51 protein-coding genes (2 of these 51 running past the window's edge) are annotated in these 57,236 nt (G+C 68.1%); 36 read left to right on the plus strand and 15 right to left on the minus strand.

Annotated features, from left to right (window positions below; all coding sequences use genetic code 11):
- On the plus strand, positions 1-969 hold the 3' portion of the coding sequence (locus tag FHW83_RS17200; RefSeq protein WP_176647564.1) for a tetratricopeptide repeat protein. It extends 270 nt beyond the left edge of the window; only the last 969 of its 1,239 coding nucleotides appear in the window; its start codon lies beyond the left edge, outside the window; the stop codon is at positions 967-969.
- Here the strand turns inward: FHW83_RS17200 and FHW83_RS17205 are convergent, their stop codons facing one another.
- Positions 970-2,724 (minus strand): GGDEF domain-containing protein, encoded by a 1,755-nt coding sequence (locus FHW83_RS17205; RefSeq protein ID WP_229224244.1) that lies wholly within the window; start codon positions 2,722-2,724, stop codon positions 970-972. It lies immediately after the preceding gene.
- Between the two features lie 180 nt (positions 2,725-2,904).
- On the opposite strand from FHW83_RS17205, the gene FHW83_RS17210 reads away from it, so the two are divergent.
- The 7 genes from FHW83_RS17210 (at position 2,905) to FHW83_RS30800 (ending at position 14,465) form a co-directional block, all read left to right on the plus strand.
- On the plus strand, positions 2,905-3,543 hold the full coding sequence (locus FHW83_RS17210; protein WP_176647566.1) for a methylamine utilization protein: 639 nt from the start codon (positions 2,905-2,907) through the stop codon (positions 3,541-3,543).
- Positions 3,544-3,565: 22 nt separating this feature from the next.
- Positions 3,566-5,983, plus strand: a complete 2,418-nt coding sequence (locus tag FHW83_RS17215; protein WP_176647567.1) for a bifunctional diguanylate cyclase/phosphodiesterase — start codon at positions 3,566-3,568, stop codon at positions 5,981-5,983.
- A gap of 95 nt (positions 5,984-6,078) precedes the next feature.
- Entirely contained in the window at positions 6,079-8,244 is a 2,166-nt protein-coding gene (locus tag FHW83_RS17220) for a prolyl oligopeptidase family protein (protein ID WP_176647568.1), read from the plus strand.
- Positions 8,241-10,712 (plus strand): zinc-dependent metalloprotease, encoded by a 2,472-nt coding sequence (locus FHW83_RS17225; RefSeq protein WP_218106325.1) that lies wholly within the window; start codon positions 8,241-8,243, stop codon positions 10,710-10,712. Before FHW83_RS17220 ends, FHW83_RS17225 begins: the two co-directional genes overlap by 4 nt.
- Before the next feature lie 157 nt (positions 10,713-10,869).
- Positions 10,870-12,072, plus strand: a complete 1,203-nt coding sequence (locus FHW83_RS17230) for an ammonium transporter (protein ID WP_176647569.1) — start codon at positions 10,870-10,872, stop codon at positions 12,070-12,072.
- Positions 12,073-12,215: 143 nt separating this feature from the next.
- Positions 12,216-13,646, plus strand: coding sequence for a PEP-CTERM sorting domain-containing protein (locus FHW83_RS17235; RefSeq protein WP_229224232.1), 1,431 nt, complete (start codon positions 12,216-12,218; stop codon positions 13,644-13,646).
- 90 nt (positions 13,647-13,736) lie between these two features.
- On the plus strand, positions 13,737-14,465 hold the full coding sequence (locus FHW83_RS30800) for an FxDxF family PEP-CTERM protein (protein ID WP_229224233.1): 729 nt from the start codon (positions 13,737-13,739) through the stop codon (positions 14,463-14,465).
- A gap of 39 nt (positions 14,466-14,504) precedes the next feature.
- On the opposite strand, the gene FHW83_RS17245 is transcribed toward FHW83_RS30800, so the two are convergent.
- A complete protein-coding gene (locus FHW83_RS17245; protein WP_176647570.1) occupies positions 14,505-15,080 on the minus strand; it encodes a helix-turn-helix domain-containing protein in 576 nt (191 codons plus the stop codon).
- Positions 15,081-15,193: 113 nt separating this feature from the next.
- Here FHW83_RS17245 and kbl point away from each other — a divergent pair, with 113 nt between their 5' ends.
- The 8 genes from kbl to FHW83_RS17285 all read left to right on the plus strand — a co-directional run bounded on the left by kbl (position 15,194) and on the right by FHW83_RS17285 (position 21,208).
- Positions 15,194-16,393: a glycine C-acetyltransferase gene (gene kbl / locus FHW83_RS17250; RefSeq protein ID WP_176647571.1), complete on the plus strand. Its 1,200-nt coding sequence runs from the start codon at positions 15,194-15,196 to the stop codon at positions 16,391-16,393.
- Between the two features lie 22 nt (positions 16,394-16,415).
- A complete protein-coding gene (locus FHW83_RS17255) occupies positions 16,416-17,384 on the plus strand; it encodes an NAD-dependent epimerase/dehydratase family protein (RefSeq protein WP_176647572.1) in 969 nt (322 codons plus the stop codon).
- Positions 17,384-18,757: an L-serine ammonia-lyase gene (locus tag FHW83_RS17260; RefSeq protein WP_176647573.1), complete on the plus strand. Its 1,374-nt coding sequence runs from the start codon at positions 17,384-17,386 to the stop codon at positions 18,755-18,757. Before FHW83_RS17255 ends, FHW83_RS17260 begins: the two co-directional genes overlap by 1 nt.
- Positions 18,758-18,878: 121 nt before the next feature.
- On the plus strand, positions 18,879-19,835 hold the full coding sequence (locus FHW83_RS17265) for a hypothetical protein (protein WP_176647574.1): 957 nt from the start codon (positions 18,879-18,881) through the stop codon (positions 19,833-19,835).
- Positions 19,836-19,848: 13 nt separating this feature from the next.
- Positions 19,849-20,091, plus strand: a complete 243-nt coding sequence (locus tag FHW83_RS17270) for a hypothetical protein (protein ID WP_176647575.1) — start codon at positions 19,849-19,851, stop codon at positions 20,089-20,091.
- Between the two features lie 77 nt (positions 20,092-20,168).
- Entirely contained in the window at positions 20,169-20,381 is a 213-nt protein-coding gene (locus FHW83_RS17275) for a hypothetical protein (RefSeq protein WP_176647576.1), read from the plus strand.
- Between the two features lie 81 nt (positions 20,382-20,462).
- Complete coding sequence (locus FHW83_RS17280) at positions 20,463-20,675, plus strand: hypothetical protein (RefSeq protein ID WP_176647577.1); 213 nt, start codon at positions 20,463-20,465, stop codon at positions 20,673-20,675.
- A 77-nt stretch (positions 20,676-20,752) separates the two neighbouring features.
- Positions 20,753-21,208 (plus strand): CesT family type III secretion system chaperone, encoded by a 456-nt coding sequence (locus tag FHW83_RS17285; protein ID WP_176647578.1) that lies wholly within the window; start codon positions 20,753-20,755, stop codon positions 21,206-21,208.
- Here FHW83_RS17285 and FHW83_RS17290 read toward each other — a convergent pair.
- From FHW83_RS17290 to sctU, 7 genes are read right to left on the minus strand one after another with little or no spacing between them, the layout of a single operon-like run.
- Positions 21,187-22,083: a hypothetical protein gene (locus tag FHW83_RS17290; RefSeq protein WP_176647579.1), complete on the minus strand. Its 897-nt coding sequence runs from the start codon at positions 22,081-22,083 to the stop codon at positions 21,187-21,189. The two genes, FHW83_RS17285 and FHW83_RS17290, sit on opposite strands and share 22 nt — an antisense overlap.
- Complete coding sequence (gene sctS, locus FHW83_RS17295) at positions 22,080-22,340, minus strand: type III secretion system export apparatus subunit SctS (RefSeq protein ID WP_176647580.1); 261 nt, start codon at positions 22,338-22,340, stop codon at positions 22,080-22,082. Before sctS ends, FHW83_RS17290 begins: the two co-directional genes overlap by 4 nt.
- Before the next feature lie 4 nt (positions 22,341-22,344).
- Positions 22,345-22,989 (minus strand): type III secretion system export apparatus subunit SctR, encoded by a 645-nt coding sequence (gene sctR / locus FHW83_RS17300; RefSeq protein WP_176647581.1) that lies wholly within the window; start codon positions 22,987-22,989, stop codon positions 22,345-22,347.
- Positions 22,973-24,055, minus strand: a complete 1,083-nt coding sequence (sctQ, locus tag FHW83_RS17305) for a type III secretion system cytoplasmic ring protein SctQ (protein WP_176647582.1) — start codon at positions 24,053-24,055, stop codon at positions 22,973-22,975. Before sctQ ends, sctR begins: the two co-directional genes overlap by 17 nt.
- 25 nt (positions 24,056-24,080) lie before the next feature.
- Complete coding sequence (gene sctP / locus FHW83_RS17310) at positions 24,081-24,716, minus strand: type III secretion system protein SctP (RefSeq protein WP_176647583.1); 636 nt, start codon at positions 24,714-24,716, stop codon at positions 24,081-24,083.
- A gap of 18 nt (positions 24,717-24,734) precedes the next feature.
- The gene (locus tag FHW83_RS17315) at positions 24,735-26,672 is read right to left on the minus strand and encodes an FHIPEP family type III secretion protein (RefSeq protein WP_176647584.1); all 1,938 of its coding nucleotides are present in this window, start codon (positions 26,670-26,672) and stop codon (positions 24,735-24,737) included.
- Positions 26,669-27,769, minus strand: coding sequence for a type III secretion system export apparatus subunit SctU (gene sctU / locus FHW83_RS17320; RefSeq protein WP_176647585.1), 1,101 nt, complete (start codon positions 27,767-27,769; stop codon positions 26,669-26,671). Before sctU ends, FHW83_RS17315 begins: the two co-directional genes overlap by 4 nt.
- A 203-nt stretch (positions 27,770-27,972) precedes the next feature.
- Between sctU and FHW83_RS17325 the strand changes: the two genes are divergently transcribed.
- From FHW83_RS17325 to FHW83_RS17370, 10 genes are read left to right on the plus strand one after another with little or no spacing between them, the layout of a single operon-like run.
- Positions 27,973-28,446, plus strand: coding sequence for an HrpB1 family type III secretion system apparatus protein (locus tag FHW83_RS17325; protein WP_176647586.1), 474 nt, complete (start codon positions 27,973-27,975; stop codon positions 28,444-28,446).
- Between the two features lie 10 nt (positions 28,447-28,456).
- Entirely contained in the window at positions 28,457-28,888 is a 432-nt protein-coding gene (locus tag FHW83_RS17330; RefSeq protein ID WP_176647587.1) for a hypothetical protein, read from the plus strand.
- Between the two features lie 27 nt (positions 28,889-28,915).
- The gene (gene sctJ / locus FHW83_RS17335) at positions 28,916-29,692 is read left to right on the plus strand and encodes a type III secretion system inner membrane ring lipoprotein SctJ (protein ID WP_373997228.1); all 777 of its coding nucleotides are present in this window, start codon (positions 28,916-28,918) and stop codon (positions 29,690-29,692) included.
- The gene (locus tag FHW83_RS17340; RefSeq protein ID WP_176647589.1) at positions 29,692-30,324 is read left to right on the plus strand and encodes a type III secretion protein HrpB4; all 633 of its coding nucleotides are present in this window, start codon (positions 29,692-29,694) and stop codon (positions 30,322-30,324) included. The genes sctJ and FHW83_RS17340 overlap by 1 nt, the downstream gene beginning before the upstream one ends.
- Positions 30,309-31,022: a type III secretion system stator protein SctL gene (sctL, locus tag FHW83_RS17345; protein WP_176647590.1), complete on the plus strand. Its 714-nt coding sequence runs from the start codon at positions 30,309-30,311 to the stop codon at positions 31,020-31,022. Before FHW83_RS17340 ends, sctL begins: the two co-directional genes overlap by 16 nt.
- Positions 31,019-32,371 carry a type III secretion system ATPase SctN gene (gene sctN, locus FHW83_RS17350; protein WP_176647591.1) on the plus strand — a complete coding sequence of 451 codons (1,353 nt, stop codon included), beginning with the start codon at positions 31,019-31,021 and terminating at the stop codon, positions 32,369-32,371. Before sctL ends, sctN begins: the two co-directional genes overlap by 4 nt.
- Entirely contained in the window at positions 32,368-32,883 is a 516-nt protein-coding gene (locus FHW83_RS17355; protein WP_176647592.1) for a hypothetical protein, read from the plus strand. Before sctN ends, FHW83_RS17355 begins: the two co-directional genes overlap by 4 nt.
- Entirely contained in the window at positions 32,880-33,701 is an 822-nt protein-coding gene (gene sctT, locus FHW83_RS17360) for a type III secretion system export apparatus subunit SctT (RefSeq protein WP_176647593.1), read from the plus strand. Before FHW83_RS17355 ends, sctT begins: the two co-directional genes overlap by 4 nt.
- 8 nt (positions 33,702-33,709) lie before the next feature.
- On the plus strand, positions 33,710-36,208 hold the full coding sequence (locus FHW83_RS17365; protein ID WP_176647594.1) for an ATP-binding protein: 2,499 nt from the start codon (positions 33,710-33,712) through the stop codon (positions 36,206-36,208).
- Entirely contained in the window at positions 36,199-38,751 is a 2,553-nt protein-coding gene (locus tag FHW83_RS17370; RefSeq protein ID WP_176647595.1) for a hybrid sensor histidine kinase/response regulator, read from the plus strand. Before FHW83_RS17365 ends, FHW83_RS17370 begins: the two co-directional genes overlap by 10 nt.
- Here FHW83_RS17370 and FHW83_RS17375 read toward each other — a convergent pair.
- Positions 38,748-39,467, minus strand: coding sequence for a response regulator transcription factor (locus FHW83_RS17375; protein ID WP_176647596.1), 720 nt, complete (start codon positions 39,465-39,467; stop codon positions 38,748-38,750). The genes FHW83_RS17370 and FHW83_RS17375 overlap by 4 nt on opposite strands.
- Before the next feature lie 246 nt (positions 39,468-39,713).
- Between FHW83_RS17375 and FHW83_RS17380 the strand changes: the two genes are divergently transcribed.
- The 9 genes from FHW83_RS17380 to moaD all read left to right on the plus strand — a co-directional run bounded on the left by FHW83_RS17380 (position 39,714) and on the right by moaD (position 52,236).
- Positions 39,714-41,144, plus strand: a complete 1,431-nt coding sequence (locus FHW83_RS17380; RefSeq protein ID WP_176647597.1) for a helix-turn-helix domain-containing protein — start codon at positions 39,714-39,716, stop codon at positions 41,142-41,144.
- A 21-nt stretch (positions 41,145-41,165) separates the two neighbouring features.
- Complete coding sequence (gene sctC / locus FHW83_RS17385) at positions 41,166-42,926, plus strand: type III secretion system outer membrane ring subunit SctC (RefSeq protein WP_229224234.1); 1,761 nt, start codon at positions 41,166-41,168, stop codon at positions 42,924-42,926.
- A gap of 141 nt (positions 42,927-43,067) precedes the next feature.
- A complete protein-coding gene (locus tag FHW83_RS17390) occupies positions 43,068-46,745 on the plus strand; it encodes a hypothetical protein (RefSeq protein ID WP_176647598.1) in 3,678 nt (1,225 codons plus the stop codon).
- Complete coding sequence (locus tag FHW83_RS17395; protein WP_176647599.1) at positions 46,745-47,197, plus strand: lytic transglycosylase domain-containing protein; 453 nt, start codon at positions 46,745-46,747, stop codon at positions 47,195-47,197. Before FHW83_RS17390 ends, FHW83_RS17395 begins: the two co-directional genes overlap by 1 nt.
- Before the next feature lie 173 nt (positions 47,198-47,370).
- Entirely contained in the window at positions 47,371-48,531 is a 1,161-nt protein-coding gene (locus tag FHW83_RS17400) for a hypothetical protein (protein WP_176647600.1), read from the plus strand.
- Between the two features lie 80 nt (positions 48,532-48,611).
- A complete protein-coding gene (locus FHW83_RS17405; RefSeq protein WP_176647601.1) occupies positions 48,612-49,160 on the plus strand; it encodes a hypothetical protein in 549 nt (182 codons plus the stop codon).
- A 126-nt stretch (positions 49,161-49,286) separates the two neighbouring features.
- Positions 49,287-50,765 (plus strand): threonine synthase, encoded by a 1,479-nt coding sequence (gene thrC / locus FHW83_RS17410; RefSeq protein ID WP_176647602.1) that lies wholly within the window; start codon positions 49,287-49,289, stop codon positions 50,763-50,765.
- Complete coding sequence (glp, locus tag FHW83_RS17415; protein WP_176647603.1) at positions 50,765-51,982, plus strand: gephyrin-like molybdotransferase Glp; 1,218 nt, start codon at positions 50,765-50,767, stop codon at positions 51,980-51,982. Before thrC ends, glp begins: the two co-directional genes overlap by 1 nt.
- Positions 51,982-52,236 (plus strand): molybdopterin converting factor subunit 1, encoded by a 255-nt coding sequence (moaD, locus tag FHW83_RS17420; RefSeq protein WP_176647604.1) that lies wholly within the window; start codon positions 51,982-51,984, stop codon positions 52,234-52,236. Before glp ends, moaD begins: the two co-directional genes overlap by 1 nt.
- On the opposite strand, the gene FHW83_RS17425 is transcribed toward moaD, so the two are convergent.
- A complete protein-coding gene (locus FHW83_RS17425; protein WP_176647605.1) occupies positions 52,237-52,482 on the minus strand; it encodes a hypothetical protein in 246 nt (81 codons plus the stop codon).
- Between the two features lie 32 nt (positions 52,483-52,514).
- Between FHW83_RS17425 and FHW83_RS17430 the strand changes: the two genes are divergently transcribed.
- Complete coding sequence (locus FHW83_RS17430; RefSeq protein ID WP_176647606.1) at positions 52,515-53,765, plus strand: TIGR03862 family flavoprotein; 1,251 nt, start codon at positions 52,515-52,517, stop codon at positions 53,763-53,765.
- Here FHW83_RS17430 and FHW83_RS17435 read toward each other — a convergent pair.
- The 4 genes from FHW83_RS17435 to hpnD all read right to left on the minus strand — a co-directional run.
- The gene (locus FHW83_RS17435) at positions 53,752-54,561 is read right to left on the minus strand and encodes a head GIN domain-containing protein (protein ID WP_308936761.1); all 810 of its coding nucleotides are present in this window, start codon (positions 54,559-54,561) and stop codon (positions 53,752-53,754) included. The two genes, FHW83_RS17430 and FHW83_RS17435, sit on opposite strands and share 14 nt — an antisense overlap.
- A gap of 7 nt (positions 54,562-54,568) precedes the next feature.
- Positions 54,569-55,363, minus strand: a complete 795-nt coding sequence (locus FHW83_RS17440) for a DUF1700 domain-containing protein (RefSeq protein WP_176647607.1) — start codon at positions 55,361-55,363, stop codon at positions 54,569-54,571.
- A gap of 124 nt (positions 55,364-55,487) precedes the next feature.
- Positions 55,488-56,918 carry a hydroxysqualene dehydroxylase HpnE gene (hpnE, locus tag FHW83_RS17445; RefSeq protein ID WP_373997229.1) on the minus strand — a complete coding sequence of 477 codons (1,431 nt, stop codon included), beginning with the start codon at positions 56,916-56,918 and terminating at the stop codon, positions 55,488-55,490.
- Positions 56,905-57,236, minus strand: the 3' portion of a protein-coding gene (gene hpnD / locus FHW83_RS17450) for a presqualene diphosphate synthase HpnD (protein ID WP_176647608.1). Its footprint extends 502 nt past the window's final position; 332 of the gene's 834 nt are visible here — the last part of the coding sequence; its start codon lies beyond the right edge, outside the window; it ends in the stop codon at positions 56,905-56,907. Before hpnD ends, hpnE begins: the two co-directional genes overlap by 14 nt.

Consider the following 57,236-nt stretch of genomic DNA (forward strand, 5'->3'; position numbering starts at 1 on the left):
AGCGCGGCCCGCCAGGGCGAGGCCTCGGCCCAGCAAAACCTCGGCCAGATGTACCGGAAGGGGCGCGGCCTGGTGCGCAGCGACGAAATGGCCTGCAGCTGGTTCAGCCGCGCCGCCGACCAGGGGCTGGCCAGCGCGCAAACCCTGCTCGGCGAATGCTACGCCGATGGCCGCGGCGTGCCGCGCAACTATCCGATGGCGCTGGCGTGGTACCGCAAGGCCGCGCTGCAAAACGATCCGCACGCCCAGCTGCGCCTCGGCCTGATGTACAAGCACGGCTTTGGCGTGGCGCGCAACGAGGTGCAGGCGGTGGCGTGGTTCCGCCAGGCCGCCATGCAGGACATCGCGGCGGCCCAGCGGCTGGTTGGCGTGGCCTACGCCGAGGGCGTGGGCGTGCCGTGCGATCCGCCGCGCGCGGTGTCGTGGCTGCTGCGCGCGGCCGAGCAGGATGACGTCGACGCCCAGTTCAACCTTGCCGTGCTGCTGTCGCACGGCAAGGGCGTGGAGCACGATCTGGATCTGGCGCTGACCTGGTATCAGCGCGCGGCCGAGGCCGGCCATGCGCTGGCCCAGTACAACCTCGGCGGCATGTACGCGCGCGGCTGCGGCGTCGCGCGCGACGACCGCCGCGCGCTGCAATGGTATCGGCTGGCGGCCGAGCAGGGCGCCGCCAGCGCGCAGTTCAACGTGGCCGTCATGTACGCCAACGGTTGCGGCGTGAGCCGCGACGACACGCTGGCCGCCGTCTGGTATCGCAGCGCCGCCGAGCAGGGCGACGCCAGCGCCCAGAACAACCTGGGCGTGATGTACGCCAACGGCATCGGTGTCGAACGGGACGACCGGCAGGCGGTCGACTGGTACGCCCGGGCCGCCGAGCAGGGGCATGCGCTGGCCCAGTTCAACCTGGGCGGCATGTACAGCAGCGGCCGCGGGGTGCCGCGCGACCCGCTGCGGCGGCCGCTGGCGTGATCAGCCGCTGGCCGGCTGGCGGCGGTCGAGGAACAGGCTGTTGCCGTGGACCTTCTTGGCCTGTTTCTTCGATTCCGCCGCCGCCGTGGCGATCTGGTGATGGGTGTGGTACTGGTGGGGCTCCACCCGGATCGCGCCGATCGACAGGCTCATCAACGAGTAAAACACTTTCCGGCCCTGGCGGTCCTCGCTGATGTAGCCGCCGCGCTCGCGGTCCTCGGTGCTGTAGAAGTCCAGCACGCCGCGGCCGAACTCGTCCAGCACGGTCTGGCAGCGCCGCTCCCAATCCTCGCTCTGGAACAGGACCATGAAGTCGTCGCCGCCGATGTGGCCGACGAAGTCACGGTCGGGGTCGGTGTAGCTGCTGAGCAGGTTGCCGGTCAGCTGGATCACGTCGTCGCCCCGGCGGTAGCCGTACGCGTCGTTGAACGGCTTGAAGTGGTCGAGGTCGAAATAACAGACCCAGAAGCGGGTGCCGCTTTCCAGCAGGCGGTCGATGTGCTCGGTGATCGGCACATTGCCCGGCAGCTGGGTCAGCGGGTTGGCGTAGCGGGCGGCGTGGATCTGCATCTGCGTGATCTCGCGCATCAGGTCGTGGCCGGTGCCCATGCCGAGGTAGCGGCCCTGGTCGGTGATGATGAAACCGTTGAACAAATGGTGGGCGTCCGCCTGCGCCATGCGGAAACTCAGTTCCTGCAGGCTGGTGGCCTTGTCGGCGATCAGCGGGTTGTGGTCCATGAACTGGCGGCAGGACTTTTTGCCGTACAGCTCGCGCTCGTAGGGACGGGCGAAGTGCTCGATCATGACAAAGCGGCTGATCAGGCCCTGCGGCACGCCGTCATCCACCACGGGGATGATCAGCAAGTCCGGCGCGCGCTGGAAAATCTCGTACACCTCGTTGTTGCTCATGCCGGTCGACACCGCCTCCACCTCGTGCAGCAGCTTGCGGATGGTGGCTTGCTTGTCGATGGCGCGCTGCGGATACACCGCCACGCCGTTGCGCGACAGCGCCTTGACCACCTCCGCCGGCGCCGCCCGGGCCGGCGTCGGATGCGGGCGGCCCAGATGGTAGCCCTGGCCCAGCGCCACGCCGACGTCGCGCAGCACCAGCAGCTCGGCCTGCGTCTCGATGCCCTCCGCGATCACGCGCGTGTTGGATTTCTCGGCGATCTCCTGGATCGAGCGCACGAATTGCAGCTTCACCGGGTCGTGGTTGATGCCCTGGATGAAGTGCATGTCGATCTTGACGTATTCCGGCCGCAGCTCCGACCACAGGCGCAGGCTGGAAAAGCCCTCGCCCAGGTCGTCGATGGCGATCTGGAACCCCATCTTGCGGTAATGCAGCACCGCCTCGCGCATCAGGTCGTAGTCGTAAGTGGGCTGGTTCTCGGTCAGCTCGATGATCACGCGCTCGGGGTTGATGCCGATCTGGTGGATCACCTCCAGCGTTTCGCCATGGCGGGCGTCGCGCTGCAACAGGCATTCCGGGCTGACGTTGAGGAACAGCTTGCCCGGCAGGCCGAGCTCGGCAAAGCGCTCCAGCACCACCTTGCGGCACAGGTGCTCGACCTCCACCGTCAGGCCGTTGGCGCGCGCGGCCTTGAACAAATTCATCGGCGCATGCAGCGGGCTGTCGGACGGTCCGCGTATCAAACCTTCGTAGGCGATGATTTCGCCGGTCTGCATGTGTACAATCGGTTGAAACAGCGCGCTGAGCTGGCGGCGCGCCAGGATGTCGTAGAGATGGGCGCGCAACACGGCCTCCTCGTCATCGTCCCGGGGTTTCAGATAGGTGATTGTGGCGCCGGCGCCCGGCTTGAGTGCGGAATTCACGATTGGTCGTAGGCCAAATATCGGTTTAACTGTACGATCGTAGTGGACATTTATGACGACATGATGAATTATGGAAATTGTTTTGTTCTGGACAGGAAAGTTATGCATTGTGTAAGCCGCTACGTCGTCCTCTGCTGCAACCTGCTGGCCGCCGCCAGCGCCAGCGCCTCCGGCATTGCCGTGCAAGTGCAGGACGCCGCCGGCAAGGTGCTGCCCGATACCGTGATCTACGTCGAACCCGAGGGCGCCGCCGCGGCTGCCGGCGGCAAGCCGGCCGGCGCGCAGATCGAGCAAAAGGGGCTGAAATTCATGCCCCTGGTGAGCGTGGTGCAGGTCGGCGCCACCATCAACTTCCCGAACAACGACAAAGTGCGCCACCACATCTACTCGTTCTCGCCGGCCCACAAGTTCGACCAGAAGCTGTATTCCGGCCAGGCCGCCTCGCCGCAGGTGTTCGACAAGGCCGGCACGGTGGTGCTCGGCTGTAACATTCATGACAAAATGATCGCTTACGTCAAAGTGGTCGATACCCCGTATTTCGCCAAGACCGACGGCGCCGGCGCGGCCCGCATCGAGCTGCCGGCGGGTAAATACGTGGTCAAGGCCTGGCACTACAACACGGTGGGCGGCGCCACCCCGGAACAGGCGCTGACGGTCAAAGCGGGGGCGGAACTGTCGACCGCCATTTTCAAGCTGCCGATGAAGCCAGTGGTGGTGGACGATGCCGGATCCGGTCTTTAACAGGAGCGGCTTGCGCACCCGCATGCGCTTTCGCAGCCTCGAAAGCCGCATCGTCACGCTGTTCCTGGTGCTGATCGTGGCGGTGCAGGTGATCGGCCTGTTCGTCATCCAGCAGGGCATCGACAGCAACGCGCGCGCGGCCATCGGCTCGGAGCTGAATAACGGCGCCAAGATATTCCGCCGCCTGCTGGAGCAAAACGCCCAAAGCCTGCGTTTCGGCGCGCGGCTGCTGGCGCGCGACACCGCCTTCGTGGCGGCCATCGGCAACAACGAGGAAAGCGACCGCGCCACCATCGAATCGGCGCTGGCCAACAGCGGGCGCCGCATCAAGGCCTCGTTGTCGATGCTGATCGGCGACGACCGCAAGATCAGCGCCACCACCAATCCCAAGCAGTCGGCCGGCCTTGAGCACATGGCGCTGTCCATGCTGGACGCCGCCGAAGCGGCCGACGGCGCGATCGGCATCGCCATCGTCGATCACCGGCCGTTCCAGATCGTCGCCATGCCGGTCAAGGCGCCGATCACCATCGGCTGGATCGTGATGACCTTCCCGATCGACCGCCAGCTGGCCAATGAAATGCGCGAGGTCAGCTCCCTGCACGCCACGGTGCTGACGCGTGACGCCCACGGCAAGTGGCTGCCGGCCGGCTCCACCTTTGTCGGCCCGTCCGCGCAGGCGGTGGTCGACCAGCTGCAAGCCTTGCCGGCCACGCCCGCCGGCCCGTTCGACCTGACGGTGGAAACCGCCAAGTACAGCGCGCGCCTGATCTCGATTGGCGAAGACAACGGCCAGAACGCCAGCGTGCTGCTGGCGCGATCGATCGACGAGGCCACCGCAGATTATCGCAGCCTGGAGCGCTGGCTGGTCGGTCTGACGCTGGGCGGCATCTTCGCCTCGGCGCTGGCCATCGTGTTCACCGCCAAGCGCATCGCCCAGCCGATCAGCCAACTGGCGGTGACCGCCAAGCGGCTGGAGGAGGGCGACTACAAGGTCGCCATCGACAGCACGCGCGAGGACGAAATCGGCCAGCTGGCGCACGCCTTCGACGCCATGCGCGAGGGGATCGCCAAGCGCGAACAGGAAATCCGCCGGCTGGCGTACTGGGACACCCTGACCAATCTGCCGAACCGCGCGCAGTTCGTGCTGCTGCTGAACGACGCGTTGCTGGAGGCGCGCCGGCGCGAGGAGGCCCTGTTCGTGCTGATGATGGACCTGGACCGCTTCAAGCACGTCAACGACGTCATGGGCCACAGCTTTGGCGACGCCTTGCTGCGCCAGGTGGCGGGGCGCCTGCAACTGCTGCTGGCCAATCGGCGCCAGTCCTCGGCGCAGGTGGCGCGGCTGGGCGGCGATGAATTCGCCGTGCTGCTGCCGGCCGCGAACATCGACGCGGCGCAGTTGATGGCGGCCGAGATCCTGCAGGCGCTGGAAACGCCGCTGTCGCTGGAAGAGCAGACCGTCGACATCGGCGCGGGCCTCGGCATCGCCGGCTTCCCCGCGCACGCGGACGACGGCGAGACTCTATTGAGCATGGCCGAAGTGGCGATGTACACCGCCAAGCAGCGCAACGACGGCGCCGTGGTGTACGACGCCGCCATGGACAAGGGCAGCGCCAAGAGCCTGTCGCTGCTGACGGAATTGCGCAGCGCGGTCGAGCGCGACGAGTTCCGCCTGCACGTGCAGCCCAAGATTTCGCTGCAGACCGGGCAGGTGGTCGGCATGGAGGCGCTGGTGCGCTGGGCGCATCCGGAGCGCGGCAACGTCTTCCCGGACGAATTCATCCCGTTCGCCGAGCAGACCGGCTTTATCCGCGTGCTGACGCGCTGGGTGATGGAAAAATCGGCCGAGTTGTGCCGCGAGCTGGCGGGCAGGGGCCATCACCTCAAGGTGTCGGTCAACCTCTCCACGCGCGACCTGCTGGACCAGGACCTGCCGGCCAAATTCGCCGACCTGCTGGCGCGCCACAAGCTGACGCCGGGCTCCTTCTGCCTGGAGATCACCGAGAGCGCCATCATGGACGATCCGGTGCGCGCGCAGAACACGCTGGAGCGCCTCAGCGCCATGGGCCTGGACCTCTCGATCGACGATTTCGGCACCGGCTATTCCTCGCTGGCCTATCTCAAGCGCCTGCCGGTGAATGAACTGAAGATCGACAAATCCTTCGTGCTGAATATGGAGCGCGACGAGGGCGACACCAAGATCGTGCGCTCCACCATCGACCTTGGCCACAACATGGGCCTGCGCGTGGTGGCCGAGGGGATCGAGAGCGAAGCCGTGTGGCGCCTGCTGGCGGAACTGGGCTGCGACCAGGGGCAGGGCTACTTCATGAGCCGTCCGATCCCGGGCGACCAATTGATACCGTGGCTGGAGAAATGGCGCGCGCCGATCGCGCTGGAGGCGCCGGCGGCGGGGATGGCGGACGTCAGTTACGCCAAATAAAAATCGTCTTTGTTTTTCAGCTAACGTGTCATATTTGTTATGCTTCACGTTATGATCTGTATTCTTGATGAACCTTACATGGATACGGATCACACATGCAACGACGCGCACTCCTGGCTTCCCTCCTGATCGCCCAATCCGCGCTGGCGCAAAACTGCCCGGCGCCTGGCGTTTCGCTGAACTACCCGGTCACCCGCACCGTCGACCAGCAGGACAACTACCACGGCACCGTCATCGCCGATCCGTATCGCTGGCTGGAAGACGCCAACAGCGCCGAGACCAAGGACTGGGTGACGGCGCAGAACCAGCTGACCCAAAGCTACCTGTCGCAGATCCCCACCCGCGAGGCGATCAAGGCGCGCCTGACCAAACTGTGGAACTACGAGCGTTTCAGCGTGCCGTTCAAGGAAGGCGGCCGCTATTTCTACAGCCGTAACGACGGCCTGCAAAACCAGTCGGTGCTGTACACCATGAAGACGCTGGCCGACGTGCCGCGCCAGCTGCTCGATCCGAACACGTTGGCCGCTGACGGCACCGTGGCGCTGGCCGGCCTGGCGGTCAGCCCGAACGGCAAATACCTCGCCTACAGCACCGCCGCCTCGGGCTCGGACTGGAACGAGATCAAGGTGCGCGACATCGACACCGGCAAGGACATCGAGGACCACATCAAGTGGGTCAAGTTCTCGCGCACGGCATGGCTGCAGGACGGTTCCGGCTTCTTCTACAGCCGCTACGACGAGCCGAAGGAAGCCACCAAGCTGGCCGACGTCAACTACTTCCAGAAGCTGTACTTCCACAAGCTGGGCACCCCGCAAAGCGCGGACGTGCTGGTGTACGACCGCCCCGACCACAAGGACTGGGGCTTCAGCGCCGAAGTCACGCAGGATGGCCGCTTCCTCGTCATCAACGCCTCGCAGGGGACGGAAAACAAGAACCGGGTGTTCTACAAGGATTTGAGCAAGAAGGACGCCAAGGTGGTGGGCCTGCTGGAGGACTTCGACGCCGCGTATGACTTCATCGGCAACGACGGCCCGGTATTCCTGTTCCGCACCGAGCGCAACGCGCCGCGCGGCCGCATCGTCAGCATCGACACGCGCAAGCCGGGTGTGCTGAACTGGAAGCAGATCGTCCCGGAGAGCAGCAATACCATGGTGTCGGCCTCGCTGGTCAACAATCAGCTGATCGTCGACTACCTGAGCGACGCGCATAGCCTGGTCAAGATCTACGACCTGAAAGGCAAGGCGCTGCACGACATCGAGCTGCCCGGCCTGGGCACCGCCGCCGGCTTCAGCGGCAAGCGCGCGGACACCGAGACCTTCTACGCCTTCACCGGTTTCACCAACCCGACCACCATCTACCGCCACGACCTGAAGACCAACAAGAGCAGCGTGTATCGCCAGCCCAAGGTGGACTTCGACCCGAGCGCGTTTGAGACGCGTCAGGAATTCTTCACCTCGCGCGACGGCACCAAGGTGCCGATGTTCATCGTCTCGAAAAAAGGCTTGAAGCTGGACGGCAGCAATCCGACCTACTTGTACGGCTACGGCGGCTTCAATGTCTCGCTGACGCCGACCTTCTCGGTGGCCAACCTGGCCTGGCTGGAAATGGGCGGCGTGTACGTGATGGCCAACCTGCGCGGCGGCGGCGAATACGGCGAGTCGTGGCACGCGGCCGGCACCAAGCTGCAGAAGCAGAACGTGTTCGACGATTTCATCGGCGCGGCCGAATGGCTGGTGGCGCACAAGGTGACGTCGCCGTCCAAGCTGTCCATCGGCGGCGGCAGCAACGGCGGCCTGCTGGTCGGCGCGGCCATGACGCAGCGCCCGGACCTGTTCGCGGCGGCGATCCCGCAAGTGGGCGTGATGGACATGCTGCGCTTCCATAAATTCACCATTGGCTGGGCGTGGACCTCGGACTACGGCTCGTCCGACAACGCCGACGAGTTCAAGGCGCTGGTCAAATACTCGCCGTTGCACAATCTGAAGAAGGGCACCTGCTACCCGGCCACCATGATCACCACCGCCGACCATGACGACCGCGTGGTGCCGGCGCACAGCTTCAAGTTCGCGGCCACCGCTCAGGCCGACCAGGCGCCGGGCGGCGCGCCGATCCTGATCCGCATCGACAGCAAGGCGGGCCACGGCGCCGGCAAGCCGACCAACAAGCAGATCGAGGAGGTGGCCGACCGCTGGGGCTTCCTGACCCGCGCGCTGCAAATGGACGGCGGCAGCGCCGACACCAAGGCGGCGGGCCAGCAATGATGCGCGCGCCGACCGCCGCATCGCTGCTGCTTGCACTGTTGATGTCCGGCGCTGTGCCGGCGATGGCGGCCGACGCCGGCACAGCGCCGGCGGTCAGGCAGATCGCCGACGTCACGCGCGGCCTGCAATCGCAGCCGGGCTTCATCGACGTCTGGCGCGATATCGACAAGGGCAGGGTGCTGCTGTCGGTGGCCGCGCTGGAACAGCCGTTTTTGCTGGTGAGCTCCCTGCCGTACGCGTTGGGTTCCAACGACGTCGGCCTGGATCGCGCGCAGTCGGGTGAAATGCGCATGGTGCGCTTTGAAAAGCACGGCGCCCGCTTGTTCCTGGTGCAGGACAACACCAACTACGTCGCCAACTCGGCCGACCGGGACGAACGCGCCGCCGTGCGCGAGTCCTTCTCCAACTCGGTGCTGTGGTCGGGCGAGATCATCGCCAGCGACAAGCAGCGCCACCTGGTCGACTTCTCCAGCTTCCTGCTGGCGGACCGCCACGGCATCGCGGCGCGGCTGGCCGGCGCCAAGCAGGGCGCGTATGCGATCGACCCGGCGCGCAGCGCGGTGCTGGCGGCGGAGGCGAAAGCCTTCCCGGACAACGTCGAACTGGAGGCCTTGCTGACCTTCGCCGGCCCGGGGCAGGCGGAATTCGTCAAACAGGTCGGCGCCGATCCGGCCAGCCTGTCGATGCGCCAGCGTATCAGCATGGTGCGTTTGCCGGAGGCCGACGGATGGCGCCCACGCGCCTACCACCCGTATTCCGGCGGTTTCGACGCCAGCTACTTCGACTTCGCCACGCCGCTGGCCAGCAGCATCGACGTGCACTGGCAAGTGCGCCACAAGCTGGAAAAGACCGATCCATCGGCGGCCGTCAGCACGGTCAGGAAACCGATCGTCTACTACGTCGATCGCGGCGCGCCCGAGCCGGTGCGCTCGGCGCTGATTCAGGGCGCCTCGTGGTGGGCCAGCGCTTTTGAAAAAGCGGGCTTCAAGGACGCCTACCGCGTCGAGCTGCTGCCGGAAGGCGTGGACGCGCAGGACATCCGCTACAACGTCATCAGTTGGGTGCACCGCGCCACGCGCGGCTGGTCCTACGGGAACGCGCTGACCGATCCGCGTACCGGCCAGATCCTGCGCGGCGCCGTCACGCTGGGATCGCAGCGCGTGCGGCAAGACATCCTGATCGCGGAAGCGCTGCTGGCGCCGTACGGCAAGAGCAGCAACGCCGACAAGCGGAAACTGGCCGAGCAAATGGCGCTGGCGCGCCTGCGTCAACTGGCCGCGCACGAAGTCGGCCACACGCTGGGCTTCGCCCACAACTTTGCCGCCAGCCGCATGGGCAATGGTTCGGTGATGGATTATCCGCATCCCATCCTCAAGCTGAACGCGCAGGGCGAGGTGGATTTGTCGAATGCGTACGGTGTCGGCGTCGGTCCATGGGACGACTACATCGTCAAATACATCTACGGCGATTTCGGCAGCGGCGCGCAGGAAGAGGCGGCGCTCGCCAAGCTGCGCGCCGACGCGCGCGCGGCCGGCATGCTGTATTCCAGCGACCAGGACGACCGCGTGCCGGGCGCCAGCCATCCGGATGGCCTGCTGTGGGACTTCGGCCCGGACACCCTGAAGACCTGGGACCAGTTGGGCGCCGTGCGCCAGCGCGCCCTGCAAACCTTCTCGGTGGAGGTGCTGCCGGACGCGCGCCAGATCGGCGAGCTGGAAGCGCGGCTGGTGCCGGTCTACCTGCTGCAGCGCTACCAGGGCGAAGCGGTGGCGCGCCTGATCGGCGGCGGTGACTTCGATTACACCAGCGCCGGCGACGTCAAGGCGGGCATCGCCAAGGCCGGCATCAAGGCCACGCCGCCGGACGTGCAGCGCCAGGCGCTGGGCCGCCTGACCGACAGCCTGCGCGCCGAATATCTGGCGCTGCCGGCCAACGTGCTCGATATCCTCACGCCGCCGGCGGCCGGCTATGGCCGCAATCGCGAGTACTTCGACACGCGCATGGAATCGGTGTTCGACGCCTTCTCGATCGCCGAGGCGGCCGCCGCGCACACCACCGGCTTCCTGCTGAACGCCGAGCGCGTCAACCGTCTGGCCTGGCAGCACGCGCGCGACGCCAGGCAGCCCGGCGTGCAGGAGGTATTGACGCAGGTGCTGCAAAAGACCTGGAAGCGCGACGCCGTGCCGTCCACCGTTATCGGCGGCGAAGCGGTGCAGTTGGCGGCCAATTGGGTGGTGGCGGACAGCTTGCTGCGGCTGCTGGATGGCGGCCAGCTGCACCCGCAGGTGACGGCGGAAGTCCGGCAATCCGTGCGCGAACTGGCACAGTGGCTGCAAAGGAATCCGGGCAAGGGCGTGACAGCGGACAGCCGCAAACAGGCGGCCGACTACTTCACCGCCTACCTGTCCGATCCGCGCAGCGTCAAACTGCGCGCCGCACCAACTGTGCCTCCCGGCGCACCAATTTAGCGCATCAGTTTGGTGCATCGATGGCTCGAGCCTATCGATGCACCAACTTGAAACCACATTAAAATCAGCCACTTAAGATTTTGCACCAAAGTGGTACAGAAATTGCTTTCCATGTTGGCACTTTATTTTGCGTGCTTTATTTGGGGGAGTAATTTTGATGTCTGGATTCAAAGACGGTGCGGACGCACTGTTTATCTTGCTTGGCGCCATCATGATTTTGGCAATGCATGCGGGCTTTGCCTTCCTCGAGTTGGGCACCGTCCGCAAAAAGAATCAGGTCAACGCGCTGGTCAAGATCCTGGTGGACTTCTGCGTTTCGGCCATTGTGTATTTCTTTGTCGGCTACAGCATCGCCTACGGCGTCAACTTCTTCTCCCCGGCCGACGTGCTGTCCGCGCGCAATGGCTTTGAACTAGTCAAGTTCTTCTTCCTGCTGACCTTTGCCGCCGCCATCCCGGCGATTATTTCTGGCGGCATTGCCGAACGCGCGCGCTTCCACCCGCAGACGGCGGCCACGGCGCTGCTGGTCGGCCTGGTCTATCCATTCTTCGAGGGCATCGCCTGGAACCACCGTTTTGGCGTGCAGGACTGGCTGCTCCAGACGTTTGGCGCGGAGTTCCATGACTTTGCCGGCTCGGTGGTGGTGCACGCGGTGGGCGGCTGGATCGCGCTGCCGGCGGTGCTGCTGCTCGGCGCGCGCCGTGGCCGCTACATGAAAAATGGCGGCATCGCCGCCCATCCGCCGTCGTCGATTCCCTTCCTGGCGCTCGGCGCCTGGATACTGATGGTGGGCTGGTTCGGCTTCAATGTGATGAGCGCCCAGGCGCTGGACAAGATGAATGGCCTGGTGGCGGTCAACTCGCTGATGGCCATGGTGGGCGGCACGCTGGTCGCCACCTCGCTGGGCAAGAACGACCCCGGCTTCGTGCATAACGGCCCGCTGGCCGGCCTGGTGGCGGTTTGCGCCGGCTCCGACCTGATGCATCCGCTGGGCGCGCTGGTGACGGGCGGCATCGCCGGCGCCATCTTTGTCTGGATGTTCACGCTGGCGCAAAACAAATGGAAGATCGACGACGTGCTGGGCGTGTGGCCGCTGCATGGCCTGTGCGGCCTGTGGGGCGGGATCGCGGCCGGCATTTTCGGCCTCAAGGCGCTGGGCGGGGCCGGCGGCGTGGCGCTCGGGTCGCAGCTGGTCGGCAGCTTGCTGGGCGTGGCGATCGCCGGCGTCGGCGGAACCATGGTGTATGGGCTGCTGAAGAAAACCGTCGGCTTGCGGCTGGATCCGGAGGAAGAGTTCCAAGGCGCCGATCTGTCGATCCACCGCATCACGTCGACGCCGGAACGCGAATCAAATTGGTAAAAACGCAACACGGTGTGCTGGAAAGTATTTATTTTAGATCATTCATTTATTCTAATTGACTCGCCAATAATCTTAATCCAGAATCGACACTCATAAGAATAGTAACTATATAAACATGTCAAATTTGAATGAGTGGGTCAATTATGAAATCCTTTCCTAAGCTGATGATCGCCACCGTGGTTGCCGCCGCCTGCGCGCACTCGGCGCAAGCGGTAAACATGGTGCAAATCGACGGCGCCCACGCTAGTTTCTTCTATGATGCCGACTTCTGGGGCCTGGGAACGGCCAGCGTCGTCGGCGACAAGATCAGTTTCAGCACGCCGTCGTACTTCAACCAGCACGCGGAGGGCTACGGCAAGAGCGGCGAGGATACCGACCGCTACACTAACCAGACCGGTTCGGCCGTGGTCGCGGTGGCCAAGAACGGCTATCACTTGACCGGCGGCATCGACTACGACGTCACCACGACCTACGCGCAGCCGGTGGCCGGCGCGTTCGCGTCGCAAGTCAACAACACTAATATCAGCACCGGCACCTGGAATGGCAAAACTTTTGTCTCGGGTACCCAACTGGGGCAATTCTCGCTGTTCCTCAGCCGTAGCAGCGGCGCCGACGGCATCGGCTCCGGCAGCACCGCCAACACCGGCACCATCAGCGGCGCCGGCACCTACTCGGTGGTGGGGCTGGACAGCTACCTGTTCCTGAGCACCTCGCAGCGCGGCGTCGGCTACTCGGAAGCCGGCCTCAGTACCGCCAGCTACCAGTTCGGGGTTTCCGCCGTGCCGGAGCCGGCCACCTACGGCATGCTGCTGGGCGGCGTGGCCGTGCTCGCGCTGGCGGGCCGCCGCCGTCGCAAGCTGCTGGGCGGTTCGCTGCTGGCCGCGGCCAGCCTGGCGGGCACCGCGCAAGCGGCCAATTATGTCGAAGTGGTGGGCACCCATGTCAGCTTCTTCTACGACGCCGACTACTGGGGCGACAACGCCGCCACCGTGGTGGGCGACAAGATCACCCTGAGCACGCCAACCTACGTGGACCGCACGGCGGTCGGGCATTCGCCGTCTGAGAAAAATCAGCGCACCTTTGTCGACAACGCCTCGGCCGCGCTGGTGGCGGTGGCGCGCAGCGGTTATGCGCTGACCGGCGTGGTCGGCTACAAGCCGACGATCACCTACTCGGTGTCCGCCAGCGGCAGCCAGATCGAACTGGCCGGCGGCGAATCGCTGTACTACGGCGCGTTTAATGGCGCCAATTTCGCCTCCAGCAGCGCCGTGGGCTACTTCTCGTACAGCACCAAGGTCGATTCGAACGGGGTGGCGCACTCCGGCGTGACCAATGATCCGGTGCAGAACGGCTTCCTGTACAACGGCCCGTCGCTGTTCGACACCCTGGCCGTCGACAATTCGCTTTACCTGACCTCGATCCAGACCGGCGTCGGCACCACCAAGTCGGCGGTGGCGTACTCGTACGATTTCGGCATCGCGACCGCGGTTCCAGAGCCGGCCACCTATGGCATGCTGCTGGGCGGCCTGGGCGCTTTGGCGTTGGCGGCCCGGCGCAAGCGCGGCGAAGTTTAAGCTCGACGGTAAAAAGAGTTGACCTGTAAAAAAGAAATGGCATAATTGCATTCAAATGTAATTTTTTGCCAATTTCTTGAAAGGGCCGTCATGACCAAAATGCTGCCACGTCGTTTGCTGGTTGCCGCGCTGCTCGCAGCCGGCGTTGCTTCCTCGGCGCAAGCTGTCAACTTCGTCGAGATTGACGGCGCCAACCTGACCTTCTTCTACGACGCCGATTTCTGGGGTCTGGGGACGGCCAGCGTTACCGGCAACAAGATCTCGTTCGCGATCAGCGACGATTTCGACGTTACCGCCAAGTCCAGCACCGTCTCGGGCCATGGCGCCGCCGCCCACGTCGATGACAACAGCCTGAGCGTGTTCGCCGTGGCGAAGAGTGGTTATTCGGTGTCGTCGTTGGTGCAGGCCAGTTCCAGCACGTCCGTCAACTTCACCACCGGCAACGGCACCGCCGCCGGCGTGCTGTCGGGCAGCGTTTCGGGCGGCGCCTTCAATGGCGACGACTTCGTGGCCATTCACAACGACGGCAGCTATTACGACGACTTCCAGCTGTACACCGGCTCCTCGCCGTACAGCACCACCGCCGCGCTGGCGGCCAACGGCGGCGTGGCCGGCAATTTCTACGCCGCGACCGGCGTGGAAACCTTCATCGGCGTGGGCGCCGAGCAATATGGCAAGGGTCTGTCGCACGCCGCGCTGACCGACGTCAGCTACAACTTCAGCGTGACGGCCGTTCCTGAGCCGGAGACTTATGCCATGCTGCTGGCCGGCCTCGGCCTGGTGGGTTTTGCTGCGCGCCGCCGCAAGCAAGCCGCCTGATCCAAAGGGCCCTGCGGGGCCCTTTGTCGTTTTTCTGGCCTACCGGTGGATCACCACCAGCAGCGCCTTGGCTTCGGTTTTGCCAACGTTGCGGATGATGTGCTGCTGGTCGCCCGGGTAGCGCGCCGTGCTGCCCAGTTTCACCTTCTTCTTGTCCGGTCCCACTTCCACCTCCACCGAACCGTGCAGCAGCGTCAGATGTTCCTGCGCGCCCGGATCGTGGCCCTGCGACGCCAGCTCGCCGCCCGGCGACAGCGTCAGCTCGTACCATTCATAGCGGCTGGCCAGCTCCAGCGGCCCCAGGATGCGCAGCACGTAGCCGGCATGCAGGCCGGGCAGGGTGGGCGTCTCGTGCGCCTCGGTCACGCGGATGGTTTCCGTCTGACGCTCGGCGGTGGCCAGCAATTCGCCGATCTGCACCCCCAGGGCGTTGGCCAGGCGCCAGGTGATCGCGATGGTCGGATTGGCTTTCTCGCGCTCGATTTGCGATAACATGGACTTGGAAACGCCGGCAATGCGCGACAGGTCTTCCAGGGTCAGGCCACGGGCCAGGCGCAGGCGCTGCAGGGCGGCGCCAACTTCTGGTGGCGCGTTATTTGGTACTGGTGTTTTCATTGTTTGGGTTGCGGAGTTCACTGGCTCGCTATAAAATTCAATATATCGAATTTGAATTCGACATAACGAATTTCGCATAAGATAGTGAAATCGTATCACATACAAGGACCATCATGAGCAATCAGAAAGACACCTTCTACAGCGGCCTCCAGCAAAACCTGGATCAACTGCGCGAGCAGGGCCTGTACAAGCCGGAGCGCGTGCTGGCTTCGCGCCAGGGCTCGGAAGTGATCGGCGAAGATGGTCGCACGCTGATTAATATGTGCGCCAACAACTACCTCGGCCTGTCCGGCCAGGAGTGGGTGGCGCAGGCCTCCATCGACGCCACGGAAAAATACGGCTACGGCCTGTCGTCGGTGCGCTTCATCTGCGGCACCCAGACCGTGCACAAGCAGCTGGAGCAGGCCATCTCCAGATTCCTCGGCACCGAGGACACCATCCTGTACGCGGCCGCCTTCGACGCCAACGGCGGCGTGTTCGAGCCGCTGTTCGACGAGAACGACGCCATCATCTCTGATGCGCTGAACCACGCCTCCATCATCGACGGCATCCGCCTGTGCAAGGCCGCGCGCTTCCGCTACGCCCACAACGACATGGCCGACCTGGAAAAGCAGCTGCAAGACGCCGCCGGCAAGCGCCACAAGATCATCGTCACCGACGGCGTGTTCTCGATGGACGGCACCATCGCCCAGCTGGACAAGATCGTGGAGCTGGCCGACAAATACGGTGCGCTGGTGATGATCGACGAATGCCACGCCTCCGGCTTCATGGGCAAGACCGGGCGCGGCACGCACGAGCACCACAACGTGGTCGGCAAGATCGACATCATCACCGGCACGCTGGGCAAGGCGCTGGGCGGCGCCATGGGCGGCTTCACCTCCGGCCGCAAGGAAGTGATCGAGATGCTGCGCCAGAAATCGCGTCCCTACCTGTTCTCGAACACGCTGGCGCCATCGATCGCCGGCGCCTCGCTGGCGGTGCTGGAGCGCCTGTCGTCGTCGACCGAGCTGCGCGACCGCCTGCACGAGAACACCGCCTACTTCCGCAAGGAGATCGAGCGCATCGGCTTCACCATCAAGCCGGGCACCCACCCGGTGGTGCCGGTGATGCTGTTCGACGCGCCGGTGGCGCAGAAGTTCGCGGCGCGCATGTATGAACTGGGCGTGCTGCTGAGCGGCTTCTTCTACCCGGTGGTGCCGATGGGCCAGGCGCGCGTGCGCGTACAACTGTCCGCCGCCCACACCCGCGAGCAGCTGGACACCGTATTGAAAGCATTCGAGCAGGCCGGTCACGAGCTGGGCCTGCTCAAGTAAAAAAACGTCAGGACACAATCAAATGACACAGCAAAAAATCCTCGTCATCGGCGCCAACGGCCAGATCGGCAGCGAACTGGTGGAAGCACTGGCCAGGCAGCACGGCGCGCAGAACGTCATCGCCAGCGACGTCAGCCCGACCAATTTGTACCACGCCGCCCGCTACACCACGCTCAACGTGTTGGACAGGCAGGCCTTGTCCGCGCTGATCACGGAAGAGGGCATCACCCAGGTGTACCAACTGGCGGCCATGCTGTCGGCCACCGGTGAAGCGGCGCCGCTGAAGGCGTGGACGCTGAACATGGACGGCCTGCTGAACATCCTGGAAGTGGCGCGCGAACGCGGCGCCATCGGCAAGCCGCTGAAAGTGTTCTGGCCTTCGTCGATCGCCGCCTTCGGCCCGAACACCCCGGCCACCGACACGCCGCAGCTGACGGTGATGGACCCGACCACCATCTACGGCATCAGCAAGCTGGCCGGCGAGCGCCTGTGCGAATACTACTTCCTGAAATATGGCGTGGACGTGCGCTCGATCCGCTATCCAGGCATCATCAGCTACAAGTCGCCACCGGGCGGCGGCACCACCGACTACGCCATCGCCATCTTCCATGCGGCGCTGCGCGGCGAGCGTTATGAATGCTTCCTCGGCCCGCACACCACGCTGCCGATGATCTACATGCCGGACGCCATCCGCGCCACCATCGAGTTGATGGACGCGCCGGCGCAGCAGGTCAAAGTACGTTCCTCGTACAACGTGGCCGGCGTCTCGTTCAATCCGGAGCAACTGGCGGCCGCCATCACGCGCAAGCTGCCGGACTTTAAGATCGCCTACAAGCCGGACAGCCGCCAGGCCATCGCCGACACCTGGCCGCAAAGCCTGGACGATGCCGCCGCCAGCGCCGACTGGGGCTGGAAAGCCCGCATCGGCGTGGACGAAATGGTGGAAGACATGCTGGCCAATATCGACGTCAACCTGGGTAAGGCCGCCTGATGGACATGAGCGTATTCGATCTGTTCAAGATCGGCATTGGACCTTCCAGCTCCCATACCGTGGGACCGATGGTGGCGGCGCGCCGCTTCCTGCTGGATAACGCGCCACTCGACGACGTGACCGAGGTCAAGGCCGAGCTGTATGGCTCGCTGGCCCTGACCGGTGTCGGCCACGCCACCGACAAGGCGGTGCTGCTTGGCCTGATGGGCGAGACGCCGCAGGACGTGGTGCCCACCAGCGTCGACGCGCAGTTGGCCGACGCCGAAGCCGCGGGCCAACTCAAGCTGCTAGGCGCCCAGGCCGTGCAGTTCAAGCGCGGCACGCATCTGGTGTTCCACATGGCCGAATCGCTGCCTGAGCATCCGAACGGCATGCGCTTCACGCTGACCCGCAAGGATGGCGCGACGGTCAGCAAGGTGTACTACTCGGTCGGCGGCGGCTTTATCCGCGAGGAGGGCGAGGCGCCCGCGGCGGCCGCGGCCAGCGTGGCCGTGCCGTATCCGTTCGGCACCATGGCCGAGCTGCTGGCGCACGGCGTGCGCAGCGGCCTGACCATTCCGCAAATGCTGCGCGCGAACGAATGCGCGCGCATGAGCGAGGACGTGCTGGACGCCGGCCTCGATAAAATCTGGCACGTCATGCGCGACTGCATCGCCCACGGTCTCGATACGGCCGGCCAGCTGCCGGGCGGCTTGAACGTCAAGCGCCGCGCCGCCGCCCTGTGGAAGCAGGCCAGCACCGCCGCCGCCAACAGCCTGCCGCATGACGCCATGCACCAGGTGAGTCTGTACGCGATGGCGGTCAACGAGGAGAACGCCGCCGGCGGCCGTGTGGTCACCGCCCCGACCAATGGCGCGGCCGGCATCATTCCAGCCGTGCTGCGCTACTACGCGGAAGACTGCAAGCCGGCCGACCCGGTGGCCGGCGTGCGCGACTTCCTGCTGACGGCCGCCGCCATCGGCATGCTGTGCAAGCGCAACGCCTCCATCTCCGGCGCGGAGATCGGCTGCCAGGGCGAGGTGGGCGTGGCGTGCGCCATGGCCGCCGCCGGCCTGGTGGCGGCGCTGGGCGGCAGCAATGGCCAGATCGAGAACGCGGCCGAGATCGGCATCGAACACCATCTGGGCATGACCTGCGACCCGATCGGCGGCCTGGTGCAGATTCCCTGCATCGAGCGCAACGGCATGGGCGCGGTCAAGGCCATCACGGCCGGCTCGCTGGCGTTGAAGGGCGACGGCACCCACTTCGTCAGCCTCGACGACGTCATCGAAACCATGCGCCAGACCGGCGCCGACATGCAGGCCAAGTACAAGGAAACCTCGCTCGGCGGCCTGGCGATCCACGTCATCACCGTCAATCACGCGGCCTGCTGAACGCGGGTTCGGAATACGCGATACAAGTTCGCTTCGCGCCCGTGCCGTAGCGCGGCCGGGCGATAAAGTACTCCCCATGGACAGAGGCAATTCATGCTTCTAACCGATGAGGGAGTGCTACATGATCAAGGAAATCCGTATTCTGAGCGGGCGCCATCGCGGCGCCGTGCTACCGCTGACGGCGGGTACCTGGCGCATCGGCTGTGACGATGCGGCCAGCGTCCACATCAGCGACTGGCGGCACGCTCCGGTCAGCCTGACCATCGCCGAAGACGGCCATGTCTTCTGGCAGGCCGACGGCGCCGCCGAAGCGGTCACGGTCACCGAACACCAAACCATCCACTTTGAAGACATCGCGCTGAGCATCGGCGCGGTCGACAGCGCCGCCGCCGAAGCGGCCACGCCGGCCGCCGTCCCGGCCGGCGCACCCGTGGCCACCGAGCCGGGCCGCAACAAGCGGCGCTGGCTGGCGCTGGGCGCGCTGGCCATGCCGGCCGCCTTGCTCAGCAGCGCTTTGCTGGCGATGCAGCCGCCGCACGCCGATCCCGGCACGCCGCTGGACAGCGTGCGCCGCCGCCTGCCGGCGCTGCTGGCCGGCATCGGCCAGGGCGCGCTGCAAGTCAATCAGCAGGACGGCCTGATCGTCGTGCAGGGCGTGGTCCGCAACGGCGCCGAGGCCGGCGCGGTGCGCTCCCTGCTGCGCGAGGTGGCACCTGAACACGCGGTGGCGCATCTGGCCATCGTCAACGAGGTGCTGGCCAGCATTACAGAATCCCTGCACGAATCCACATTGAAACCGCGTTACGAAGGCAAGGGCGTTTTCGTCGTCACCGGCACCACCCGCGACAGCGCGCTGGTCCAGCGCCGCCTGGCGCAACTGGCGGCCGATCTCGGTCCCGCCGTCGCCCGGCTCGACGCCCAGGTCACCGAGGTGCGCCCAGGCTGGAGCGTGGCCGACAGCGACTCGGCGTTGGACATCGGCGAGCTGCGCTACGTGCAGTCGCTGGACGGCAGCAAGCATTTCCCCGGCGCGGCCATGGCCGCCGCCGATCCGGTGGCCGTGGCGGCCCCGCACTGAACGAGGAGCCCACATGTTTCCCGCATTGACCAATGAAATTCTTGCCGACATGGACCGCTTCCAGGCCCTGGTCGAAACCCAGCCTGACGATCCGCGCTGCCTGGCGGTGGTGCAGGCCCTGCGGCAAAGCGCCGCCGCGTTCGAGGGCTGGGCCGGCATCGCCGATCCCGCGCTGCGCAAGGAGAACCAGACCCTGCACGCCGGCCTGGAGGCCGCCGTGCAAATCTGCCAGAGCATACGGCAGCCATCCGTTTGAACCGTAGTACCTGTTTCACCGCTGTGCTTGTTGTATCACCCATGTTTGATTCTTTCATTTTTTAAAGGAGCTTTACCATGACTACCCCTACCACCGTATCGAACGTCACCAGCACCCTGAGCAACTTCGGCGACGCCGCCAGCACCATCGCCGCCGCCCGCGCCTCGTCCATCACCACCATGGCCGCGCAGGACGAGATCGCGCGCATCCAGAACGAGATCGCCCTGAACCAGGCCAAGAACTCGGTGATCGAGGAACTGGGCAAAGGCGTGAAAGCGCTGGCGCAGTAATTCCGCCTGATGGCGGCTGGCGCGAGGTCACGTCGCGCCAGCCCGATTTTTGTACGTTTTATCTTTTGATGGAGCTTTACCATGACTACCCCTACCACCGTATCGAACGTCACCAGCACCGTTGCCGACTTCGGCGACGCCGCCAGCACCATCGCCGCGGCCCGCGCCTCGTCCCTGGCGACCATGGCCGCGCAAGACGAGATCGCACGCATCCAGAATGAAATCGCCCTGAACCAGGCCAAGAACTCGGTGATCGAGGAACTGGGCAAGGGCGTGAAAGCGCTGGCGCAGTAATATCGGCCGGCGTTTTTGCCCCCTCCCGATAACCGGCGCAAGCCGGTTTTTTGCCATCTACCGTTGATTGGTCCGCCGTGAGTACAGAACGCTATACCGCCGTCGTCGAGGAATTGTGCGCCAGCATGGGCATTCCCGACGTTGCCGCCGTGCTCGAGCAGCGCGTGCTGGAAGTCGAGGGTTTCGAGGTCCTGATCGATCACGTCGAGACCGATCCCAACGCGCTCTATCTCAATTTCAACTATGGCATCGTCAGCAGCGGCCGCACGCTCAAGGTGTTCCGCCTGCTGCTGGAAGCCAATCTGCTGGTCTACGCCCAGGATCAGGCCCAGCTGGGCATGGACGCCGACACCGGTGGCATCGTGATGATCGTGCGGGTGGAGTTCTGCGAGGAGGTTGGCGCCGAATGGCTGACCTCGCTGCTGGCGCACTACGCCGAACATGGCCGCTACTGGCGCGACAATATTTTCCAGGTCGAGGACGACATGTTCGAACAGGTGGCCAACGGCTCCTACTTGTGGATGAAGGTCTGAGCCGCGCCCTTGAGCAGGACGTCGATTTTGGCGATCGCCAGCGAACGCTGGCGCGAGGTGCGCGGACGTGCCGCATTGAGCAGCAACACCGGCAGGAACAGGTGTAATTGACGCAGCGCCGGCGAGGCCTGCGCCGTTGGCCGTGGCAGCAGCGCCAGCAGACGCTGCTTCACGGCCGCCAGCTTGTCCGGCGCGGCGCTGGCCGGCTGCGACAGGTATTCGCGCATCACGCGCAACACCGCCGTGGCCAGCGGCACGCTCTGCGCGGGATCGCTTTTCAGCGCGCGCAGATCGACCAGCGCGCCCTCCAGCGCGGCTACCGCGCCGGCGCCCGTGCTGGCGCCGCGATGAACAAAGTCGCGCACCAGGCCATCGATCGTGCGCTGACGCTGGGCGGCGGCCAGCGCGGCCGCATTCGGCCCGCCGTGCGTGGCCGGCTGGCCCGCATGCTGGCGTTGCCATGGATCGTGCGCCTGTTCCTCGGGTTGCTGGCCCGGATCGTCGTTGCGTTTGCGGACGCTGGCGCGGATCGCCGGCTGCCAGGGCGACTTCGCCTGCGACTCCAGCATCAGCAGCAGCTCTTCAAACTCGCTGGCGTTGTCGTTGGCCTCGGCGTTGCTGGCGCCGCGCTTCTGCCGCATGCGCAGGCGCGCCTGCAGGGCGGCCAGGGGGCCGTTGTGCAGCGGCGTCAGCACCACGTCGGGCTGCTGCGCCGCGTCGGCGGCGGCCGACAAACGCGCATGGCCGGCGCGACGGCCGGCCAGACTGCGTTGCGCGGCCGCCGCCGCGCTGAGTATGGGTTGATTGCTGGCTTCGATCTCGGCTTGCGCCTGCAGCAACTGGAGTGCGCTCGGCCCGCCGGCATCGACCCTCATGCGAAGATCGACTGCATCACGCTGCGCGCGAACTGCAGCACCGCCGAGGCGCCCCAGGGCGCCGCCAGCATGATGGTCACCGCCACCGCCACCAGCTTGATGCTGTGCGAGATGCTGGAATCCTGCAGCGATGTCACCGCCTGCAGGAACGAGACCAGCAGCCCGACCAGGGCCGCCACCACCACCGCCGGCAGCGACACCAGCAGGCACAGCATCATCGCGGTGGACGTCATGCGTCCGATATTGTCAAAATCCATAGTGTCACCGGTAAGTCAGCACAAGGCCGTGAATGAGGGTGGACCAGCCGTCCATGACCACGAACAGCAGCAGTTTGAACGGGATGGCGACGTTGCTGGGCGTGACCTGCGACAGCCCCAGCGCCATCAGGATGTTGGCGATCACCAGATCGATCACCACGAACACCAGGTACAGCAGGAAGCCGATTTTGAACGCCGCCGTCAGCTCGGTCAGCGCGAAGGCCGGCGCCAGCACCACCAGGTCGTTGGGCTTGAGCTGGGCCACCTTGTCGGCCGGCCATACCTGGGCCGCCGAACGCAGGAAGAACGCCTTCTCGCGCTCGTTGGTGTGCTTGAGCAGGAACTGGCGGAACGGATCGCGCGCGTTGTCGAGCAACTGCACCACGGCGTTGCCGCCCTCGACGCCGTGCGCCTGAGACTGCTTCATCGCCTCCATGCCGACCGGCGCCATCACGTAGCAGGAGACGATGATGGCGATGCCGTTCAACACGGTGTTGGGCGGCACCTGCTGCACGCCGATGGCGTTGCGCAGCAAGCCCAGCACCACCACGATCTTGGTGTACGAGGTCACCACCATGGCGGCGAACGGCAGCAGCGCCAGGGCGAAGATCGCCAGGATCAGCGAGGCGAAGTCAGGCGTCTGCGTCATTGCCGTGCACCATTGCGCCAAGCTGGAAACCCAGTTGCTCGCCGACCACCACCAGCGTGCCGTGGCCGATCACCTGGCCGCAGGCGACCATGCGCACACGGGCGTCGGCCAGCGCCAGTGGCAGCGCCAGCACCTGGCCGGGCTGCATCGCGCCCAGTTGTTGCAGCGGCATGGCCATGGTGGCGATTTCCAGCGTAATCGGTAATTCGAGGGCGGCCACGTCGGTCGCGCCCTCGTCTTGGGCGGTGTAGGGTTCCATGCTGTCGGATTCCAGGCTAAGGGTGGGGTAAGAGTCGAGTGTGATGGCGCCGTCCGCGATGGACGCCGCCGCGCGGTAGTGCAAGCCTTGCGGCGCGCCCCAGCGCAGCGTGACGCCGGGCAGGGTGGCGAGGCTGCCGACGCCGCCGCGCCAGCCCAGCAGCACGTCGCCACGGCGCAATGTCGCCAGCAGGGCGGGCGTGCAGCGGCGCGCGCCGATCACGGCGGCGCCGGCCAGCGGCAGCGTGCCCAGCCAGGCGGGCAGATCGGTCTGCGGGCGCGGCGCGGCTTCCAGCGCGGCCAGCAATCCGGTGTCGATGTTGGTGATGATCAGTGTGATGGTTTCAGGCGCCGGCGCCTTGGAAGCCCGCAGTTGCAACGCTAGGCCGGTCGCCAGCGCACACCCCGTCGCGGCATGGCCGGCGTCCGCGCCGGGTGGCGATAGCGCCGACACCGACAGCGCCGGCAAACCCAGTTGTTGCCAGCGTTGCAGCCATGGCTGCAGCAGGGCGTCGGCCAACGCCGCGCGCCATTGGCCGGACGGCGCCAGCGCGGCGCTCTCCAGCGCCGGATGCGGCGGCAGCGCGAACTCGCAATCCAGGCCGCCGTGTTCGCTGTGCAGGCGCAGCCGTGCCGTGCCGGTGGGCCGGGCTTGGCCGGCGGGCGCTGGCGCCAGGCTCCAGCCCAGGTGCTCGGCCAGCACCGCGCCGTGCTGATCGAACAGCAGGCAGGTGAGCCGCGCCAGCGATGGTGTCAACGCCGGCAGACGCGTATGGAGCGGTTGGATGGTCTTGTTATCTCGGGGCATGTCGGTTCCTGTTGGGGCGCCGGCGTCACCAGCAGACGATGTCCACTTCGATCCGGGCCGGCAGCAAGGCGCTCAGGCGTTGCTGCAGTTCCTTGCTGTTGTCCAAGATTACGCCGCGGGCGTCGCGGTCGGCGCTCTCAAAGCGAAGCAATAGCCGACAGGACGAAAGATGCAGGTGCAGCCGGGTGGCGGCAAGCAGGGCCGGGTCGATCTCGATCTGGAGTTCCCAATTGCCGCTGTCGAGGATGGCCGGGGCGTTGCAGAATTGCGCGATGATGGTGGCCAGTCGGGCGGTGCGCAGGGCGTCGTGCTCGTCGCGCAGGCAGGCGCGGGCGATGCGGCGCGACAGCGGCGTTTCGGCCGCCACATGCGCTGGCGCGGCTGTCACGGTTGCGGTTGCCGGCGCCTGACTGGGCGCGTGGCCGGTCTCCGGCGCCACGCCGTCGGCGCCGCCTGGTGCGCCGGTCGCGCCGCAGGCATCCTGCTCTTCGCCGGGGAGGCATGCCTCGGCCTTGTCGTCCTGCGCGCCGCCGTGATCGACCGCGGCCAGGCGGGCGCTGAATTGCAGCCGCAGCGCGCGCTGGCGGGCCGCGCTCAGCGCCGGCGTATCGCTGCGCGGCAGCAGCCGCACGGTATGCGTGTCGGTGGGCTTGATCGCCATGTCCGCTCCGCCCGGCGCTTACAGCACCAGTTTGCCGAGCGGCTGCAACTCGACATTGCCGCCCAGCTCCTGATAGGAATACACGTTCAGCCAGCCAAGCTGCTGCTCGATCATGCGCCGCACGTAGCGGCGGATATCCATCGAGGTCACCACCGCCAGCAGCGGCGCCGGCGCCGGCCCGGCGATGTGCTCGAGCCGGCCGATGATCGCCTGCACCTGTTCCGGCGGCAGCGTCAGGTAATTGCCGGCCGGCGTGGTCTTGATGGCCTGGCGTATCAGCTGCTCGACCGTGTTGTCGAGCAGGATGGTCGGCAGCTTGCGCGAACCCGCCGTCGCGCGATGGGCGATGAAGCGGCCGAGGTCGCCACGCACGTACTCGCTCAGCGTCAGCATGTCCTTTTCCTTGGGGCCCCAGGCCACCAGGCTCTCCAGGATGGCGCGCATGTTACGGATCGGAATCCGCTCCTCCAGCAGGCGGCGCAGCACGTCGGCGATGCGCTGCACCGGCAGCGCCTTCTTGACCTCGTCCACCAGCCCCGGATAATCCACCGCCACCCGATCGAGCAGCCATTGGGTTTCCTGCAGGCCGACAAACAGCTGGGCATGCGAGCGCAGCGTGGCCGCCGTGGCCGCGACGATGGCCGCCTCCAGCTCGCCGGCGGCGGTGGGCGCGGGCAGCTCCAGCGCGCCCATCGGCACGTCCTGCAGGGCCAGCTCGTAGCGCAGGCCCTCCAGCTCGGCGCTGGTCCAGACCGCCGCGCCGGGGAAGGGCAGGCCCAGTTCCTCGACCAGGCCCTGGCGCGCCGTCTCGAAGGCGGCGTCCAGCACGGCCGCGTCCAGCAGCGCGGCCAGCGGCAGCGACAGCCGGATCGCGATCTGCGGCGAGAACGGCGGCGCGCTGTCGCTGATGGTCGGCACGCTCTGCTTGTCCTCCACTCCGGCCAGGCGCTTGAGCGAGGGCAGCTCCACGCCGTCCGGCGCCACCGCCTTTTCCTTCTTGCGCAGCACCACGCCGGCCGCGCAGATCAGCGCCGCCAGCAGCAGGAACATGGTCGATGGGAAACCCGGCACGAAGGCGAAGGCGCTCAGCAAGGCGCTGGCGGTGAACAGCGCGCGGGCGTTGCCGCTCAGCTGGCGGGCGATCTCGGCGCCCAGCGACTGCTCGCCCTCGCGGTGCTCGTCGGCCACGCGGGTGATCATGATGCCGGCCGCCACCGAGATCAGCAGCGACGGGATCTGCGACACCATGGCGTCGCCGATCGACAGCACGGCGAAGCGGTTGGCGGCGTCGCCGGCGGTCATGCCGTGATAAGTGACGCCGACCACGACCCCGGCCAGGATGTTGACCATGGTGATGATCAGGCCGGCGATGGCGTCGCCCTTGACGAACTTCATGGCGCCGTCCATGCCGCCGTGCAGCTGGCTCTCGGTGGCCAGCAGGGCGCGCTTGCGGCGCGCGGCGTCGGCGCTCAGGTTGCCGGCGCGCAGGTCGGCGTCGATGCTCATCTGCTTGCCCGGCATGGCGTCCAGCGTGAAGCGCGCGCCCACCTCGGCCACCCGCTCCGAGCCCTTGGCGATCACGATGAACTGCACCGTGGCGATGATCAGGAACACCACCAGCCCGACCACCAGGTTGCCGCCCACCACCAGCTCGCCGAAACTCTCGATGATGTGGCCGGCGTCGGCGTGCAGCAGGATGGACTTGGTCGAGGCGATGTTCAGCGACAGCCGGAACATGGTGGTGAACAGCAGCAGCGAGGGGAACGAGGAAAACGACACCGCGTTGGGGATGTACATCGTCATCATCAGCAGGATCACGCTGAGCGAGATGTTGACCGCCAGCAGGGTGTCGATGGCGAAGGTCGGCAGCGGCAATATCATCAGCGCGATGACGGCCACCACCACGGTGGCGATGGCGATCTCGCCGCCAAGGTCCATTTTTTTCAGCACATTCATAGTGGGTCCACCAGGTGAGAAGAAGAGGGCGGCACGGCGCCGGCCTCGGGCGTGCCGATGTCGCGCACCCATTTCAGGATGACGGCGACGGTCTCGAACAGCGGTTCAGGGATGGCGCCGCCCAGCGGCACCGTGTACAGCGCGCGCGCCAGCGGCGGATTGCCGATCACCGGGATCGACATTTCCTGCGCCATGCGGCGGATTTCCAGCGCCTGCTCGTCCAGCCCCTTGACCACCACCTGCGGCAGGCCGTAGCCGTGCGGGTCGTAGCACAGCGCCACCGCGTAGTGGGTGGGGTTGACGATGACCGCCTGGGCGCGCCGCAGCTGCTCGCGGTCGGGCGGCGGCGGGCCGTGGGCGATTTCCTTGGCAATGGCCTTGCGCTTGCCTTTCAGGTGCGGGTCGCCATCGGATTCCTTGTGCTCGCGCTTGACCTCGTCCTTGCTCATGCGCTGGTCGCGGATGAACAGCCAGCGCTGCAAGCCGTAGTCGGGGGCGCCGATCAGTAGGAACAGCAGGCCGCCGACCAGCAGGAAGCGCGTCAGCACCTGCCAGGCCAGTTGCACGATGTCCAGCGCCGGCTGGTAGACCACGCCGACGATCATCGGCGTCAGCAGGGTCAGGGTTTTCCACATCACCACGAAGATCAGCAGCGCCTTGACCGCCATCTTGGCCAGGTCGACCATGGAACGGGCCGAGAAAATGCGGGTCAGGCCGGCGCCGGGGTTGACCGCATCGAACTTGGGCTCGACCGGTTTCATGGACAGGTTGAAGCCGGTTTGCATCAGTGTGCCGATCACGGCCGCCAGCACGCTCACGAGCAGGAATGGCGCCAGCAGCAGCACCGCCTGCAAGCCGATGCGCCGCGCGTACAGCAGCAGGTCGGCGTCCGGGCGGCTGATGGCCGCGAGGTCGAACACCGACGACAGCAGCGAGCGCAGGCCGTCGGCCAGCGTCGGGCCGGCCAGTATCATCAGTGCCGCGTTGCCCAGCAACACGGCGGCGCCGGTGATGTCGGTGCTCTTGGGCGACTTGCCGTCGCGCTTGGCGTCCTCCAGCTTCTTGGCACTGGGTTCTTCTGTTTTCTCGTCTGACATGGCTGCCGGGATTGGGTGGGAAGGTTGTCCGCACAGATTGTCGGCCACCGCCGCTGCCGGGGCGGCTGCGCAAACGAAGCGCCGGCGCGCGCGCCGAAGCGGCGGCGCAGGTTCGTTTGCGGCGTCGCGCTTTCGCTTTGCTCCGGCGTCCGGCAGGGGCGCGACGGTACATTACGCAAACCCAACCAACGGTAGGAACGACCATGAACGATTACAGCAAATGCGACAAGCCGGTGGTGACCGGCCTGATCGAGGTTTTGATGGCCGGCATCAAGCACGGCAAGCTGGCCGAGGCCGAGGCGCTGCTGGCCGCGCTGCGCGTGTTGCGGCCGCGGTTCCGCGAGCTCGACACTTTCGATGTCTGGCTGCTGATCAAGCGCAAGCGCTACCTCGAGGCGACCCAGGTGCTGCGCAACCTGCACGGCAGCAGCGACGAGATGCAGAACCTGCCCATCTGCACCGCCCTGCACGCGATGTGCCTGTACGCCTCGGGCGACGAGGCCTGGCGCATCAGCGCCAACGAGGTGCTGACCCGCAATGACGACGAGGATGCGGTGGCGCTGGTCAATATGTTGTACGGCAAGGGGCCGGCAACCATCGGGGAGGCGGCGGCGCCCGTGCCGGCGCAGCCGCCCGCCGTGGACACCATGGCCCACGCCTACTATCTGCGCGCGTGAGGAGGCCAAGATGATCGCACCCGTTCCCCCAGTGAGCAACATTGCGCCGGCGCCGGCGCCGGTGGTCGCGCCCGATGTCAACCCGGTCCATAACGTTGGCGCCGCCATGCCGGCCACGCCGCCGGCGCCGCCCGAGCCCGCCCTGGTCGACCGCTTTGCCGCGCTGATGCAGCAGGTCGGCCACAGTCCGGCCGGACAGCCGCGCACGCACGGCCCGTCGCAACTGCACCGCATGATCAACGCCGAAGACCAGGCCGCCAGGGCGACGCTGGACGAAGTGCGCTCGTTTTCGATCGGCGACGTGCACAGCCCCGCCGAGGCCGCCGCCGCGGTGATGCAGATGCAGACCGAGATGGCGGTGCTGTCGTTCAAGCTGAACGTGGTCAATACGCTGGCCGAGTCGGGCAAGACCTCGGTCCAGACCCTGATGAAGAACCAGTAACAACGAAGCGTGTCCAACGGAGTCCATGTGAAACGTCCCCTGCATTTATTCAAGTCCCTGGCGCTGGCGCTGTGTCTGGCGGGGGCGCTGGCCGGCTGCAGCAAGCAGCTGTTCGCCCAACTGAGCGAGGCCGATGCCAACGACATGCTGGCGGTGCTGCTGGAAGCCAATATCGACGCGGCCAAGAGTTCGCCGGACGACGGCAAGAGCTGGCTGATCAGCGTGGCCGACGACGATTTCGCGCGCGCCATGCAAGCCTTGCACGCGCACGGCCTGCCGCACGCGAAGTACACCAATCTTGGCGAGATGTTCAAGAAGGACGGCCTGATTTCCACGCCCACCGAGGAGCGCGTGCGCTTCATCTTTGGCGTTTCGCAGCAGCTGTCGCGCACCCTCAACGATATCGATGGCGTGGCGCTGGCGCACGTCGAGATCGCGCTGCCCAACAACGATCCGCTGTCCAGCGTGGTGAAGCCGCCAAGCGCGTCGGTGTTCATCAAATACCGCGCCGATACCGACGTCGCCTCGCTGGTGCCGGGCATTAAGAACCTGGTGGTGCACAGCGTCGAAGGCCTGAGCTACGACAACGTCAGCGTGGTGATGGTGCCGGGCGCGGCGGCCGCGCCCGTGCAAGCGGCGCCGGCGCGCCTGCCGCGCGTCTGGTTATGGGGCGGGGCGGCCGCACTGCTGGCGCTCACGCTGGGTGGCGCGGTCCTGATGTTGCGCCGCCGTGGTCATACGCTGGCCACCTGCCTGGCGGCCGCAAGACGCCGCCTGCCGGCGCGCAATCGGGGGAGCGCGTGATGATGGCGAGCGCATGCGCGGAGCCGGCCTTGCTGCCGGTGTCGCAACTGGCGGCGCTGCTGCAAGCCTACCAGCATCAGCTGATGCGGCTGGACAGTCACGTCGATCCCGGCTGGCGCGATAGCGCCGACCTTGGCGCGCTGGAGCGCAATGTGCTGTTGCGCGCGCGCCTGGGCCTGGCGCCGGTGGCGCCGGCCGCGTTCACGCCGCCTGCCCACCGGCTGGCGCTGCTGGAAAAACCGCAGCTGCTGCAAGTGCTGGCGGCGCGCGCGCTGTACGCGCACCGGGTGACGCTGTGCCGCTGCGTGGACGGCGCCGTTCTGGCCCGTCTGCGCGGGCTGGTCGGTGCGCACGCGCTGTCGGCCTTGCGCGACGCGGGCGCGGACGCCGATGGCGAACATCACGCCGTCGCGGGGCTGCCGGGCCACCTCACGTTGCAAGACTGGGCGATGGACGGCTACCGCCTGTTTGACCGCGATGGCGCATGGAGCGAACCCAGCCTGCGCCGCCTGATCCAGCTTGCCCTGCCGGCCGGCGGCGGCGACGCACATGGCGCCCCCAACGGCGACAGCGCGGACCTGATCGCGCTGTTGCCCACATTGTTCCCGGAGCTGACATGGTTATTTGGTTGAGAGGCGAGCGCAGTCCGCTGGGCCTGGATCAGGACGTGGTGCGCCGCGAAGCGCTGGCGCAGGTGCTGGAGCTCGATCAGGGCTGGCAGGCCATCGAACAGCGCGGCGCCGCCTTGCTGGCCGAGGCGCGGGCGCAGGCGGACGCGCTGGTGGCGCAGGCAGAGGCGCGTGCCGCCGCCATCGTGGCCGACGCCGAGCGCCGCGTGGCCGGCAGCACCCGCCTGGGTTATGCCGCCGGCCGCCAGCAGGGGCTGGACGCGGTGCACGCGCAGATGCAGGCGCGGGCGCGCGACGACCGCGCCGTCCTGCTGGCGATGCGCGAACGGCTAGCCGAGGTGGTGTTCCGCGCCGTGCAGCGCCTGCTGGCGCGCGCGCCGCATCATGGCCTGTACCAGCGCGCCGCCGAGATGGTGAGCGCCGAGCTCGACCAGGCCTCCTTCCTGACCGTGACCGTGCATCCGGGCGAGGCGGCCCAGGTCCGCAAGCTGTTCAACGTCGCCGGCTTGCCGTTGCGGCCGACGATCATCGAGGACGCGGCTGCGGGCGAGGGCGCCTGCCTGTGCGAGTGGGACTACGGCGTGCTGGACGCCGGCTTGCCATCGCAACTGGCGGCGCTGCGCAAATCGCTGCGGCAGGCGCTGGACGCCGCCGCCGGCCAAGCCCATGCCCCCGAGCCCGCCGACGGAGCCGCGCCATGAGCGCGCACGCCGGCCACGCCGGGGACTGCACCACGGCGCTGCACGCGCTGGCCGACGCCATCGACGCGGCGGTCGGCCGCCAGCCCACCAGCATCCGCGTCGGCAAGGTGGTGGAGGTGACCGGCACGCTGCTGCGGGTGGGCGGCCTGGCGGTCCAGCTGGGCGAGCTGTGCGACCTGCGCCAGCCCGACGGCAGCCTGCTGCAACAAGCCGAGGTGGTCGGGTTCAACCGCAACCAGGCCGTGCTGGCCCCGTACGGCAGCGTCGAGGGCCTGTGCCGCCAGACCCGCGTGACCGGCCATGGCCGGCCGCTGGCGGTCGGCGTCGGCCCCGGCATGCTGGGGCGCGTGGTCGATGGCCTGGGCCGCGCTATCGACGGCGCCGGGCCGCTGGTCTGCGAGGCGCGGGTGAGCATCCAGGCCGCCGCCCCCAATCCGATGACGCGGCGCCTGATCGAGACGCCGCTGCCCACCGGCGTGCGGCTGATCGACGGCCTGGCCACGCTGGCCGAGGGCCAGCGCATGGGCGTGTTCGCGCCGGCCGGCGTCGGCAAGAGCACCTTGCTCGGCATGCTGGCGCGCGGCACCGCCAGCGACATCAATGTGATCGTCCTGATCGGCGAGCGCGGCCGCGAGGTGCGCGAGTTCATCGAGATGGTGCTGGGACCCGAGGGGATGGCGCGCAGCGTGGTGGTGTGCGCCACCTCGGACCGTTCCTCGATCGAGCGCGCCAAGGCCGCCCATGTCGGCACCGCCATCGCCGAGTATTTCCGCGACCGCGGCCTGCGCGTGCTGCTGATGATGGATTCGCTGACCCGCTTCGCCCGCGCCCAGCGCGAGATCGGCCTGGCGGCGGGCGAGCCGCCGGCCCGGCGCGGCTTCCCGCCTTCGGTGTTCGCCGAGCTGCCGCGCCTGCTGGAACGGGCCGGCATGGGCGAGCGCGGCTCGATCACCGCCCTGTACACGGTGCTGGCCGAGGACGACAGCGGCGGCGACCCGGTCAGCGAGGAGGTGCGCGGCATCCTGGACGGCCACCTGCTGCTGTCACGCAAGATCGCCGCCCGCAACCAGTATCCGGCCATCGACGTGCTGGGCAGCCTGAGCCGGGTGATGAGCCAGGTGGTGGCGCCCGAACACCAGCGCCAGGCCGGCCGCGTGCGCGCGCTGATGGCCAAGTATGACGAGGTCGAGACCCTGCTGCAAATCGGCGAGTACCAGCCGGGCGCCGACCCGCTGGCCGACGAGGCCATCGCCCGCCGCGACGAGATCGCCGCCTTCCTGAACCAGCGCACCGACGAATGCGTCGGCGCCGGCGACACCCTGCGGCAGCTGGCCGCCATCGCCCGATGACGCCGGCCGAACTGCGCGCCTGGCGCACCCTGCTGGGCGTCAAGCAGCGCGCCATCGACCGGCTGCGGCGCACCCTGGCCGGGCAGCGCGCGGCGCTGGCGGCGGCCGAGGCCGACGTCGACGCGTGCGCCGGTCAATTGCGGCGCGGCGGCGCGGCGCTGGAGGAGCACGCGGCGCGGCAGGCGCAACTGCTGGCCGGCCCCGGCCTGTCGCCGCTGCTGTACCTCGACTACGAGGCCTGGCGCGGCCGCCTGGTCGAACAGCAAGCGGCCGCGCAAGCGGCATTCAATGCCGCAGAGCAAATAGTTTTGGACAAACAGCGGCTAATTGGGCAAACTTTGCGGGAAATCGGCGGCGTCAGCGCCCAGCGCGACGGCATTGCCGCCCGCCTGGCCGCCGGCGCCCTGGCCGTCGATCTGGCGCAGCAGGACGCCCAGGACGAGGAGTCCGGCGAAACCAGCGTGGCGCGCCTGCTGGCGCGGCGCCGCCAGGCGCAGGCGGAGGCGGCATGAACGAGCTCGATACCGTGGCCACGCTGTGGCGCGCGCACGATGGCTTGCACACGCTGCTGATGCTGATGGCCTTGTGCAGCATCCGCCTGCTGGTGGTGTTCGTGGTGTTGCCGGCCACCTCGGACCAGGTGCTGTCGGGCGGCACCCGCAACGGCGTGGTGTACGTGATCAGCCTGTTCATCGCGGCCGGCCAGCCGGCCGACACGCTGAGCCGGCTCGATGCCATGACGGCGCTGATCATCGTCGGCAAGGAAATGTTTATCGGCCTGGTGATAGGCTACGCCGCCTCGGCGGTATTTTGGGTGGCGCAAAGTGTAGGGGTGGTGATCGATAATATGGCAGGGTTTAACAATGTTCAGACCAGCAATCCGCTGCGCGGGGAGCAAAGCACGCCGATATCCAACGTGCTGATCCAGCTGGCGATCGTGCTGTTCTATGTGGCCGGCGGCATGCTGTTCCTGCTGGCCACGGTGTTCGAGTCGTTCCGCTGGTGGCCGCTAACGGCAACGCTGCCGTCGCTGGACGGCGTGGCGCAGACTTTCCTGATCAGCCGGGTCGACAGCGTCGCCGCCGCCACCGTCAAGCTGGCCGCGCCGGTGATGCTGGTGCTGGTGCTGATCGACCTGGCGTTCGGGCTGGTGGCCAAGGCCGCCGACAAGCTGGAGCCGATGTCGCTCAGCCAGCCGGTGCGCGGCGCGGTGGCCCTGCTGATGCTGGTGCTGCTGACCGGCGCCTTCATCGAGCAGGTCAAGCCGGAGTTCACCTTCCAGCACTTCCAGGCGTTCATCCAGCACGGCGTGTTGGGGACGGCGCGATGAGGCGCGCCATGTTGGCGCGCTGGGCGCTGGCCGCCTGCCTGTGCGGCGCGCCCGCGCCGGCGTGGGCGGCCGCTCCGCACGAGACCCCGGTGCATGCCGAGTTGATGGAGATCGTCGCCCAGTACCAGCAGGACCGCCCGGCCGCCATCCGGCGTTTGCAGGCGCTGCAGGACCACATGCCGGCCGGCGCCACCTTCGACGACCGCAGCAAGACCCTCAACACCCTGATCAATTTCTACCTCGACAGCGGCGACGCGCGGGCGCGCCGCTACGTCGATGAACTGGCCGCGCTGGGCGAGCGCCAGCAAGACCTGGAGAGCACGCTGTGGGCGCAGAACTACCGCGGCCGCGTGCTGACGCTGCTGGACGCCAAGCCGGCCGAGGGCGCGCGCGTGATCGAGGCGGCGCTGGAGCGGGCCGCCGGCGTGAGCCACCGGCTGGCCGGCGCGCTGCACGACAGCGCCGCCATGTGCTACGAGGAGCAAAGCGACTTCAAGAGCGCCCTGCGGCACCAGCAGGCCGCGCTGGCCCTGCTGGACGGCCATGGCGAGCGCGACCAGTTCCACCGCGCGGTCGCGCTGAACAATATCAGCGCGCTGTACAACCAGATGGGCGATCCGCGCCAGGCGCTCGACTACAACCGTCAGGCGCAGACGGTGGCGGAAAGCCAGCACGCGCAAGCCATGCTGGCCGAGCTGGCCTTCGGCCGCTGCGACCTGTACGGCAAGCTCAAGCAACCGGAGCAGGCCGCCACCGCCTGCCAGCAAAGCCTGGCGATGGCGCGGCGGGTGGGCGACCGCCGGCTCGAGGCATCCGTGCTGAGTCTGCTCGGCAACCGGGCCTGGCAGCAGGGACGCTATCCGGAGTGCCTGCGCTACGCCGAGGCCGCGCTGGCGCTGCGCCAGGACAGCCCGGCCGACGCCGCCAGCGCCCGCACCGACCTCGGCCTGTGCCACATCGGCACCGGCGCGGTGCAGCAGGGCGAGGGCGAGATCCGCGCCGCGCTGGCCTTGTACCGCGCCGGCAACGATGACCAGGCCCTGCTGGAGACGCTGGACGCGCTGGTCACGGCCTACGAACGCAACGGCCTGTACCGCGAGGCCTTCGGCGCGCTGCGCGAACTGACCAGCCGCCAGGAGGAGGTGGCGCAGCGCAACCTCGACCGCGCCACGCTGAAAATGCGCTCCGAGCTCGAATTCACCGCGCGCCAGAAGGAGATCGCCGCGCTGCAGGAAAAGAACCAGCTGCAGGCGGCCGAGCTGACCAACGAAAAGCTGGAGCTGGCGGTGGGCGTGCTGGTGGCGCTGCTGGTGGCGGTGGTCGGCTTCTTCAAGCTGCGCGAGAAGGAGCGCTCGCGGCGCCAGGCGCAGCTGGAAAACCACAAGAAATCGCGTTTCGTGGCCGAGGCCGCGCACGACCTGCGCCAGCCGATGCAGGCCATCGGCAACCTGCTGGGCGCGGCCGCCCACGCCATCGGCCGCGGCGATATCGGCAAGAGCAGCGAGTTGATCGACACGGCGCAGAAGGCCACCAATGTGATGCGCTCGTCGTTCAACGCCGTGCTGGAGCTGTCGCGGCTGGAGTGCGGCGCCATCACCGCCGAGTACAGCAGTTTCGACCTGGCCGAGCTGGTGAGCGAGACCGTGTTCGCGCTGCGCCCGCTGAGCGAGGCGCGCAGCGTCAGCATCCGCTTGCGGCTGCGCGCCGGCCGGCCGCTGATCGTGCGCAGCGACCGCCAGTTGCTGGGCCGCGTGCTGAGCAACCTGCTGACCAACGCCATCAAGTACAGCGAGCCGGCGCGGCCGGGCGGCGCGGCGGTGGTGGTGGGCGTGGTGGCGCTCGGCTGCCACTGCCGGGTGGACATCGTCGACAACGGCGTCGGCATCGCGCCCGAACTGCAGCAGAAGATCTTCAAGCCATTCTTCCAGGCCGACAACCCGGGCCGCGACCGCGAGCGCGGCATCGGCCTCGGCCTGACCATCGTCGACTCCATCCTGGGCCTGCTCGAGCGCCATACGCTGAGCCTGCGCTCGACGCCCGGCGCCGGCAGCCGCTTCCTGGTGCGCGTGCCGGTGGCCGGCGAACACGAGCCGGTGACGCCGGCCCTGGCGGCCGCGCCGGCGACCTCGCCCGACGACGTGGCCGGCCTGTACCTGCTTTACGTCGAGGACGACCGCCTGGTGCGGCGCTCGACCGAGGCGCTGCTGCGCGAATACCGGGTGCTGTGCGAGGCGGCCGCCTCGCTGGCCGAGCTGGAGGCGCTGCTGCCGGGGCTGGAGCGCATGCCTGACCTGGTGTTGACCGACTACACGCTGCCGGCCGGCCGCACGGCGCGCGACGTGGTCAGGGCGGTGCGCGAGGAATTCGACGCCAGCCTGCCGGTCATCGTGCTGACCGGCGAGAGCGAGGCCTTGACGCTGGACGGCGAGCTGGAGGGCGCCACCATCCTGCGCAAACCGGTGGACGCGGCGACCCTGCTGGCGCGCATCCGCGCGCTGTGCGGCTGAGCGTGCCGGCGCGGCGCATCGTGCCCGGCGGACGCCGTCCGTGGGCCGGGCTGCTGGCCGGGCTGGCGCTCGGGCTGACGCTGTCGCTGGCCCAGCCCGGCGCCCGGGCCGGCGCCCCGCTGGACGCCGAGCTGGAACGCATCCAGGCGCTGGCCCAGACCGACCGCGCGGCCGCCATCGCCCAGCTGCAGGCGCTGCGCGACCGGCTGCCGGCCAACGCCAGCGCGGACCAGCGTTTCCGCATGCTGTCGCTGCTGATCGCGTATTACGGCGAAAGCGGCGACGTGCGGGCGCGCCGCTACATCGACGAGATGGCGGCGCTGGGCGAGCGCCAGCACGACCGCGAAATGACGCTGTGGGCGCAAAACTACCGGGCGCGCGCGCTGGCCCTGTTCGACGCCCGCCCGGCCGAGGGCGCGCGCCTGCTGGAGGAGGCGCTGGAGCGGGCCGCCGGCGCCGACCTCTCGCTGCTGACCGCGCTGCACGACAGCGCCGCCACCTGCTACGCCGAATTGAACGATTACAAGCGCGCGCTGTTCCACCACAAGGCCATGCTGGGCGTGCTGCAGGGGCAGGGCGACGACGTGGCCTTCCTGCGCTGCCAGGCGCTGAGCAACATCAGCGCGATCTACAGCCAGATGGGCGACCAGCGCCAGGCCCTCGATTACAACCAGCAGGCCGTGTCCATCGCCCGGTCCCAGCACGCGCAGGCTATGCTGGCGTCGCTGGCCCATGGACGCTGCGAGATCTACGGCAAGCTCGGCGACGCGGCCCAGGCCGACCGCGCCTGCCAGCAAGGGCTGGCGATGGCGCGCCAGGTGGGCGATCCGGCGCTGGAGGCGGCCTTGTTCAGCACCCTGGCCAGGTCCGCCTGGGAAGGCGGCCGCTACGCCGACTGTTTGCGCTACGCCAGGACGGAACTGGCGCAGCGCGAGCGCGGCGGCAACCGCATGGACATCGCGCGCGCCCAGGCCGACCTGGGCCTGTGCCACATCGGCCTTGGCGCGCTGCGCCAGGGCGAGGACGAGCTCGGCGCCGCGCTGGCGGTGTACCGCGCCGGCAAGGAGGCGCAGGAGCTGACCGACACCCTCGGCGCGCTGGTGACGGCCTACGAGCGGGCCGGCCTGTTCCGCGAGGCCCACACCACCTTGCGCGAACTGGGCGCGCGCAAGGCCGAGCTGGCGCAGCACAAGCTGGACCGCGCCACGCTGGCGATGCGCTCCGAGTTCGAATTCGCCGCGCGCCAGAAGGAGATCGTGGCGCTGAAGGAAAGCAACCGCCTGCAGGAGGCCGCGCTGACCCGCGACCGGCTGATCCTGGCGCTGGGGGTGCTGGCGACACTGCTGGTGGCGGCGGTCGGCTTCTTCAAGCTGCGCGAGAAGGAGCGCGCGCGCCGCCTGGCCCTGCGGGCAAATCACGAGAAATCGCGCTTCGTGGCCGAGGCCGCGCATGACCTGCGCCAGCCGATGCAGGCCATCGGCAACCTGCTGGGCGCGGCCGCGCACGCGCTTGGCCGTGGCGATGCGCAACGCGGCGGCGAGCTGATCGGCACGGCGCAGAAGGCCACCCATGTGATGCGCTCGTCGTTCAACGCGGTGCTGGAATTGTCGCGGCTGGAGTGCGGCGCCATCACCGCCGAGTACAGCAGCTTCGACCTGGCCGAGGTGGTGAGCGAAACCGTGTTCGCGCTGCGCCCGCTGAGCGAGGCGCGCGGCGTGGCCATGCGGCTGCGGCTGCGCGGCCAGCGCCGCCTGATCGTGCGCAGCGACCGCCAGCTGCTGGGCCGTGTGCTGGGCAACCTGCTGACCAACGCCATCAAGTATGGCGAGCCGGCGCGGGCCGACGGGGCGGTGGTGCTGGTGTCGGTGCTGGCCTTGGGGCGCCATTGCCGGGTCGACATCGTCGACAATGGCGTCGGCATCGCGCCGGAGTTGCAGCGGCAGATCTTCAAGCCGTTCTTCCAAGCCGACAACCCGGGCCGCGACCGCGAGCGCGGCATCGGCCTCGGCCTGGCGATCGTCGATTCCATCCTCGGCCTGCTGGCCTGCCACAGTCTGGAGCTGCGCTCGGCGCCCGGCCGCGGCAGCCGTTTCCGTCTGCGGGTGCCGCTGGCGGCGGCCGGCGAAGCGGTGGCGCCGGCGCTGGCGGCCGCGCCGGCGGCCTCGCCGGACGAGGTGGCCGGCCTGTATCTGCTGTACGTCGAGGACGACCGCCTGGTGCGGCGCTCGACCGAGGCGCTGCTGCGCGAATACCGGGTGCTGTGCGAGGCGGCCGCCTCGCTGGCCGAGCTGGAGGTCTTGCTGCCGGGACTGGAACGCATGCCCGACCTGGTGCTGACCGACTACACGCTGCCGGCCGGCCGCACGGCGCGCGACGTGGTCAGGGCGGTGCGCGAGGAATTCGGCGCCAGCCTGCCGGTCATCGTGCTGACCGGCGAGAGCCAGGCCTTGACGCTCGATGGCGAGCTGGCGGGCGCCATCGTGCTGCGCAAGCCGGTGGACGCGGCGGCGCTGCTGGCGCACATCCGCTCGCTGTGCGGCTAGCGGCCGCCGCCCGCCTTGGTCCCGGCCTCGGCCCCGGCCGGCAGCGGCGGCACGATCACGCCGCGGCGCGACACCTCGACCAGCAGCTCGGTGCGGCGCGTGACCTGGAAGATGCGGAACAGCTTGGGTACGTAGTCCTTGCGGATGGTGCCTTCCTCGACCTGCATCTTGCTGGCGATGGCCTTGTTGGGCAGGCCCTGGCACAGGTAGTACAGCACCTCCAGGCAGCGCCCGGACACCCCGAGCGACTGCGCCGGCACGCTGGGGCGCGGCGTCACCGCCGGCGCGCTGAAGCCGTCGCGCGCCATGGCCGTCACCGGCACGAAGATGCCGCCCTGGAACACGGTGTCCAGCGCGCGCTGGAACAGGCCGTCGCTGCTCATGTCCTTGGGGATGTAGCCGCAGGCGCCGGCGTTCAGGCAGTCGAGCACCAGCTGGCGCTCGGCCGAGCCCGAGAGCATGATGGCGCGCGTCTCGATCTGCCGCTGGCGCAGGTAGTGCAGCAGGTCCAGCCCGGTCTTCTCGGATTTCAGGTCGAAATCGATGAAGGCCAGGTCGACCCGCCCGGCCTCCAGTTGCGTCACCGCGTCCTCGTAGGAGGCCGCCTCCAGGATGCGGGCCCGCGGCTGCGCGATGCGTATCAGCTCGCGCATGCCGGCCCGCACCAGGCCCTGGTCTTCCAGCACCAGGATCGTCAATTGTGCTGCGTCCGTCATCAGTTCTCCATATAGCCCGTCCATCCGGCGGCGTGAATATAGCATTAGAAACGTTTCTGTGGCGCACTACTTCGCTATCGTGCGGGCTTGCCCATCCGTCAATTGTCGGGTCGTCAACCCGACATCTGGCCGGGCGCCGCCCGACATCTGCGGGATCGTCAGCGCGGCGGCGCTCTGACACCATGTCTGCATGCCAACGACGGTGCGCCGTCGCGGCACCGACCCTACCACGATGAGGTGACGCCCATGTTTCAGATTTACTTTGCGCTGATATCCGCCCAAACCCACAGCGATGACATGCCGTCGTACGCGCGCGCCATGCGGGACGGCGACTTCGGCGGCGCGCGCCAGCATGCCCAGCGCCTGGCCGGCGCCGACCACGGCGCGGCCGACGCGCCGGCGCTGCAGGCGCTGGCCGACGCCGCCCTGTTGCTGGGCCACGAGGAGGACGCCGAGGAACATTACCGCCGCGCGCAGAAGCTGCTGCGCCTGTCGAACGACGAGCTGCGCGTGCTGTCCTGCCGCAACGCCGGCTGGCAGGCGCTCAGCCTGCACCGCTACAGCGCCGCCATGCACTGCTTCTCGCGCAACGCCCAGGACGGCGCCGCCGGCGCGGCTCAAAAGCTCGAGGCGGTGCTGGGCGTGGCGCTGATCCACCACCAACTGGGGCAGCAGGCCGCCTGCGACGAGGCGCTGCGCCACGCGCGCGAGCTGGCCGGCGGGGAGCCGGACGGCCGCTGGGCGCTGCTGGCCGACCTGCTGGCCCTGGACTGCGCGGTGCAGCTGCGGATCCGCTGCTCGGCCGGCCTGCGCGACCATGTGTTCTGGCAGTCGGCCGCCGCGCGCGGCGATCACCACGCCCAGTGGCAGCGCCTGGCCAACAGCATGGCGGCCAGCGACGCCCGCCGGCCGGCGCCGGAATTGCTGGCGCAGCGCCACGCCCACCTGGCCCTGCTGCTGCGCCTGGCCGACGGCGAGCGCGACGCGGCCGGCGCGCTGGCCAGCCAGGTCGAGCGTTCGCGCCGCTGGAATTGCGTGTCGTACGCCGGCTCGGTGCAGGTCGAGATCGCGCTGGCCGCGCTGGCCGGCGAGCAGGTCGACCTGGCCGAGCAGGCCCTGCAACGCGGCCAGCGCGCCGACCCGCGCGCCCACCGCTGGAGCCTGGACCAGCGCTACTGCCAGGCGAAGATCGCCATGTTGAAGGGCAACAGCGCCGACGCGCTGCGCTTCTACGCCGGCTACACCGGCGAGGCGCTGCAATGCCTGCGCATGGAAACCCAGGTCATCAAGGCGCTGGACGGCGTGGTGCGCGAGGCGGCAGGGCCGGCCAGCGACGACATCAGCGCGCGCCTGCCGGCCAAGTACCGCCGCGCCTACCGCTACCTGGTCGACAACTACCGCAACAACGACCTCAGCACCGGCGAGGTGGCGGCCCACATCGGCGTGACCGAGCGGGCCTTGCAGATGGCGTTCCGCGAGCGGCTCGGCATGTCGCCCACCGCCGTGCTGCGGCGCCTGCGGCTGGACGCGGTGCGCGCCGAGCTGCTGACCGCCGACGGCGCCGCCGACGGCATCCTGCGCACCGCCAACCGCGCCGGCCTGAAGAGCCGTTCGTCGCTGATCCGCGGCTACCGCAAGCAGTTCAACGAGGCGCCATCGGCCAGCGTTTGCCGCTAAGCCCTTTACCACAGGAAGACCATGAATCGTTTCTTACCCGCCAGCGGCATGCTGCTGGCGGCCTGGCTGGCCTGCGCGCCGGCCCAGGCCAACCAGGCGGACAGCCCATCGCCGCGCGCCGCCGCCCACCGCATCCCGTGGCAGAGCGGCAGCATCAAATACGTGGCCGACCACAAGGATGTGAAGGAGATCCTGCGCGAGCTGGCCGCCAGCCAGAACGTGCTGGCGTCGATCTCGCCGCAGGTCGAGGGCAACGTCACCGGCAGCTTCAACGAGCCGCCGCAGCGCCTGCTCGAACACCTGGCCGCCTCGTTCGGCTTTGTCTGGTATTACGACGGCACCGTGCTGTACATCGCCGGCGCCAACGAGGCGCGCAGCACCTCGATCGGCCTGGCCCACGCCAGGACGGCCGACCTGCGCAGCGCGGTCGCCCGCCTGCGCATCGCCGATCCGCGCTTCGCCATCGTCTACGACGACCAGACCAACACGGTGCTGGTGTCGGGGCCGCCGCGCTACGTCGAGCTGATCGGCGAGCTGGCGCGCAAGATCGACGTCGACCATCAGCAGAAGCGGGCGCTGGAGGTGCGCGTGTTCCCGCTCAAGTACGCCTGGGCCACCGACCATCCGCTGCGGGTGGGCGGCCAGCAGATCACCATCGTCGGCGTGGCCAACATCCTGCGCAGCATGTACCAGAGGAGCGCCGTGGCGGCGCCGTCGCCGGTGCCGGCGCCCGCCGGCGTGGCGCGGGTCGGCAGCGTGACGCAGAAGAACGAGCCGGCCCCGGCCAATAGTTTCTGGAGCGCGGCGCTGCCCGGCCTGGGCGGCGGCGACAACGCCGCGCGCAAGCCGCCGCTGCCGTCCGGCGCACAGGCCGGCGGCGCCGACAGCGGGTGGCCGCCGCCGGCCGCCGCGCAGGCGGGCGCGGCCGGCATGGCCGACGACGACGGCCCCACCATCCAGCCCGACCCGCGCACCAACGCCATCCTGGTGCGCGACCTGCCGGAGAAGATGGCGGCCTACGAGCGCCTGATCGCCGAGCTGGACACCCGGCCCAAGGTGCTGGAGATCAGCGCCAGCATCATCGACATCACCGAGAACGCGCTGGAGCAGCTGGGCGTGGACTGGCGCCTGCACAGCAGCCACGTCGACTTCCAGAGCGGCGACGGCAACTCGGCGCAAGCCAGCTATCCGGGCTCGCTCAACGGCAGCAGCGCCACCACGCCCGCAGGCGGCACCCTGACGGCGGTGGTGGGCGGCGCCGGCCGCTACCTGCTGAGCCGCATCAGCGCGCTGGAGCAGGGCAGCGAGGCGCGCGTCACGGCCAGTCCCAAGGTGGCGACCCTGAACAACGTGGAGGCGGTGATGGACAACAAGACCACCTTCTACGTGCCGGTGGCTGGCTACCAGTCGTCCGACCTGTACAGCGTGTCGGCCGGCACCTCGCTGCGGGTGCTGCCGATGGTGGTGCCGGCGGGCGACCCGGCCGCCGACGGCCAGATCCGGCTCACCATCCACATCGAGGACGGTCAGCTGACCGGCCAGCAGGTGGGGCAGTTGCCGGTGGTGAGCAACAGCGAGATCGACACCGAGGCCTTGATCCGCAACGGCGAGAGCCTGCTGATCGCCGGCTACGCGGTGGAGCAGAGCAGCAAGCAGAACACCGACGTGCCGCTGCTGTCGCGCCTGCCCGTGCTGGGCGCGCTGTTCCGCAACAAGCAGGACCAGCAGCAGAAGTTCCAGCGCCTGTTCCTGCTGACGCCGCGCATCGTCACGCCGCAATAGGCGGCCGGCCGCCGCCGCGCTTCGCGGCGGCGGCGATCTCTTCGCCTGGCGCCTCAGCGGCGCCGGCCCGGTCCCCCAGACTGTACGTGAACGCGGCGCCGCGCCCGTGCGCGGCGCCCCACCTTTTCGAGGAGCACTCACATGAGCAACATCGGCAACATCTTCCGCAGCATGCAGCGTCCCGTTGATCCGGTTCATACCAACGACAGCGGTTCCACCTCCGGCAGCCGGCCATCGCCGCCGCCGTCGCCGCGCGGGCGCGGCGGCAGCGTGCCGCCGCAACTGTCCGGCCTGGGGCCGCGGCTGCAGCGCACGCCGCTGCGGAACGAGGACGCCGGCTCGGACGACGAATTCTTCGACGCCGCCGACCATTTCGAGCCGGAGCAGACGCCGCCGCCCGAGCAGCCGGCCGCGCCGCCGCGCATGGCCGGCTCGGCGCGCCAGGCGACGGTGGCCGACGTGGCCCACACCATGCCGCACCCGGCGCGCAAGCGCGAATCGACCCAGATTTCCAGCTTCTTCACCCGCACGCAGGTCAAGCCGGGGCGGGGCATGCACCTGCCCAGCTCTGGCTCGACGCTGGCGCCGGCGCCGGCCGCCCAGCGCGGCGCCCCCAGCGCGCCGCCGGCCGGCAAGCCGCTCGACAAGGGTATCCTCAACAGCGACCACAAGAAAATGCAGAAAACCATGCGCACGGCGGTGACGCAGATCGCCCCCGAGCTGCCCAAGCCGGCCATGAGCGACCGCCCGGCCGAGAGCCTGGCGGCGTTGCACGACGCCGGCGCCATGCGCGAGCACGTCGCCGGGTTGTTCGGGGCGGGGCCGCACGCGCTGGGTTCGCAGGTGGCCGGCGACACCCTGACCACCGCGCTGCACGCGGCGCTGGAACACCCGGCCCCGCATCCCGGCGCCGGGCCGGTGGACACGCCCGACCTGTCCTTCCCCTACAGCCAGCACCTGATGGTGGCCGAACACCTGGCCCAGGCCTGCGGCGGCAACGCCCTGCACGCGGCGGAGGCGCTGGAGGTGCTGAGTTCGGCCCCGCACATGGAGCAGATGCTGCAAGGCCTGGCCAGCGGCCGGCTGGCCGGGCCGCAGCTGGACGCCTTGCGCGCCGCCACCGGGCTGGCGCAGACGGCGCCGGGCTTCCGCGCCCTGATGACGATGATGCAGCCGCCCATGGCGCCCGAGCGCCAGGCCGGCTTCCAGCGCCTGCTGACCGCGGTCGACAAGGTGGCGCGGGAGGGCGCGGCCACCCACGGCGCCAGCGCGCTGTCCGGCGCCGCCAGCCGCGCGGCGCTCAAGGTGGGCGGCCGCCACGCGCAGACCACGCTGGCCGAGACCGTGCTGACCATCGAGATGCGCATCCACACCGCGCCGCACGTGGCCGGCGCCGCCAGCCCGTACGCGGCGCTGTCGCCGGCCGACAAGGGCGCGGTGTTCGCGTGGAAGAACGGTTTCCGCGACAGCGGCCCGGGCACCGAGCTGTCCAAGGTGCAGGGCCGGCTGGCCAAGATGGGCAAATACGTGGCGCGCGCGGCCAAGCACGAGCGCAACGCCTCGGTCGCGTTCAACGCCAAGAATCCGCTCAAGAACGGCAAGTTCGTCAAGGCGCGCGCGAAGATGGTGGCGGCCAGCGTCAACCAGGTGTTCGGCAAGAAGAAGTCGCCGCTGACGCCATTCCGGGCGATGGGCGTCAACAACGCCGGCCAGGGCCACCCGGACGACAACATCACCAAGCTCGATAGCACCGTCGCCACCGCCATGAGCGAGCTCAGCGCGCACCTCGAGGCGCAGTTGCCGGCGGCCGGCACGCCGGCGCACGCCGACATGGTGCGCAACCTGGCCGCGCCGCGCCAGCCGCTGCCGCCGCAACTGGAACAGGTGGCGCTGATGAACTATGTGCAGCGCGCGATGGAACACACGCGCCCGCTCGGTCACGAGCTGGGCAAGGAAGCCCTGATGCAGGTGGCGATCGACATCGCCGACCACCACGGCACGCCGGACGCCACCGCCGCCATCGCCGCCAAGCTGTCGGCCTGGGAGGGCAAGAGCATCACCTTGCAGCACCTGAAGCAGTGGGCCGGCGCCAGCGGCCTGGCGGAAATGCAGCCGGCGCCGGCCGGCGCCGTGACCGCGCAGCAGGAAACCAACTTCGGCAAGGCGCTGCGCCAGGCCAGCACCATCGACGACCCGGCCACCGACCGTCCGCGCGACATGACGCCCGAGGGCGCCCACCAGTACGTGCGCACCTTCGTGCAGGAGCACACCTGGGGCGGCGTGGTGACGGCGGCCAGCGGCGGCACGGCGGGTTTCAACTTCGCGCCGCTGTCGGTGCCGATCAAGAAACTGTCCGGCGCGCTGACCAAGGCGCTGACCGGGGTCAAGGCCTCGGTGGCGCCGGTGGCCGACGTGCGCGGCACCGGCGCCCGCGCCGCCGTGCTCAGCGTCGGCACCAGCCACCACGGCGGCGAGCTGTTCGTCGGCACCCAGAGGCAGTATGCCGGCGCCTTTGGCGGCGGCATGACGGCCTCGGTGCGCAAGGGCCTGGGCAAGCTGTTCAGCGTGCAGGGCGGCGGCCAGGGCACGGTGACCCCGCTGGCCGGCGACAAGAGCTACACGCGCGGCGTGATGGTGCGTACCTCGCGGCCGGAAAACCTGGATGGCCAGACCTTCAACAGCGCCCGCGCGCGCGACGAGCTGACCCAGTTCGTCGACGCCATGTTCACCATGGCCAAGGGCGAGGGCGGCGGCAATTTGTCGCCGGCGGCGACGTGGGAAAAACTCGCCAGCGAATTCCTCGAGAGCGACACCCTGTCGATCGGCTGGCAGCACCAGACCGGCGAGACGCTGCGCCACACCGCCGCCGCCTCCGTCAACGCCCGGGCCAGCGTGGTGGCGCACGACGATCCATTCGAGACCGTCGGCGCCGGCGTGAGCGCCGGTGTCAGCGTCGACTGGGCCTCGGCCGCCAACAACAAGCGCACCGAGTCCACCGGCAACGTGCGCATGGTGCGCAACAACCACCTGTCGCGCCTGCAGGTCAACGGCACGCTGGGGATGACCACCACCGCGCCGTCCATCCCGGTCGAGGACGGCAAGGGCGAGATGGTCACGCCGCCCGGCGGCGGCGAGGCCAGGGAGGTGGGCGCCGACCCGACCTCGGAGGCGCTCAACATGATCACGCCGCTGGCGGCGCGCCAGGCCAACTACAGCCTGGTGGACCAGGGCATGAACGTCACCTTCCGCAGCGTGATCGAGGCCGGGCGCCTGTCGGAGACCTACACGCTGCGCGAGGTCGAGCACCGCGACGCCCAGCACTTCAAGGCCTTGCTGACGGAGCCGAGCCGCCAGGCCCAGTTCGAGAAGGTGTTCGAGGCGGTGCACGGGCCGGCCGAGGCCAAGCACGAGCTGGACAAGTTCGTCGCCAAGCTCGACAACTGGGCCGGCCCGGGCCAGCACTACACCTTGCGCTCGCGCCTGCGCGCCGACGTGCGCAAGGGCCTGGACGAGAGCGCGGCGCTGGCCTCGGCGATCCACCGCCGCGACCCGCACGACCCGCGCCTGAAGGAATTGTCGGCCCACATGATGTCCAAGCTGAGCGACGAGAACTCGTGGGTGCCGATGCAGATCCAGGCCTTCGAGGCGCAGACCGCCAGCGACGTCGCCGGCCTGAACTTCGGTCTGGTGCTGACCGCCAACCACAGCGTCAGCAGCGACCGCGAGCTGTACGCCACCGCCGCGCCGCCCAATGTGGTGCGCGCCTGGGCCGCCGAGCCGCGCCCGCCGGCGCCCGAGCACGGCGCGGAGGGGGCCTGATGCGGCGGCCGGGCTTGGCACTGCGCGGCGGCGCCGTCGTCGTCGCGGCCGCCTGCGGCTGGCTGGCGCCGGCCGCGCGCGCCGACTGCTTCGACGAGGCGGCCGCCTACCAGCACGTCAACGCGACCGTGCTGCGGGCGATCGCCTGGCAGGAGTCGCGCGGGCGCGCCGACGCGCTGCACCACAACGCCAACGGCTCGCTGGATTACGGCCTGATGCAGATCAACTCGGCGCACAAGGCGGAGTTGCAGCGCTGGGGCATCGCGCCGGAACAGCTGATGGAACCCTGCGTGGGCGTCTACGTGGCGGCCTGGCATCTGCGCAAGATGATGCTCAAGTACGGCAACACCTGGGACGCGGTCGGCGCCTACCACTCGGAGACGCCGGCCCTGCGCGACAGTTACAAGGCGGCGATCCAGCGCATCGTCGCCGCCCATGCCGGCCCGCCGTAGGCGGCGCGCCGGCAGCGCTTCGGCCACCGGCGCGCCGCTTCGTTTTGGCGCGCGGCGGCCCGCGTCGTTGTTGTTAAGCTGAAAACCTGCCCGGCTCCGGCCGCGGGTGGTGGTGCGGAGCGTGACCCTCCTGCCGCAAGCAATTTTTTAAATTTCCGCTGAAAGGAATCCTTATGAGTTTCAAGAGTTTTTTCAAGCACCTGGGTCACGCGATAGAGCATGCGGCCAAGGATGTGGTGCACGGCGTCGAGAACGTCGGCAAGGACCTGGTGCACATGGGCGAGGCGGCCCTGCACGCGGTGGACGATCTGGCCCACCTCAAGTTCAAGGCCGCGTTGAACGACGCCGTCAGTTGCGCCAACTACGGCGTCAAGGCGATCACCGAGATGCCCAAGGCCGAGATGGAGGCGGCCTGCGACGCCACCACCGAGATGCACTTCAGTAAATCGCTGGACAAGATGGCGCAGAAGGTCAAGAACATCGGCGACAAGGTGGTGGACGCCGAGCGCCAGGTGGCGGACAAGGTGCTGACCGGCGTGGCGGATGGTATCGAGAGCACGGTCAAGGGCTCGATCGCCATGGCCAAGGACGTGGCGCACGGCGATTTCGGCAAGGCGCTGCACGACGGCATGGGCGCGGTGGGCGGCGCGCTGACGGTGGCGGCCGCGCTGACGCCCGAGGGCCTGGCGGCGGCGGCCGTGGTCGGCACCATGCAGGTGGGCCATATCGGCGGTGAAAAGCTGCAGAGTTTCGTCGGCGACGTGGTGGGCGGCCCGAAAGGCCTGCTCAAGCGCGCCGCCGAGAGCGGCGCCGGGCTGGCGGTCAACGAGGCGGTGACCAAGACCGGCGAGGCGCTCGGCAACGTGCCGGGCGCGAACAGCACCACGCTGATGGTGGCCGGCATGGCCGCGCCGCTGGCCGCCGACGCCTATGAAAGCCGGCGCGGCCGCGGTCGCGGCGCGGAGGCGCCGCACACCACCACGCGCGACGTGGTGACGCCGGACCAGCAGCACCCGAACAGCCAGGCGCCCGGCACCTCGCTGGCGCAGCAGCCGGAGGAGGGCGACGGCAAGCCGAACGCGCAGCGCAAGGACGATGCGCGCGACGACAAGGGCCACAACGGCGACCGCGCGCAGAACGCTTCGGACGTGGTGAGCAATCTGGCCTCGATGGGCGATGCGGCGTCGACCATTGCCGCCGCGCGCGCATCGTCGCTCGCCACCATGGCGGCGCAGGACGCCATCGCGGCGATCCAGAACGCCATCGCGCTGAACCAGGCCAAGAACCAGATCGAGGACGAGTTGGGCAAAGGCGTCAAGGCGCTGGCGCAGTAAGCGTAGTTGTTGTTTTGTTATCCGGGCCGGCGCTGGCGTCAGCGCTGGCCTTCCGCATCGCTGTTTATGGGAGATTCATCATGACTGTTGGTAGCATCAGCCATTCCTCGCCAATCAGCCCGGACCTGGCGGCCACCGCGCCGGGCACGGCGTCCAAGCCGGCCGGCAACGAGGCCGCCAAGCCCGGCGCGCGTCCGGCCATCAGCGGTCCGCTGGCCGGGCTGGCCTCCACCGGCCGTGCCGCCAAGCCGGCCGTTTCCGGTTCGGGCCCGCGGCCGCTGGGCATGGCGCCTCAGCGCCTGAAAATCGCCGGCCTGCAGAGCGGCGGCAAGGGCGCGGCCACCCGCGATGTCGGCACGCCGCCTGCGGCCGCGCACGCACCGGCGCCGGCGCCGGCCAGTTTTGGCGCCGCCAAGCCGGCGGCGGAGGCACCCCAGCCGGCGGCGCCGCACCACGCCGCGCCGGCCGCCGAGCACGACGGCGGTATCGCCGCCATGCGGGCCATGTCGCTGGAGACCATCGCGGCGCAAAACGCGCTGGCGCAAATCCAGAACCAGATCGCCCTCAACCAGTCCAAAAACTCGGTCAGGGAAGAGCTGGGGAAAGGCCTGAAAGCGCTCGCCCAGTAAGCCAGAGCGGCGAAAATAACCATAAAACAACGCGGAATTCACGAAAAAGCGCCGGGCGCACTATAATATTCGCTTCTTAGCACCGTTCTGCTCTTTTGCTGCCAGCCCAACCGGACTTTCTAATTTATGCAATACGTGTCTACCCGCGCCGCCTCGTCGGCCGCCGCTTCGTCTTCCCAACAATTTTCCGACATCCTGCTGGGCGGCCTGGCCGCTGATGGCGGCCTGTTCCTGCCGGCCGCCTACCCGCAAGTGACCGGCGCCGAGTTGGACGCCTGGCGCAAGCTGTCCTACGCCGAGCTGGCGTTCGAGATCCTCAGGAAGTTCGCGACCGATATCCCGGAAGCCGACCTGCGCGCGCTGACCGCCAAGACCTACACCAAGGAAGTCTATAAAAACGCCCGCAAGGACGAAAACGCCGCCGACATCACGCCGCTGCGCGTGCTGGAAGAGGGCAAGGACGGCAGCAAACTGGTGCTGCAGGCGCTGTCCAACGGTCCGACCCTGGCGTTCAAGGACATGGCCATGCAATTGCTGGGCAACCTGTTCGAGTACGCGCTGGCCAAGCAGAACGCGGAGCTGAACATCTTCGGCGCCACTTCGGGCGACACCGGCAGCGCCGCCGAATACGCGATGCGCGGCAAGAAGGGCATCCGCGTCTTCATGCTGTCGCCGCACAAAAAGATGAGCGCCTTCCAGACCGCGCAGATGTTCTCGCTGCAGGACCCGAACATCTTCAACATCGCCATCGAAGGCGTGTTCGATGACGCGCAGGACATGGTCAAGGCGGTCTCCAACGACCTCGAATTCAAGGCCAAACACAAGATCGGCACCGTCAACTCGATCAACTGGGCGCGCGTGGTGGCGCAGGTGGTGTACTACTTCCGCGGCTACCTGGCGGCGACCACCTCGAATGACCAGAAGGTATCGTTCACCGTCCCGTCGGGTAACTTCGGCAACATCTGCGCCGGCCATATCGCGCGCATGATGGGTCTTCCGATCGACAAGCTGGTGGCCGCCACCAACGAGAACGACGTGCTGGACGAATTCTTCCGCACCGGCGTGTATCGCGTGCGCAAGTCGTCCGAAACCTATCACACCAGCAGCCCGTCGATGGACATCTCCAAGGCGTCCAACTTCGAGCGCTTCGTCTACGAACTGGTGGGCCGCGACAGCGACCGCACTCGCGCGCTGTTCCATAAAGTGGAAACCCACGGCGGCTTCGACCTGTCCGGCAAACCGGGCAGCGATGGCGACGAATTCAAGCTGGTGGCCAAGTATGGCTTCAAGTCCGGCAAATCGACCCACGCCGACCGCGTGAACACCATCCGCGACGTGGCCGACGATTACGGCATCGTGATCGACACCCACACCGCCGACGGCATCAAGGTGGCGAAGGAAAACCTGGAGCCGGGCGTGACCATGATCGTGCTGGAAACCGCGCTGGCGGCCAAGTTCAACGAAACCATCCTGGAAGCGCTGGGCGAGGACGCCGAGCGCCCGGACGGCTTCGAGGACATCGAGGCGCTGCCGCAGAAGTTCGTCGTCATGAAGCCGGAAGTCGAGGCCATGAAGGCGTACATCGCCGCCAACACGGGCCTGTAATGAGCGAGCCGCGCAAGCCGATGCTGTCGGTCAGCGAGGCGCTGGCCTTCATGCTGGACGCTGTGCGTCCGGTGGCGGACAGCGAGGTGATCCCGACGCTGGCGGCCAACGGCCGTGTGCTGGCTGCGGCGCAGGTCTCCGGCATGGACGTGCCGGGCGCCGACAACACGCAGATGGACGGCTACGCCGTGCGCGCCGCCGATTGCGCCAGCGGCGAGGCCGCGCTCAAGGTATCGCAACGCATTCCGGCCGGCCATGTCGGCCAGCCTTTGCAGCCGGGGACCGCCGCGCGCATCTTCACCGGCGCCATGATCCCGCGGGGCGCGGACGCTGTGGTCATGCAGGAGCAGTGCGAATTGAATGGCGACGTGGTCACCGTGCGGCATGTGCCGAAGTCCGGCGAATGGATACGCCGCGCCGGCGAGGACATCACCAGCGGCAGCGTGATCCTGCCTTCCGGCACGCGCTTGCGCAGCCAGGAACTTGGTCTGGCCGCCTCGGTCGGCCTGGCGGAACTGCCGGTCAAGCGCAAGCTGCGCGTGGCCGTGTTCTTCACCGGCGACGAGTTGACCATGCCGGGCGAGCCGCTGGCGCCGGGCGCGATCTACAACTCCAACCGCTTCACGCTGCGCGCGCTGCTGGAAAACCTGGGCTGCGAGATCAGCGATTTCGGCATCGTGCCGGATACGCTGGAGGCCACGCGTTCGGTGCTGCGCGAATCGGCGCAGGGGCATGATTTGATTATCACCTCCGGCGGCGTGTCGGTGGGCGAGGAAGACCATATCAAACCGGCGGTGGAAGCCGAGGGCAAGCTGAATATGTGGCAGATCGCCGTCAAGCCGGGCAAGCCGCTGGCGTTTGGCGAAGTGCGGAACGCTTTCTTTATCGGCCTGCCGGGCAATCCCGTATCGAGCTTCGTGACCTTCCTGCTGTTCGTGCGGCCGTTCATCCTGCGCCTGCAAGGCGTGGAAGGAACGATTGCGCCGCGCGCCTACAGCATGCGCGCCGATTTCAGCTGGCCCAAGGCCGACAAGCGCAACGAATTCCTGCGCGTGCGCATCAACGACAACGGCGGCCTGGAACTGTTCCGCAACCAGAGTTCCGGCGTGCTGACCTCCACCGTGTGGGGCGACGGCGTGATCGATAATCCGCCAGGGACCACCATCGCCGCCGGCGACATGGTGCGCTTCATCCCGTTTAACGAATTACTGTATTGATGGCTATTACCGTAAAATTTTTCGCCAGCGTGCGTGAGGCCGTCGGTGCCTCCTCGGAATCGCTGGCCGTGCCGGCTGGCGTGGCGACTGTGGGCGCGCTGCGCGACCACCTGGCCGCGCGCGGCGAGAACTGGCGCCAGGCGCTGGGTCATCCGGCGCTGCGCATGGCTTGCAACCAGGTGATGTGCGGCGCCGATACCGCGCTGGCCGACGGCGCCGAAGTGGCGTTCTTCCCGCCGGTCACCGGCGGCTGATTACTTCTTCGCGTGCTTGCCCTGGTAGGCCTTGGCGACGTCCTCGCAGGCCGCACAGGCCATGGCGTTGCGGAAGCGGCGCCACGCGACGTAATTGAAAATACCGGCGGCGATCAGCGCCCACGCGGCGGCGCTGAGGTAATCCTCTTTCGCGGTCGAACCCTTGAACCATTCAACGGCGGCTAGAATGGCGAACAGCGGTATGGCCGCCATCAAGTAGCGCTTGATCCAGAATGTCGCACCCATCGTATCTCCCTTGTTTTGAATATGGACCTCTCATGCAGTCTAGTTTGACACCTTTTCGCGTCGCCGTCATCGGTGGCGGGCCGGCCGGCCTGATGGCGGCCGAAACGCTGGCCCAGGCCGGCGTGCGGGTGGACCTGTATGATGCCATGCCCTCGGTCGGCCGCAAGTTCCTGCTGGCCGGGCGCAGCGGCATGAACATCACGCATGCGGAGGCGTATCCGGATTTCGTCGGCCGCTACGGCGCCAGCGCGCAGCCGCTGCGTCCCGCGCTGGATGCCTTCGGCCCGCAGGCCGTGCGCGATTGGGTGCATGGGCTGGGACTGGAGACCTTTGTCGGCACCTCCGGGCGCGTGTTCCCGACCGATATGAAGGCCGCGCCGCTGCTGCGCGCGTGGGTGCACCGCCTGCGTGAAAGCGGCGTGCAATTCCACATGCGTCACCGCTGGCTGGGCTGGCAGGATGGCGCGCTGCGATTCAGCGCGCCCGGCGACGATGGCGCCGCCGGCGAGCGGCTGGTGCGCTCCGATGCGGCGATTCTGGCCCTGGGCGGGGGCAGCTGGGCGCGGCTTGGCTCGGACGGCGCCTGGTTGCCGCTGCTGGCCGGGTGCGGCGTCGAGGTGGCGCCGCTGGCGCCGGCCAATTGCGGCTTCGATGTCAACTGGAGCGAGCATTTCAGCAGCCGCCACGCCGGCGAGCCGCTGATGACCGTGGCCGTCATCGCGCGCGACACGCAGGGCAGGGAGATGCGCAAACAAGGCCAGTTCGTGGTGACGCAAGGCGGCATCGAGGGCAGCCTGATTTACGCGCTGTCCGCCGCCTTGCGCGACCAGATCGCGGCGGAGGGCCACACCACCATCTGGCTGGACCTGATGCCCGATTGGACGGCGCAGCGCGTGGCGGATGAACTCATGCGGCCGCGCGGCGCGCGCTCCTTGTCCAGCCATTTGCAAAGCCGGCTTGGCATCAAGGGCGTGAAAGCGGGTCTGCTGCGCGAATGCCTGAGCAAGGAACAATTCAGCGATGAGGTGCAACTGGCGCGGGCCATCAAGCGCCTGCCGTTGCGGCTGGAACGCGCGCGGCCCATCGATGAGGCGATCAGCAGCGCCGGCGGGGTGAAATGGTCGGCGCTGGAGGGCAGCATGTTGAAGACCGTGCCGGGCGTATTCGTGGCCGGCGAAATGATCGACTGGGAAGCGCCGACCGGCGGCTACCTGCTGACCGCCTGCTTCGCCGGCGGCGTGGCGGCGGCGCGCGACGCGCTGGCCTGGCTCACTCCCAGGTGACTTCGCCCGAGCCGGTGCGGTTGACGTTGCGGTGGTCCGGGTTGCCCAACACGCGGATGTCGCCGCTGCCGCGCAGGCTCAGGTCCGCCGACTGCTTGGCGAAGACGTGGGTGGTGCCCGAGCCTTTCAGGTTCACCGTCACCTTGTCCGAGGCCAGGTGGCGCGCATTCAGGTCGCCGGAACCGGTCAGTTCCGCCGTCAGCGTCTTGCAGCTGCCGGAGGCGCTGATCTGGCCCGAACCCACCATCTCCAGCTCCACGTTCTCGCTGCTGCCGGCGTTGATGTTCATATTGCCGCTGCCATGGGCGCCGGCGGTCAGCTCGCGGTAGCGGCCCACGAAGTTCACATTGCCGGAACCGTGCAGCTGCAACTCCAGCCGCTCGCCGTTAAAGCCGGATACCTTGGTGTCGCCGCTGCTGTGCACCGTCAGCTCCTCCAGCGAGGGCAGCACCAGCTCCACCTGCAGGCGATGGCGTGGATTGAGCAGCATGCCCTTGGTGCCGATGTGCAGGTCGCGGCCATCCTGGATGGTTTCGATATTGCCCAGCGAGCGCTGTTCGCCGCGCACCTTGAGCGAGGCGGTCTGGCCCTGCACCAGGATCAGGTCGATCGGGCCGTTAAGTTCCACCACGGTCGCCATGGCGTCGATCTTGCGGGTTTCCGTGCCCAGCGAGCGGCCGGCCACGCTGGTCGGGCTGCTGCTGCCGTAGGCCTTGAGCATGCTGTAGGTGACGCCGATCAGCACAAACGACAGCACCAGCAGGCCGGCCCCAATTTTCATCAATGCGCGCATCATGGTTTCCTCAGCCTCCCCGCAGCAGCGAGGCATTCATCGCCGCGTAACGCTTCAAACCTATGACGGTGTAGCGGGTCAGCACAATGCTGACCAGACACAGTCCTATGCCGCCCAGGATCAGCCCCAGGCCGATCAACGACTGCGTGGTGCGGGCGCCGCTGTCGAAATCGGTGGTGATGTGGACGTCGCCGGCCGCCATCGCCTCGGCGCGGTTGAGCAGCTTGCCGCTGCGGCTCAGGCCCTCCTCGTCGGGCGGCGGGGTGTCGGCATCGTCCTTGTTGACCTGCACGCCCATGCTGTTGATCGAGACGCGCCAGCCCTGGGCATCCTCCTCATCCTCGCGTGATTCGAAGTGGGTGTTGGTGAATTCCATCAGGTGGCGCAGCGGGCCTTCCAGCGCCAGCTCGTTCTGGCCCGACAGGCCGCTGGCCGTCAGCGCCACGCCGCCGATGTAGAAGGCGAAGGCCGAGATGTAGATCGCGCCCAGCAGGCTGGCGTACACCATGGCCGGAATCACCATGAACAGGTTGAAGATGGCCAGGCCGATGACGGAGACCACCAGCCGCGCCAGGTTGACCGGGGTTTTCTTTTGCGCGAAAGCGCTTAGGTGGGCGTTGGCGCGCAGCGTCATGGCGATCTTGCGCGGCTCGTCGAGTTGTTTGTAGACCTCGGCCTCGCTCAGGCCGGCCACCAGGCCGTCGATGTAGCGTTGCTCGTAATAGGCCAGGGTCTTGGCCACCGTTTCCGGCGGCAGACCCTGCATGGCCTGTTTGAGCGCGTCGAGGTATTCCTGCTTGGTCATGATATTAAATCCACAATGTTGCGTGCCTTTTGCCGATGGTGCAACTGTACGCAGGTCGCCGTCGAGACGCCACCGGGATGTGACAGGATGCGCAAAACGCGGAACAGGCGACTGAATTGCACGACTAGACGGCGCTCCCTTGCAGTAGTTGAGCGGCGGCAACACCACTGCGCACTGCCGCTTCCAGCGTGGCCGGGTAGTCGCCGGCGGTGTAGTCGCCGGCCAAGAACAGCCCCGGCAGGCCGGTGGCGTTGTCCGGGCGCGCCAGCGCCGGCGCGCTGGCGTAGGTCGCGCGCTTCTCGGTGATGACCTTGAACCATGCTGGACGGCCCAGCTCCGGGCGCTGGAAGGCCACCGCCAGCTGCACCGCGACCGCCTCGGCCAGCAATTCCTGCGGCTGGGCGGCCACCGGGCCGGAGGCGCTGATGACCGCCGCCAGCAGGCCGGCCTGGGCGGCGTCCAGCTGGCCGCGGTCGAACACGAACTGGCCGTACTGGTGGCTGTCCGGGTCGTCCAGCAGGGCGTAGAACGGCAGTTCCAGCCGGGTGGCGGCGTCGTATTGCAGGTAGACGGTGGTGATCGCCTCCGGCTCGAAGGCGGTCAGCTGGCTGCACACGGCGGCGGCGTCGTGGTCCGGGATGTCGTGCAGCAGGGTGGCGGCCTGGCTGGCGCCGGCGGCCAGCACCACGCCGCTGAAATAGGTGCTCCAGGTGCCGCCGACGGCCGCGCCGCTGATGTCCAGCTGCCACAGCCGATTCTCGATGCAGCGCAGCGCGTTGACCTTGGCGCCGCTGCGCACCGCGCCGCCGTGCTCCGTCACGTAGCGCGCGGCCGCTTCCGGGAACAGGGCGCTCAGGTCGGCGCGCGGCAGGAGCATGTCGGAGGCGCGGCGCTTCGCGCCCAGGCTGTCGCGCAGCACGTTGAGAAAGACCTGGGCCGAGGCGCGCTCCGGCGGCGTGTTCAGCGCGGCCAGGCACAGCGGGCGCCACATCAGCTGGATCAGGCGCGGCGTCTGGTCGAAGCGCGCCAGCAGTTCGCTGACGCTGCAGTCGGTGTTGAGCCGCCAGCCCATCCAGCGCGCGGTGGTGGAGAAGCGGGCAAGGCTGAGCTTGTCCTCGCGCCGCAAGCCCTGGGCGCGCAACAGGGCCGCCGCCAGGTGCAGCGGCGCCGGCAGCGGCAGCGCGGGCGCGGCGAAGTCCATGCCGCCGGTGTTGGGCGGATAACGCATTTGCAGCGGCAGCGTGAGCAAGGCTTGCCGGTGATCGACGCCGGCCAGCTTCATCAGGCGCAAGGTTTCGCTGTAGGCGCCCAGCAGGATGTGCTGGCCGTTGTCGAGGTGCTTGCGGTCGGTCTCCACGCGGCGCGCGCGGCCACCCAAGGTGCGGGCCGCCTCCAGCAGCGTGACTTTGTAGCCGGCGCGCGCCAGTTCGAGCGCCGCCGCGCAGCCGGCCCAGCCGGCGCCGATCACCGCGACCGAGCGCGCCAGCACGCCGGTGTCGACGTGACCGCGTTTATCCGCCGGGGTGCCGGCGATGCTGGCGTCAACCACGGATATAGGTCTTCCACGCCAGCCACAGCTTGCGAATCGGCGTCAGCGAGATGCGGTGTTCCAGGACGTGGTAGCCGTCGGCCTCGACCTCGGTCAGCAGGGTGCGGTAGATGGCGGCCATCATCAGGCCCGGGCGCTGGGCGCGCCGGTCTTCCTTCGGCAGCAGGGCGAACGCTTCGTCGTAGGCTTTTTGCGCGCGGGCGATCTGGAACGCCATCAGCTTTTCGAATTTGTCGCTGTGCTTGGCATTGAGGATTTCGGCGGCGGTCACGTTGAACTGCTGCAGTTCATTGATCGGCAGGTAGATGCGGCCTTTGCGCGCGT

This window comes from Duganella sp. SG902 (assembly GCF_013376005.1).
In the GTDB taxonomy this organism is placed as follows: Bacteria; Pseudomonadota; Gammaproteobacteria; order Burkholderiales; family Burkholderiaceae_D; genus Rugamonas.

Excerpts from the sequence above, each read along its gene's own strand:
- FHW83_RS17375 (WP_176647596.1), bottom strand. The coding sequence starts at position 39,467 with ATGACGGACGCAGCACAATTGACGATCCTGGTGCTGGAAGACCAGGGC.
- FHW83_RS17255 (WP_176647572.1), top strand. The coding sequence starts at position 16,416 with ATGACACAGCAAAAAATCCTCGTCATCGGCGCCAACGGCCAGATCGGC.
- sctT (WP_176647593.1), top strand. The coding sequence starts at position 32,880 with ATGAACGAGCTCGATACCGTGGCCACGCTGTGGCGCGCGCACGATGGC.
- FHW83_RS17270 (WP_176647575.1), top strand. The coding sequence starts at position 19,849 with ATGTTTCCCGCATTGACCAATGAAATTCTTGCCGACATGGACCGCTTC.
- sctS (WP_176647580.1), bottom strand. The coding sequence starts at position 22,340 with ATGGATTTTGACAATATCGGACGCATGACGTCCACCGCGATGATGCTG.
- FHW83_RS17405 (WP_176647601.1), top strand. The coding sequence starts at position 48,612 with ATGACTGTTGGTAGCATCAGCCATTCCTCGCCAATCAGCCCGGACCTG.
- sctU (WP_176647585.1), bottom strand. The coding sequence starts at position 27,769 with ATGTCAGACGAGAAAACAGAAGAACCCAGTGCCAAGAAGCTGGAGGAC.
- moaD (WP_176647604.1), top strand. The coding sequence starts at position 51,982 with ATGGCTATTACCGTAAAATTTTTCGCCAGCGTGCGTGAGGCCGTCGGT.
- FHW83_RS17355 (WP_176647592.1), top strand. The coding sequence starts at position 32,368 with ATGACGCCGGCCGAACTGCGCGCCTGGCGCACCCTGCTGGGCGTCAAG.
- FHW83_RS17330 (WP_176647587.1), top strand. The coding sequence starts at position 28,457 with ATGATCGCACCCGTTCCCCCAGTGAGCAACATTGCGCCGGCGCCGGCG.
- FHW83_RS17265 (WP_176647574.1), top strand. The coding sequence starts at position 18,879 with ATGATCAAGGAAATCCGTATTCTGAGCGGGCGCCATCGCGGCGCCGTG.
- glp (WP_176647603.1), top strand. The coding sequence starts at position 50,765 with ATGAGCGAGCCGCGCAAGCCGATGCTGTCGGTCAGCGAGGCGCTGGCC.
- FHW83_RS17365 (WP_176647594.1), top strand. The coding sequence starts at position 33,710 with ATGTTGGCGCGCTGGGCGCTGGCCGCCTGCCTGTGCGGCGCGCCCGCG.
- FHW83_RS17340 (WP_176647589.1), top strand. The coding sequence starts at position 29,692 with ATGATGGCGAGCGCATGCGCGGAGCCGGCCTTGCTGCCGGTGTCGCAA.
- FHW83_RS17235 (WP_229224232.1), top strand. The coding sequence starts at position 12,216 with ATGAAATCCTTTCCTAAGCTGATGATCGCCACCGTGGTTGCCGCCGCC.
- FHW83_RS17245 (WP_176647570.1), bottom strand. The coding sequence starts at position 15,080 with ATGAAAACACCAGTACCAAATAACGCGCCACCAGAAGTTGGCGCCGCC.
- sctN (WP_176647591.1), top strand. The coding sequence starts at position 31,019 with ATGAGCGCGCACGCCGGCCACGCCGGGGACTGCACCACGGCGCTGCAC.
- FHW83_RS17290 (WP_176647579.1), bottom strand. The coding sequence starts at position 22,083 with ATGAGGGTCGATGCCGGCGGGCCGAGCGCACTCCAGTTGCTGCAGGCG.
- FHW83_RS17230 (WP_176647569.1), top strand. The coding sequence starts at position 10,870 with ATGTCTGGATTCAAAGACGGTGCGGACGCACTGTTTATCTTGCTTGGC.
- FHW83_RS17315 (WP_176647584.1), bottom strand. The coding sequence starts at position 26,672 with ATGAATGTGCTGAAAAAAATGGACCTTGGCGGCGAGATCGCCATCGCC.
- sctR (WP_176647581.1), bottom strand. The coding sequence starts at position 22,989 with ATGACGCAGACGCCTGACTTCGCCTCGCTGATCCTGGCGATCTTCGCC.
- FHW83_RS17275 (WP_176647576.1), top strand. The coding sequence starts at position 20,169 with ATGACTACCCCTACCACCGTATCGAACGTCACCAGCACCCTGAGCAAC.
- FHW83_RS17400 (WP_176647600.1), top strand. The coding sequence starts at position 47,371 with ATGAGTTTCAAGAGTTTTTTCAAGCACCTGGGTCACGCGATAGAGCAT.
- FHW83_RS17260 (WP_176647573.1), top strand. The coding sequence starts at position 17,384 with ATGGACATGAGCGTATTCGATCTGTTCAAGATCGGCATTGGACCTTCC.
- thrC (WP_176647602.1), top strand. The coding sequence starts at position 49,287 with ATGCAATACGTGTCTACCCGCGCCGCCTCGTCGGCCGCCGCTTCGTCT.
- FHW83_RS17280 (WP_176647577.1), top strand. The coding sequence starts at position 20,463 with ATGACTACCCCTACCACCGTATCGAACGTCACCAGCACCGTTGCCGAC.
- FHW83_RS17430 (WP_176647606.1), top strand. The coding sequence starts at position 52,515 with ATGCAGTCTAGTTTGACACCTTTTCGCGTCGCCGTCATCGGTGGCGGG.
- FHW83_RS17220 (WP_176647568.1), top strand. The coding sequence starts at position 6,079 with ATGCAACGACGCGCACTCCTGGCTTCCCTCCTGATCGCCCAATCCGCG.
- FHW83_RS17225 (WP_218106325.1), top strand. The coding sequence starts at position 8,241 with ATGATGCGCGCGCCGACCGCCGCATCGCTGCTGCTTGCACTGTTGATG.
- FHW83_RS17210 (WP_176647566.1), top strand. The coding sequence starts at position 2,905 with ATGCATTGTGTAAGCCGCTACGTCGTCCTCTGCTGCAACCTGCTGGCC.
- FHW83_RS17425 (WP_176647605.1), bottom strand. The coding sequence starts at position 52,482 with ATGGGTGCGACATTCTGGATCAAGCGCTACTTGATGGCGGCCATACCG.
- sctL (WP_176647590.1), top strand. The coding sequence starts at position 30,309 with ATGGTTATTTGGTTGAGAGGCGAGCGCAGTCCGCTGGGCCTGGATCAG.
- FHW83_RS17325 (WP_176647586.1), top strand. The coding sequence starts at position 27,973 with ATGAACGATTACAGCAAATGCGACAAGCCGGTGGTGACCGGCCTGATC.
- kbl (WP_176647571.1), top strand. The coding sequence starts at position 15,194 with ATGAGCAATCAGAAAGACACCTTCTACAGCGGCCTCCAGCAAAACCTG.
- FHW83_RS17395 (WP_176647599.1), top strand. The coding sequence starts at position 46,745 with ATGCGGCGGCCGGGCTTGGCACTGCGCGGCGGCGCCGTCGTCGTCGCG.
- FHW83_RS30800 (WP_229224233.1), top strand. The coding sequence starts at position 13,737 with ATGACCAAAATGCTGCCACGTCGTTTGCTGGTTGCCGCGCTGCTCGCA.
- sctP (WP_176647583.1), bottom strand. The coding sequence starts at position 24,716 with ATGGCGATCAAGCCCACCGACACGCATACCGTGCGGCTGCTGCCGCGC.
- sctQ (WP_176647582.1), bottom strand. The coding sequence starts at position 24,055 with ATGCCCCGAGATAACAAGACCATCCAACCGCTCCATACGCGTCTGCCG.
- sctC (WP_229224234.1), top strand. The coding sequence starts at position 41,166 with ATGAATCGTTTCTTACCCGCCAGCGGCATGCTGCTGGCGGCCTGGCTG.
- FHW83_RS17215 (WP_176647567.1), top strand. The coding sequence starts at position 3,566 with ATGCGCTTTCGCAGCCTCGAAAGCCGCATCGTCACGCTGTTCCTGGTG.
- FHW83_RS17380 (WP_176647597.1), top strand. The coding sequence starts at position 39,714 with ATGTTTCAGATTTACTTTGCGCTGATATCCGCCCAAACCCACAGCGAT.
- FHW83_RS17435 (WP_308936761.1), bottom strand. The coding sequence starts at position 54,561 with ATGATGCGCGCATTGATGAAAATTGGGGCCGGCCTGCTGGTGCTGTCG.
- FHW83_RS17390 (WP_176647598.1), top strand. The coding sequence starts at position 43,068 with ATGAGCAACATCGGCAACATCTTCCGCAGCATGCAGCGTCCCGTTGAT.
- FHW83_RS17440 (WP_176647607.1), bottom strand. The coding sequence starts at position 55,363 with ATGACCAAGCAGGAATACCTCGACGCGCTCAAACAGGCCATGCAGGGT.